The 49,262-nt window shown below is 40.8% G+C and carries 41 protein-coding genes and 1 tRNA gene; 20 read left to right on the plus strand and 22 right to left on the minus strand.

The genetic code is table 11. The features are described 5' to 3' along the window. Nucleotides 1-411: 411 nt before the first annotated feature. From B2400_RS03470 to B2400_RS03480, 3 genes are read right to left on the minus strand one after another with little or no spacing between them, the layout of a single operon-like run. The gene (locus B2400_RS03470) at nucleotides 412-1,383 is read right to left on the minus strand and encodes an MBL fold metallo-hydrolase (RefSeq protein WP_149526687.1); all 972 of its coding nucleotides are present in this window, start codon (nucleotides 1,381-1,383) and stop codon (nucleotides 412-414) included. A 4-nt stretch (nucleotides 1,384-1,387) separates the two neighbouring features. Continuing rightward, nucleotides 1,388-1,978 (minus strand): dephospho-CoA kinase, encoded by a 591-nt coding sequence (coaE, locus tag B2400_RS03475; protein ID WP_293930847.1) that lies wholly within the window; start codon nucleotides 1,976-1,978, stop codon nucleotides 1,388-1,390. A gap of 1 nt (nucleotide 1,979) precedes the next feature. Beyond that, a complete protein-coding gene (locus B2400_RS03480; RefSeq protein WP_246172264.1) occupies nucleotides 1,980-2,795 on the minus strand; it encodes a hypothetical protein in 816 nt (271 codons plus the stop codon). 302 nt (nucleotides 2,796-3,097) lie between these two features. Here B2400_RS03480 and purL point away from each other — a divergent pair, with 302 nt between their 5' ends. Beyond that, the gene (purL, locus tag B2400_RS03485) at nucleotides 3,098-6,772 is read left to right on the plus strand and encodes a phosphoribosylformylglycinamidine synthase (RefSeq protein ID WP_293930852.1); all 3,675 of its coding nucleotides are present in this window, start codon (nucleotides 3,098-3,100) and stop codon (nucleotides 6,770-6,772) included. 83 nt (nucleotides 6,773-6,855) lie between these two features. Here purL and B2400_RS03490 read toward each other — a convergent pair whose 3' ends face one another. Then, entirely contained in the window at nucleotides 6,856-7,662 is an 807-nt protein-coding gene (locus B2400_RS03490; protein WP_293930855.1) for a hypothetical protein, read from the minus strand. 177 nt (nucleotides 7,663-7,839) lie between these two features. On the opposite strand from B2400_RS03490, the gene B2400_RS03495 reads away from it, so the two are divergent. Next, nucleotides 7,840-8,709 carry an aminoglycoside 6-adenylyltransferase gene (locus B2400_RS03495; RefSeq protein WP_394344168.1) on the plus strand — a complete coding sequence of 290 codons (870 nt, stop codon included), beginning with the start codon at nucleotides 7,840-7,842 and terminating at the stop codon, nucleotides 8,707-8,709. Nucleotides 8,710-8,825: 116 nt separating this feature from the next. Beyond that, nucleotides 8,826-8,987 (plus strand): PLDc N-terminal domain-containing protein, encoded by a 162-nt coding sequence (locus B2400_RS17835; RefSeq protein ID WP_394344169.1) that lies wholly within the window; start codon nucleotides 8,826-8,828, stop codon nucleotides 8,985-8,987. A 738-nt stretch (nucleotides 8,988-9,725) separates the two neighbouring features. On the opposite strand, the gene B2400_RS03500 is transcribed toward B2400_RS17835, so the two are convergent. Further along, nucleotides 9,726-11,327, minus strand: a complete 1,602-nt coding sequence (locus B2400_RS03500; RefSeq protein WP_149526694.1) for a Na+/H+ antiporter — start codon at nucleotides 11,325-11,327, stop codon at nucleotides 9,726-9,728. 33 nt (nucleotides 11,328-11,360) lie between these two features. Between B2400_RS03500 and rlmF the strand changes: the two genes are divergently transcribed. Continuing rightward, nucleotides 11,361-12,248 (plus strand): 23S rRNA (adenine(1618)-N(6))-methyltransferase RlmF, encoded by an 888-nt coding sequence (rlmF, locus tag B2400_RS03505; protein ID WP_149526695.1) that lies wholly within the window; start codon nucleotides 11,361-11,363, stop codon nucleotides 12,246-12,248. 57 nt (nucleotides 12,249-12,305) lie between these two features. Here the strand turns inward: rlmF and yajC are convergent, their stop codons facing one another. From yajC to B2400_RS03525, 4 genes are read right to left on the minus strand one after another with little or no spacing between them, the layout of a single operon-like run. Continuing rightward, nucleotides 12,306-12,620, minus strand: coding sequence for a preprotein translocase subunit YajC (yajC, locus tag B2400_RS03510; RefSeq protein WP_149526696.1), 315 nt, complete (start codon nucleotides 12,618-12,620; stop codon nucleotides 12,306-12,308). Between the two features lie 30 nt (nucleotides 12,621-12,650). After that, nucleotides 12,651-13,088, minus strand: a complete 438-nt coding sequence (locus B2400_RS03515; RefSeq protein ID WP_246172266.1) for a DUF1573 domain-containing protein — start codon at nucleotides 13,086-13,088, stop codon at nucleotides 12,651-12,653. Nucleotides 13,089-13,093: 5 nt separating this feature from the next. Continuing rightward, nucleotides 13,094-14,044 carry a transcription antitermination factor NusB gene (nusB, locus tag B2400_RS03520; protein ID WP_187773870.1) on the minus strand — a complete coding sequence of 317 codons (951 nt, stop codon included), beginning with the start codon at nucleotides 14,042-14,044 and terminating at the stop codon, nucleotides 13,094-13,096. A gap of 45 nt (nucleotides 14,045-14,089) precedes the next feature. Further along, nucleotides 14,090-15,160 (minus strand): Glu/Leu/Phe/Val family dehydrogenase, encoded by a 1,071-nt coding sequence (locus B2400_RS03525; protein ID WP_149526698.1) that lies wholly within the window; start codon nucleotides 15,158-15,160, stop codon nucleotides 14,090-14,092. A gap of 302 nt (nucleotides 15,161-15,462) precedes the next feature. Between B2400_RS03525 and B2400_RS03530 the strand changes: the two genes are divergently transcribed. The 4 genes from B2400_RS03530 to B2400_RS03545 all read left to right on the plus strand — a co-directional run bounded on the left by B2400_RS03530 (nucleotide 15,463) and on the right by B2400_RS03545 (nucleotide 21,306). Then, complete coding sequence (locus tag B2400_RS03530) at nucleotides 15,463-17,235, plus strand: ABC transporter ATP-binding protein (protein ID WP_149526699.1); 1,773 nt, start codon at nucleotides 15,463-15,465, stop codon at nucleotides 17,233-17,235. Between the two features lie 163 nt (nucleotides 17,236-17,398). Beyond that, nucleotides 17,399-19,300 carry a DUF3857 domain-containing protein gene (locus B2400_RS03535; protein ID WP_293930872.1) on the plus strand — a complete coding sequence of 634 codons (1,902 nt, stop codon included), beginning with the start codon at nucleotides 17,399-17,401 and terminating at the stop codon, nucleotides 19,298-19,300. Beyond that, nucleotides 19,297-21,201, plus strand: a complete 1,905-nt coding sequence (locus B2400_RS03540; RefSeq protein WP_293930875.1) for a DUF3857 domain-containing transglutaminase family protein — start codon at nucleotides 19,297-19,299, stop codon at nucleotides 21,199-21,201. Before B2400_RS03535 ends, B2400_RS03540 begins: the two co-directional genes overlap by 4 nt. Before the next feature lie 31 nt (nucleotides 21,202-21,232). Then, nucleotides 21,233-21,306: transfer RNA gene (locus B2400_RS03545), tRNA-Ala, on the plus strand. Between the two features lie 191 nt (nucleotides 21,307-21,497). On the opposite strand, the gene B2400_RS03550 is transcribed toward B2400_RS03545, so the two are convergent. From B2400_RS03550 to rplU, 4 genes are all read right to left on the minus strand, one after another. Next, on the minus strand, nucleotides 21,498-22,004 hold the full coding sequence (locus B2400_RS03550) for a DUF2335 domain-containing protein (protein WP_293930878.1): 507 nt from the start codon (nucleotides 22,002-22,004) through the stop codon (nucleotides 21,498-21,500). 11 nt (nucleotides 22,005-22,015) lie between these two features. Beyond that, complete coding sequence (locus tag B2400_RS03555) at nucleotides 22,016-22,264, minus strand: hypothetical protein (protein ID WP_293930881.1); 249 nt, start codon at nucleotides 22,262-22,264, stop codon at nucleotides 22,016-22,018. 471 nt (nucleotides 22,265-22,735) lie between these two features. Then, the gene (rpmA, locus tag B2400_RS03560) at nucleotides 22,736-23,002 is read right to left on the minus strand and encodes a 50S ribosomal protein L27 (RefSeq protein WP_149526707.1); all 267 of its coding nucleotides are present in this window, start codon (nucleotides 23,000-23,002) and stop codon (nucleotides 22,736-22,738) included. A gap of 43 nt (nucleotides 23,003-23,045) precedes the next feature. Next, nucleotides 23,046-23,357, minus strand: coding sequence for a 50S ribosomal protein L21 (gene rplU, locus B2400_RS03565; RefSeq protein ID WP_093098124.1), 312 nt, complete (start codon nucleotides 23,355-23,357; stop codon nucleotides 23,046-23,048). Between the two features lie 101 nt (nucleotides 23,358-23,458). On the opposite strand from rplU, the gene B2400_RS03570 reads away from it, so the two are divergent. After that, complete coding sequence (locus B2400_RS03570) at nucleotides 23,459-24,418, plus strand: hypothetical protein (RefSeq protein WP_293930890.1); 960 nt, start codon at nucleotides 23,459-23,461, stop codon at nucleotides 24,416-24,418. Between the two features lie 291 nt (nucleotides 24,419-24,709). Here B2400_RS03570 and B2400_RS03575 read toward each other — a convergent pair whose 3' ends face one another. From B2400_RS03575 to glmM, 3 genes are all read right to left on the minus strand, one after another. Next, entirely contained in the window at nucleotides 24,710-25,639 is a 930-nt protein-coding gene (locus B2400_RS03575; protein WP_293930893.1) for a hypothetical protein, read from the minus strand. Nucleotides 25,640-25,731: 92 nt separating this feature from the next. After that, nucleotides 25,732-26,307, minus strand: coding sequence for a hypothetical protein (locus B2400_RS03580; protein ID WP_293930896.1), 576 nt, complete (start codon nucleotides 26,305-26,307; stop codon nucleotides 25,732-25,734). 82 nt (nucleotides 26,308-26,389) lie between these two features. Further along, a complete protein-coding gene (gene glmM / locus B2400_RS03585) occupies nucleotides 26,390-27,772 on the minus strand; it encodes a phosphoglucosamine mutase (protein ID WP_293930899.1) in 1,383 nt (460 codons plus the stop codon). Between the two features lie 188 nt (nucleotides 27,773-27,960). Here glmM and B2400_RS03590 point away from each other — a divergent pair, with 188 nt between their 5' ends. Then, the gene (locus B2400_RS03590; protein WP_260043522.1) at nucleotides 27,961-28,563 is read left to right on the plus strand and encodes a phosphatase PAP2 family protein; all 603 of its coding nucleotides are present in this window, start codon (nucleotides 27,961-27,963) and stop codon (nucleotides 28,561-28,563) included. Continuing rightward, nucleotides 28,560-29,435 carry a ZIP family metal transporter gene (locus B2400_RS03595; protein ID WP_149526712.1) on the plus strand — a complete coding sequence of 292 codons (876 nt, stop codon included), beginning with the start codon at nucleotides 28,560-28,562 and terminating at the stop codon, nucleotides 29,433-29,435. The genes B2400_RS03590 and B2400_RS03595 overlap by 4 nt, the downstream gene beginning before the upstream one ends. Here the strand turns inward: B2400_RS03595 and B2400_RS03600 are convergent. Then, on the minus strand, nucleotides 29,432-29,911 hold the full coding sequence (locus B2400_RS03600) for a MarR family winged helix-turn-helix transcriptional regulator (RefSeq protein WP_293930906.1): 480 nt from the start codon (nucleotides 29,909-29,911) through the stop codon (nucleotides 29,432-29,434). The two genes, B2400_RS03595 and B2400_RS03600, sit on opposite strands and share 4 nt — an antisense overlap. A 106-nt stretch (nucleotides 29,912-30,017) precedes the next feature. Between B2400_RS03600 and B2400_RS03605 the strand changes: the two genes are divergently transcribed. The 5 genes from B2400_RS03605 (at nucleotide 30,018) to B2400_RS03620 (ending at nucleotide 34,876) form a co-directional block, all read left to right on the plus strand. Next, nucleotides 30,018-30,257: a FeoA family protein gene (locus tag B2400_RS03605; RefSeq protein ID WP_149526714.1), complete on the plus strand. Its 240-nt coding sequence runs from the start codon at nucleotides 30,018-30,020 to the stop codon at nucleotides 30,255-30,257. Further along, nucleotides 30,257-32,359 (plus strand): ferrous iron transport protein B, encoded by a 2,103-nt coding sequence (gene feoB / locus B2400_RS03610; protein WP_293930909.1) that lies wholly within the window; start codon nucleotides 30,257-30,259, stop codon nucleotides 32,357-32,359. Before B2400_RS03605 ends, feoB begins: the two co-directional genes overlap by 1 nt. Then, nucleotides 32,359-32,514, plus strand: coding sequence for a FeoB-associated Cys-rich membrane protein (locus B2400_RS17840; protein ID WP_223110816.1), 156 nt, complete (start codon nucleotides 32,359-32,361; stop codon nucleotides 32,512-32,514). Before feoB ends, B2400_RS17840 begins: the two co-directional genes overlap by 1 nt. 233 nt (nucleotides 32,515-32,747) lie before the next feature. Further along, nucleotides 32,748-34,178 carry an amino acid permease gene (locus B2400_RS03615; RefSeq protein WP_293930912.1) on the plus strand — a complete coding sequence of 477 codons (1,431 nt, stop codon included), beginning with the start codon at nucleotides 32,748-32,750 and terminating at the stop codon, nucleotides 34,176-34,178. A 14-nt stretch (nucleotides 34,179-34,192) separates the two neighbouring features. Further along, nucleotides 34,193-34,876, plus strand: coding sequence for a lysoplasmalogenase (locus B2400_RS03620; protein WP_293930915.1), 684 nt, complete (start codon nucleotides 34,193-34,195; stop codon nucleotides 34,874-34,876). A 279-nt stretch (nucleotides 34,877-35,155) separates the two neighbouring features. On the opposite strand, the gene B2400_RS03625 is transcribed toward B2400_RS03620, so the two are convergent. The 3 genes from B2400_RS03625 to B2400_RS03635 all read right to left on the minus strand — a co-directional run bounded on the left by B2400_RS03625 (nucleotide 35,156) and on the right by B2400_RS03635 (nucleotide 41,155). After that, nucleotides 35,156-36,310, minus strand: a complete 1,155-nt coding sequence (locus tag B2400_RS03625; protein ID WP_293930918.1) for an efflux RND transporter periplasmic adaptor subunit — start codon at nucleotides 36,308-36,310, stop codon at nucleotides 35,156-35,158. 2 nt (nucleotides 36,311-36,312) lie between these two features. Beyond that, nucleotides 36,313-40,656 carry a CusA/CzcA family heavy metal efflux RND transporter gene (locus B2400_RS03630; protein ID WP_293930921.1) on the minus strand — a complete coding sequence of 1,448 codons (4,344 nt, stop codon included), beginning with the start codon at nucleotides 40,654-40,656 and terminating at the stop codon, nucleotides 36,313-36,315. 103 nt (nucleotides 40,657-40,759) lie between these two features. Next, on the minus strand, nucleotides 40,760-41,155 hold the full coding sequence (locus tag B2400_RS03635; protein ID WP_293930924.1) for a hypothetical protein: 396 nt from the start codon (nucleotides 41,153-41,155) through the stop codon (nucleotides 40,760-40,762). A gap of 260 nt (nucleotides 41,156-41,415) precedes the next feature. On the opposite strand from B2400_RS03635, the gene B2400_RS03640 reads away from it, so the two are divergent. Together B2400_RS03640 and B2400_RS03645 are read left to right on the plus strand one after the other, a co-directional pair. Next, nucleotides 41,416-43,635 (plus strand): ATP-binding protein, encoded by a 2,220-nt coding sequence (locus B2400_RS03640; RefSeq protein ID WP_293930927.1) that lies wholly within the window; start codon nucleotides 41,416-41,418, stop codon nucleotides 43,633-43,635. A gap of 4 nt (nucleotides 43,636-43,639) precedes the next feature. Beyond that, entirely contained in the window at nucleotides 43,640-44,221 is a 582-nt protein-coding gene (locus B2400_RS03645; RefSeq protein ID WP_293930930.1) for a biliverdin-producing heme oxygenase, read from the plus strand. Nucleotides 44,222-44,251: 30 nt separating this feature from the next. On the opposite strand, the gene B2400_RS03650 is transcribed toward B2400_RS03645, so the two are convergent. Beyond that, on the minus strand, nucleotides 44,252-44,713 hold the full coding sequence (locus B2400_RS03650) for an Lrp/AsnC family transcriptional regulator (protein ID WP_246172272.1): 462 nt from the start codon (nucleotides 44,711-44,713) through the stop codon (nucleotides 44,252-44,254). A gap of 126 nt (nucleotides 44,714-44,839) precedes the next feature. Here B2400_RS03650 and rocD point away from each other — a divergent pair, with 126 nt between their 5' ends. Then, complete coding sequence (rocD, locus tag B2400_RS03655) at nucleotides 44,840-46,102, plus strand: ornithine--oxo-acid transaminase (protein ID WP_293930933.1); 1,263 nt, start codon at nucleotides 44,840-44,842, stop codon at nucleotides 46,100-46,102. A 1-nt stretch (nucleotide 46,103) separates the two neighbouring features. After that, nucleotides 46,104-47,048: an arginase gene (locus B2400_RS03660; protein ID WP_293930935.1), complete on the plus strand. Its 945-nt coding sequence runs from the start codon at nucleotides 46,104-46,106 to the stop codon at nucleotides 47,046-47,048. A gap of 283 nt (nucleotides 47,049-47,331) precedes the next feature. On the opposite strand, the gene asnB is transcribed toward B2400_RS03660, so the two are convergent. After that, the gene (gene asnB, locus B2400_RS03665; protein WP_293930937.1) at nucleotides 47,332-49,026 is read right to left on the minus strand and encodes an asparagine synthase B; all 1,695 of its coding nucleotides are present in this window, start codon (nucleotides 49,024-49,026) and stop codon (nucleotides 47,332-47,334) included. Nucleotides 49,027-49,262 lie beyond the last annotated feature (236 nt).

Below are 49,262 nucleotides of genomic sequence, written 5' to 3' on the forward strand. Positions count from 1 at the left end.
CAAACGATGTCTTCTTTGGGAATGGTTATAGCGATAAAACACAATATACAATAAAAATTCGATTCATGAGCGTTAAAACCATAAAATATCGACTTACTGCTTAAAACTCAAAAATGAAAACAGTAATGAAATCGCAAAAGCTATAAAACAGAAGAAGGTGCCTTTTTAGACACCTTCATTTTTTTTCCGCGTGTCTTTTTCTTGGCCATCAAGAACTTTCATTTTTATGGTTTAACTCAATGGAACATGAAAGTTTTTTTTCCTACAAATATCCTAAAAGGTAATAGATAATGATAAAGACAATGATGGTTCCGAAACATCCCAAGCCCATCTTTTTGGCTCCCCATCCTGCAATTAATGCTCTAAAGAATTTGTTCATATAGCTCTCCTATTATTGTTAGTATTTATTAACTAACAATAATCAGGTCTATATGTTTGCTCGAAAATGTCGCGGATTATTAAATTTTCTGATAAATGTGCATGCAGCTGCCGGCCATCACCATGTAAAGTCCAGATAGCCTTAGGTTTAACAGCTTTCACAAAGGTCAAAATATCTTCCCAATCGACATGATCAGAGAGATATAAGCTGATATCGTTGCTGGCTTGTAATCTAGCCCAGCCCGATGCAAATACCCGTACGACGTTTTTAGCGCGTCTATAGCTGTTAAATGTAAGCGGAGGTACCAGATAAACTTTATTTTTCTCATCGCCTTTCATCGACTTCCTGTTATAGAGTGCATACTTCATCGGAAAGTTTGCATAGCTATCATAAATACGATGGAGGGGCAACATACTATGGTGCACGAGAATTTCTCGATCAGGAAGATAAAGATTCATCAAAGCGGTAATACGCTGTGCCTTTCCCAGCGAGTAACATCCCAACATAATGTTGCTTGGAACATCCAATTTTAATATCTCGACTTTTGGATCCGGATGTTTTACATTAGGATCCGCAAAGGTCGTCTCGGTTATTAATACATCTGCTTCGATGATTTTGATGGGCTCACAAGTTGGATCCTCCTGCAGTTTATAATCGCCGGTGTACAGGTATTTTACCCCTTTGTATACCATCAGAATTTGTGCGGAACCCAATATATGTCCGGCGGGGATGAATACAATCTCCACCCCATTGATATTGAACCCCTCTTCGAAGTCAAAAACTTGATAAGATTGTAAGGGCTGTTTTGGATACCGAACCTGCATAAAAGCCGAGGTGGCTTTGGTGCAATATATTTCTCGATGTCCGGGACTCGCATGATCGCCATGCGCATGCGATACAACTGCCCTTTGTACGGGGTAGAGTGGATCTACATAAAAGTCGCCATAGGCGCAGTAGTAACCTTTATCTCTTTTTACTAGAAAATCTTCAATTATTTCAGCCATACAGCTATTTAGTCGATAAGAATTGTTGATGAAGCGCCATCACTTGTTCGATTAGGCTGTGCTGATCATCATTGTATATAATAAAGTCGGCTAAAGCCTCTTTTTCCTCTTCGGGCATTTGTTTGCTCATTCGATGTCGCACCTCTTCTTCGCTAACCTGGTCGCGCTCCATCACGCGTTGTATGCGAACATCCTCAGGCGAGCTCACAAGGATACAGTAATCTAAACTTTTGTAAGAGCCGCTCTCGAATAATAATGCAGCTTCTTTCAAACTGTAAGGCCCTTGCTGGGCTTCAGCCCAATCCTCTGCGGCCTTAATAACCGCTGGATGTACGATTCCATTCAGCTTTTTGAGTTCAGTTTCGTCCTTGAAAACGCGAGCTGACAACCAAGCACGGTTTAAAGAACCGTTCTCGAAGTAAACCTTCTCACCGAAGGTCTCAACCAGCGCCTTTCTAACATCATCACTCTTGACCATGATGTCCTTCGCTTCCTTGTCGGCATCATAGGTCGCAATACCCAAAACTTTAAAAAGCTTGGTTACTATGCTTTTTCCCACACCGATGCCACCTGTAATTCCAATCTTTAATCCCATACTACTTACGAACAAAGAAATCTACATTTTGAGGTTCAATACTCAACACCTGACAGAACTCGGGCACCTTGGTTAGTATGACCGGCAGGCTCTCTACATTATGATCCTTCCAAGCTTCCAAATCAACCACGGCTTCAAAATCTCGGGAAGTCCATTTGTTATAGTCCTTGACTGCAACGAGGATCGTCGCTTTCACCTTGCCCGGCAGGATACGAACAGAGGTATATTGCTTTCCATTCTCCACCTTTATTGGCAACTCGATTACCTTTTCAGTAATTTCCCCAACGGGAATTACAATCTCCGAGAATGTTGGATAAATCGTAATGTTTGTCCGCTGCTGCTTATTGAGATATGCAACTGTACGAACATCTGTATTGACATCCTTCCCTTTTATGGTATCCGTTTCTAAGTATTCAATGCTGGCAACATCCTCTAATGGTCCAGTGATGGTCACATATTCAGGGCTGGCTTTGGTTGCGCCAATAATACCATACTGTTTTTGGAATGTTAGATTATGCACCGCCTTAACAGGAACCTTACGCTGCGTTTGCTTAGAGAAATCGAAGTAGAGGGTATCCGGAGATACAGCAACAACCTGTTCCTCCTGGCGAAACTGCCTATTGATAAAGCCAATTTGACTTCCAAATACGATAAAGTTTCTTGTTTTCAAACCGCTTAGATCCACTTGGATTTTTGCGGTATCGGGTCGAATGCGCTCCATCAGGACTTTCCAACCTGACATCTTCAACTTAACCGTAACGGTATCTGATTGCAGAGGGTGAAAGGCTTTACTTTCCGGTAGATTTACGTAGGACATGCTCGCCTTCTTAGAGAAGGTATAGTCGCTAGAAATCGCAAATAGTGTCCACGCTAGAAATGAAATAAGTACGCATCGTAAAAAAATAGATAATTTACGTCTTTGCACTTTACTGATTCGCCTCATCGCCATTTTACAAATGTACTATTTTGAAACTAAAAATCACATCGTTGGGCTATCGTCCGATTAGCGTAAAAAAAGCGATTGGATAGGCAAAAAGTTCCTTATCCTCCGCCTTATATTGATAAAATAATATGTAACTTTGTGCTTTAATTGAAGGACGTTCAAAATTCACTTTCATAATGATTCATTTCTTCGTGAACCAATCGAACACAGTATATGCTGTTCAAACCCAGAAAGACCTTTCTACCGAGGATATCGCTAAACTAAACTGGCTTTTTGGAAATGCTAACAAACTCGACGATCAAACTTTAAATGACTACTATGTAGGGCCTCGCGCCGCAATGGTAACTCCATGGAGTACTAACGCCGTAGAGATTACTCAAAACATGGGCATTGAAGGGATTATTCGTATCGAAGAGTTTCAAGCAGTTGATGCGGAATTCCATGAGTTCGATCCGATGATCTCTCAGAAGTATAGCGCGTTGACACAAGATATGTTTACCATTAATATCACGCCGGAACCTATCTTGGATATCGCCGATATTGATGCTTACAACAAATCTGAAGGCTTAGCATTAAGCCCTGAAGAAGTAGATTACCTTAACCGCCTTTCAGACAAGATTGGGCGCAAGTTGACAGATTCGGAAGTTTTTGCTTTCTCACAGGCAAACTCTGAGCATTGCCGCCATAAAATCTTCAACGGAACATTCGTTATCGATGGCGAAGAGCAACCTACTTCCCTATTCAAATTGATCAAAAAGACATCAGAGACAAATCCTAACGATATTGTCTCTGCATATAAAGACAACGTGGCTTTTGTAAAGGGGCCACGAGTTACACAGTTTGCACCCAAATCGGGCGATAAACCTGACTACTACGAGGAGAAAGAATTTGACTCGGTTATTTCTGTAAAAGCAGAAACGCACAACTTCCCTACGACGGTTGAGCCGTTTTCAGGTGCCGCTACAGGTTCTGGTGGTGAAATCCGCGACCGCCTTGCTGGTGGTCAAGGTGCATTGCCTTTAGCAGGTACAGCAATCTACATGACGGCTTACTCTCGCTTATTGGCAGATCGTCCATGGGAAAAGGGTATGGAAGAGCGCAAGTGGCTTTACCAAACGCCAATGGATATTTTGATCAAAGCATCTAACGGGGCTTCGGATTTCGGAAATAAATTCGGACAGCCATTGATTACTGGTTCGGTATTGACTTTCGAGCATGAGGAAGATGGCCGCAAATTGGGATACGACAAGGTCATCATGCAGGCTGGCGGTATTGGCTATGGTAAATTGGATCAAGCTAAAAAACATCAGCCAGAGGCTGGCGACAAGATCGTTATCTTAGGTGGTGAAAATTACCGTATTGGTATGGGCGGTGCAGCGGTGTCTTCAGCGGATACTGGTGCATTCGGTTCAGGTATCGAGTTGAATGCTATCCAACGTTCAAACCCAGAAATGCAGAAGCGTGCTGCGAATGCTATTCGTGCATTTGTAGAGTCCGATCATAACCCTATTGTGTCGATCCATGATCATGGTGCTGGTGGACACTTAAACTGTTTATCAGAACTAGTGGAAGATACAGGTGGTTTAATCGACCTTGATAAACTTCCGGTAGGTGACCCAACCTTATCAGCAAAAGAAATTATTGGTAATGAGTCCCAAGAACGTATGGGATTGGTTATCGCTCAAGAAGATATACAGAAGCTAAAAGATGTTGCTGATCGCGAACGCGCTCCTATGTATGCCGTAGGTGATGTGACAAACGATCATCGCTTTACTTTCGAATCAGCGACTTCCGGTGCTAAACCGATGGACTACGCTTTAGAGGATTTCTTCGGATCATCTCCAAAGACCATCATGAACGATAAGAAAGTCGAGCGCAAGTACGCTGACCTATCTTATCAGGCGGATCAAATCCCTGCATACTTAAATCAAGTTCTTCAATTGGAGGCTGTCGCGTCTAAAGATTGGTTAACAAATAAAGTAGACCGTTGTGTGGGTGGACGTGTTGCAAAGCAACAATGTACGGGTCCATTGCAATTACCATTGAACAATGTGGGCGTGATGGCGCTGGATTACAAGTCGACAGAAGGTATCGCTACGACCGTAGGACATTCGCCGCTAACGGCTTTAGTCGATCCTGTAGCTGGTTCTAGAAACGCGATTGCTGAAGCATTGTCGAACATTGTTTTCGCGCCGATCAAAAACGGATTAAGCGGTATTTCTTTATCGGCCAACTGGATGTGGGCATGTAATAATGAGGGCGAAGATGCTCGTTTGTACCAAGCCGTTAAAGGTTGTTCTGACTTTGCGATCGCTTTAGGAATCAACATCCCAACAGGTAAAGACTCCTTGTCGATGAAACAGAAGTATCCGAACGGAGAAAACGTTATTGCACCGGGAACAGTGATTATTTCGGCCGCAGGAAACTGTACAAACATTAATAAAGTAGTAGAACCTACGTTGAACAAAAGAGCTGGTTCGATTTATTATATCAACCTTTCTAAAGATAGCTTCAAATTAGGAGGTTCTTCTTTTGCGCAGATCAACAATAAGATCGGTTCGGAAGTACCTACTGTAAAAGATGCGAACTACTTCAAAACCGCATTCAATACGATTCAGGATCTAATTCAAGAAGATCAAATTGCTGCAGGTCATGATATTGGCTCAGGCGGTTTAGTTACGACATTATTAGAGATGTGTTTTGCTGACGTTAATCTTGCTGCAAACTACGATTTGAGTGGATTGAACGAACAAGACAGCGTAAAAGCCTTGTTTAACGAAAATATAGCGGTTGTTCTTCAAGCGAAAGACGATGCTGTATTCGAGAAAACAATGGCTGAGGCGCAGATCGACGCGGTGAAGATTGGACAGGCAATTGAAGGTACTTCGGTAAGCTTAAAAAACAATGCGGACAACTTCACATTTGATGTTGCAGAAACCCGCGATACATGGTTCAAAACATCGTTCCTTTTGGATCAGAAGCAGTCGAAGAACGGAACGGCGCAAGCGCGTTTCGACAACTACAAGAACCAACCATTGCAATTTAACTTCCCATCGCATTTTGATGGAAAGAAACCTGCAATCGATGGAAATAAGGCACGCCCGAAAGCGGCTATTATTCGCGAGAAAGGTTCTAACTCGGAGCGCGAAATGGCTAACGCTATGTATCTTGCTGGCTTTGACGTGAAAGACGTGCATATGACCGACTTAATCAGCGGACGCGAAACCTTAGAAGACATCCAATTTATAGGAGCTGTTGGAGGTTTCTCCAACTCTGACGTATTAGGTTCGGCAAAAGGTTGGGCTGGGGCATTCTTGTACAATGAGAAAGCAAAAACAGCCTTGGATAAATTCTTTGCTCGTCCAGACACACTATCGGTGGGTATCTGTAATGGATGTCAATTGTTCATGGAGTTGGAATTGATCAACCCTGAGCATAAGGTTCATGGCAAGATGCGTCATAACAATTCGCAGAAACACGAGTCTAACTTTGTTTCGGTGAAAGTACAGGAGAACAATTCGATTATGTTGTCAACATTAGCAGGCAGCACTTTAGGTGTATGGATTTCACATGGTGAAGGAAAATTCAATCTTCCAGAATCTGAGGATCAGTACAACATCGTTGCGAAGTATGCTTATGATCAATATCCGCATAATCCTAATGGATCTGACTTCAACACCGCGATGATGTGTGATAAGACAGGTCGCCACTTAGTGACTATGCCACATATCGAACGCTCCACTTTCCAATGGAACTGGGCTAACTATCCAGAAGGACGTCAAGACGAAGTGACTCCTTGGTTAGAAGCATTTGTTAATGCGCGCCAATGGATCGAAAATCAAAACAAATAAGTTGGAAATAACGCAATATGAAACAAGGGGCTTTCTAAAAAGAAAGCCCCTTGTTATTTATCATGTGATTAATCGAAGATTCGTTAGATAGACAGTGTTTTTGCGACTGTTAAAGCATTCATATCAATATTGATTACTTTCACTTTTCCACCTTCCATTACGAAGAATACATTCTTGTTGAAGTTTTGCGCGTTATTTCCCGAACCATATATGCCTCTTTCATCAATCGTGATGTTCATGTTTGCTACACCACTCGCATTGGTTTTGGTAATCAATTTCTGAAGCACCTCACCTTTCGTTAGGGCATAGTGCGTTTCGATATTCTTGATCAGCGCATCGGATAAGCGATTTCCTGCGCCATACCAGTAGATTTCACGATTAGCCACTGGCGTCGATCCTTTTTTCACGGTCAATGCTAACTTCGCAACATCCCTTGTATAAGTTCCGGCAGCGGGCTCGCTAATGACCATGGCAACATGTGAAACCGGTTCGCCTTCTTTCACTGTAAACTTAAGCAAGCTCGGCGACTGTGTCTTCGAGGTGCTGGTGATGCAATAGTAACCATCGCTAAGCAATTTCTTACGCAAAGTAATTGCGTAAAGGGTCTTTCCGACGTACTCACTGACATTAAATGTAACAGAATCAGTTCCGGTCTTGAAGGCACCAACTGGCAAAGATTTCAATGGAGTAAACTTGTCGTAAGTTGTAAAAGGCTGTTCGCTCAGATATACACGTGCACCTGCCGAACGATAAGGTGCTACTGCGACTGTGTAAGTTACGTTTTTGTGGCTTGCATTCGCTAAATCTTCTCCTACGTCGTCCTTAGAACAACTCACAGAAAAAAGCATAACAATCCCAGTTAAAAGCAAAATAAGAGGATTTCTTTTCATAGGTATTTCTTGTAATTAAATTCCTATAACTCACGCAAATTAAATGCAGTATATGGTAATTTCGGTTTAAATAAATTCGGTGTTCAAACAAGTTGTTTAGAATACTCTCCTGCATAAAGTTTTATCATTCGAGAGTTGGATTTTTTCGTTAAATTGTAGTTTATGGATAACAACAAAATGTCTAGTCGAGATACAAAACTAAAAGAAGTTGAAACATGGATTACCAGCAATCCGGACATACGAGCAGCCTTGTTGACCAGCTCCCTAGTAAATCCCTTGGCGCCTGTCGATGTTTATAGTGACTTAGATATCGAGTTGGTCTTCGACGATCCAACAATTTACAAGCATAGTAAAGAAAGGATCTACCAGTTTGGTGAGCCTTTAAATATATATGAAGAGGATGAAAGTTATTTTGACGGCATACATGCCATGAAAATGGTGCAATATACAGATGGTGATAAAATCGATTTTAAGTTATATGGCAAACAACAATTCATCGCCGAGACGCAGAAGAATCAGCTTCCCGAGGACTGGGATATCGGCTATCGGGTGCTGATCGATAAAGATAATCTCACACAAAATCTTCTACCACCCTCCTATCAGGTTTCAATTATCAAGAAGCCAAGCGAAGCGCAGTTCAATAAGGTCTATCGGGATTTCTGGTGGGATGTTAGTTACTTACCAAAGTGCCTAAACCGAGGCGATCTGTTCTACTATAAGTTTATGTTTGAGCACATCATTCGTTTGGACTATTTAGAACCCATGATTGAATGGTATATCGGCGCCAATAACGATTGGGGAGTCAGCAGCAATAAGCGTGGTCGATTGTTCGAAAAATACCTATCGAAAGAAGAATGGTCGCTCGTAAAAGCTACATTTGCCGGTGCCGATATGAACGAAAACTGGCAAGCTTCCTTCGCCCTGTTGAAGGTTTTTCAGCGGTTTGCTGAAGGTGTGTCAAGTGCCCTTGAAATTGATCTAGATGATGGTTTATCCGATAGAACCCTACAATTCTTTGAAAGACAACACCAAAAATTTAAAAGATAAAATAAATATGTATCTTTAATCACAAATTAGGACTTACCATTGTGGACGCTGTATTAAATCAATTTTCATCTCCTTTGTTCTTATGGCAATGCTTTGTTATCTGCGCGTTGGCTATGATGATCATAGCTTTGATACAGGTCGCTAGAAATAAGCATCTAAATCTTTTCAACTCGATTCTTATCGCGTTGATCATTGTACTGGTGCCATTTTTCGGAAGTCTGTTTTATTTTTTATTCAACAAGCGAATCAAAAACCGCCACGCGCAGCTGCAAGCCTAGCCTTTGGGTAGTAGTTAGTATTTAGTAGTTAGTATTTAGACCCTAAATCGGAAGTTAGATCTTAGATATAAGACATTAGATATCAGACCCGATCCTGACAATCTTTTCATCTTTCCTTTCCTGGTTCGGACAAGATATTAGATAGGAGACATTAGATATCAGACGCGATCCTGACAATCTTTTCATCTTTCCTTTCCTGGTTCAGACAAAATTCCCATCCTGATAATTCTTTCATCCTTCCTTTCCTGGTTCAGACAAAACTCCCGATCCTGATAATCCTTTCATCATTCCTTTCCTGGTTCAGACAAAATTCCCTTTCCTGATAATCCTTGTATCCTTCCTTTCCTAGTTCAAGACAAAATTCTCGTCCTGATAATCCTTTCATCCTTCCTTTCCTGGTTCAGACAAAATTCCCAATCCTGATAATCCTTTCATCCTTCCTTTCCTGGTTCAGACAAAACTCCCGATCCTGATAATCCTTCGAACATTTCGCTCGCGTAAGCATAAAAAAAACAGCTACCCTCTTTCGAGGATAGCTATTCTCATTACCATTTTAAAAACGTCGTTTATATTAATATACAGTGTGGAAACTATATCTCATGAATGATAGGAATCTATAAGTATAATAAACTCCCTAAAAACGATTATTATTAATTATTTGTTAAGTTACAATCTTTATTTGATTCCTACACTATGAGTTACTAAAGGTTTCCAGTTACCTTGGGGATACCTATTTATTTACTTTCGGTTTAATCTCGATTCCTCGAGATCAAGATTATGTTCCAATTCTCTAAGGAGCGCATCGTCGTATTTCTTCTCGGTATGCATGGCATATAATGTTTTCCGGCGTTGATTGATGACGTCTTGTGTCACTCTTTTATAGAGGTCTTTTTCATTGGCGATTCGGATTTTAGACTCTTCGTCGATACTGGAAGCCGAAGTATCTAATCGTCGCTTCATTTGCGTGTAAATCGCTTTTACAGTAAAGCTCTCCCGCAGTTCATTGGCATATTTTTCTTCGACAAGCTTCATACCCTCGCGTGCCAAACGATAGCGGATCGCTTCAATCTGAACCTCTTCCGGAATCTCCTCGGAATTACCTTCCAATTTTATTCCTTTAATAAGCCACGGCAATGAAAGCCCTTGTACGACGAGGGTGATCAGAATGACAACGAAGGTGATGAATAATATAAGGTTACGATGCGGGAATGCTGTTCCATCGCTCAAAGTAAGGGGGATTGCCAGCGCTGAGGCCAGCGACACAACACCCCGCATACCTGCCCAACCAATGACTAGGGGAAGTTTCCATCCCGGCGAGGCTTCGTTCTTCCGAACGCTTTTGAAAATCATTCTTGGGATAAAAGCCGCTCCATAGATAAATACGATCCGTAAGACGATAATAATCGCTGTAATACATAAGGCCATCTGAATTGCCCACTCCATCGAGACGTCTTCAATCCCCGCAATAATTATGGGAAGCTCAAGACCAATGAGGATAAACACGAAGCCGTTCAACAGAAATCCTACTGTATCCCATACTTCGCGCGTTTGAATGCGCGTATGATAATCCATATAATCCTTCGCGCGAAATGATAAAAACAGACCACCCGCTACGACAGCTAGCACACCCGACCATTCGAAATGCTCCGCAACGATATACATAATATATGGGGCGATCAATGTGATGGGGGTTGTGATACTCGACGATTTAGCAACATAACGGAGGAAAAAATAAAGGATATGCCCAATCACCAAGCCGACAAATATCCCCATAATGGCAAGCGTAAAGAAATTGACGATGGCCTCTTGCGGTTCGAAACTTCCTGTAATGATCACCGCTAAAGCTAGTCGGAATACGGTAAGAGAGGCTGCATCATTGACTAAGCTTTCGCCCTCCAACAATGTGATACCACGTTTCGGCATATTTACGCCTTTGAGAACAGAGGTTGCAGCGACAGCATCCGGTGGGGAAATAATCCCACCCAAGAGAAATCCTAAGGCTAGCGTAAAGCCCGGAATAATCTGTACAGAAAGATAAGCGACGGCTAGCGATGTAACAAACACCAAACCGAAGCCCATGATCATAATAGACCTTTTATACTTCCAGAAGCTGTTCCATGAGGTATACCAGGCGGCTTCAAAGAGCAAAGGCGGCAGGAAAATAAGAAATACAATATCAGGATTGATGCTAACTTCGGGCATTCCGGGAATCAACGATATCGCTAATCCACCGATAACCAACAGGATAGGATATGAAATACTAAAGCGCTGACTAATCACGAATAACATGGCCATGAAGAAAAATAGCACCATGACCAACAAAATATTAGATTCAATCATTTATTAATAGGTATCTTTGTGTGCATAAAATTAATGGAAAATATCTCAAAAAATTTACATCCCAGAAATAAGTTCAATAAGGCTTACATTATTGAACAACTGGCTAAGAATACGCCCGATTTGCGCAAGTATATCATTCAGGTGGACCATGACCATTTGTCGATAGACTTCACGCACCCAGAGGCCGTATTCCACCTGAACAAGGCTTTATTAAAAACAACTTATGGTATCAAAGGTTGGCGCGTTTTGCCAAAAAGTTTGGTACCAACGGTTCCTGGTCGTTTAAATTATATACATTATCTAGCGGATTTGCTTGGTGGAAAAACAGGTAGAGGCGTCCATATTTTAGATATAGGCACCGGCTCTAGCATCATCTACCCTATTTTAGGCGTTAAAGAATATGGCTGGCTTTTTACGGGATCTGAAACGCATGTCCCTTCACTCATGAATGGCAATGCGATTCTTAAGGATAATCCGGAATTGGCAAAGTCCATCCGTTTAAGACAGCAGAATAATCCGAAAAATATACTGAAGGACATCATCCTCCCGAAGGAATATTATGATGCGATCATGTGTAATCCTCCATTTTTTAAGTCGCAAGAGGATCATGAAGCACAAGTGTCGAGAAAAAATAAAAACCTTCGTATATCACAAGACGCGAACTCCAACTACCAAGGGCTCTCCACTGAGTTGTGGACAGATGGTGGTGAAAAGAAGTTCATTACCCAGCTAATCTACGATAGCTTCACGTTTAAAAATCAGATAGGATATTGTACAACCTTGGTATCCAACAAGGAGAATATTAAACCACTGCGGGCTATTCTAGAATACCATAAAGTGGCGGACATTCAAGTGATCAATATGTCGCAAGGCAATAAGATCAATAGGATCCTCGCTTGGAAACTAAGTGACAAGAAATAAGAAAAGGGCTATCTGACATGCAGATAGCCCTTTTCTTTATACGCTATTTTGCGCTGCTTACGCAGTTTTCGCATTTGCAGCCTTAGAAGCATCTAATGCAACGGCAGTTTTATCAAAACGGATCTTAACACCATTACCTACATCTACTAAGAACGTAGTATCACCTACTTCAACGATTCTTCCGTGAATACCCGCTGTAGTTACCACTTTAGAGTTTACAGTTAATTCTTCGATATATTTTTTATGGTCTTTTTGCTTTTTCATTTGTGGTCTAATCATAAAGAAATAGAATACCACTACCATTAATAAAATTGGAAGGAATTGCATTAATCCACCTCCACTTGCTGCTTGTAATAAAATAGTTGAAATCATCTTGTTTTATTATAATTTATTTGTTTGCTGTTAGTTCACTACAACTTCGCCTTTAAGCTGTACCGTTGTTACTGGCTTTTCTGCATTAGAAGCGATAGTGATAATTTTCTGTTGTTGTCCTACTTGGCCGTTGCTATCAAACTTCACGGAAATTTCTCCAGATTCCCCTGGTTTTACTGGGGTAGAAGTATAAGTTGGAGTTGTACAACCGCAGCTAGCGGATACTTGAGCCAATACTACCGGGAAATCCCCCGTATTCTTAAATTTGAAAACATGCTCTACAACTTCGCCTTCTTTGATGGTTCCGAAGTTGAAAGCTTCTTCTTCAAACTCCATTCTTCCTGCCCCCTCTTGTGCCTTAGCAACTGCTGTAGAATCTTGACTTCCGTTCGTATTTTCTTTGTTGTTATTATTGCAAGCTGTAAACATTAAAGCACTTGCAAACAATACTAGGCTTAGTTTTTTCATAGTAATTATGCGATTAGACCTCTACCCTCCTTCTTAATACGACGTTGAGTAGTAAGGTCGGATAAAATCTTGTCTAAGATACCATTGATAAAGGTACTACTTTTTAGAGTACTAAATGCCTTAGAAAGTTCAATATACTCGTTAATTGTTACTTTTACAGGGATCGTTGGGAAGTGGATTAACTCGGTTATAGCCATGCGCATCAATAAGTTATCGATCAATGCGATACGATCGGCTTCCCAATTCTTGGTCTTCTCAGAGATAAGTTCCTGATACTCTTTTGCATATTTAATCGTCAGCTTCAATAGGTCTAGGATAAAATCTTTATCCTCAATCCAACTTGGCGTTAAGTCTGCTAGCTGATTTTTTGCGGGAACTTCGCTACTAAAGTTTTTGAATGTTTTGGCGATCATGGCTTGTAAAACCTCGCGGTCTACCGGCCAGTTGATAAAACGAGCTTCGAAAGCCTGTTCTACGTCTGTTGATTTTAGAATTAATTTCTTGAAGATATATTTGATGATATCTTTCTCCGTTGAGATAGAGCGATCCTCTTGTTCTAAGTATTCTAAGTAAGCCTCAGACTCTTTAAGCTGAGCGAAGATAGAACGGACAATTTCTGGGTCATAGCTCCAATCAACTTTATAACGCTTTACCTTCTCTAAGTACTCACGATTTTGACGTAAAGACTCAATGAACGTATTGCTATTTAATTTCGTTGAAGAAAACGTCTGATCTTTCACCGAAGGGATCCATTTATTGGCAATACCTTCCACATCTATCAATACATACTCTGCCACTTCATCCAATAGATTCAGTGTCCATATGTACATCTCATCAACTTCCTCTACATTTTTCAGTAGACTTTTCTCAAAATCAGGAAGGTTTTTATCTTCCGATAAACTGTAGGCATACAATACTTGCATGACCTTAACCCGAAGGTGTCTTCTATTTAGCATAATTTTATAAAGAACGAATGTTTAATAAAGAACGATATTATACTATTATCTTAATTTCTTCATGTCGGAAATACGCTTTTCCGCAAGCTCTTTTGCTGCTTGATGTGTAGAAATATTTTCTTCGTTAGCCTTTTGGATCACGTGTCTTGTCGCTGTGTAGATATGGCGGATCAAGTAATCTGTACGATCAGCACCATAGCCTTCCAACTCCGAGAAGCAGCTAATTAAAGCTCCTGAGTTGATCAAAAAGTCTGGCGTATAAAGAATATTGTTATCTTTTAATAATAGAGTTGTTACCTCTTCGTCTAACAACTGATTGTTTGCTGAACCGGCGATGATCTTACAACGCATACGCGGAACTGTATCTGGGTTAACTGTTCCACCCAAAGCACATGGCGCATACACGTCAGCATCTAGTTCAAAACTTGTGGAATAAGTAATAGGCTCTGCTTTATATTTCGCAGCGATCTTCATCTTACGCTCTTCAGTCATATCCGAAACATATACACGCGCATTCTCTGCACGTAATAAGGATACCAAATGCTCGCCTACGCTTCCTACACCTTGTACAGCAATTTTTCTACCTGCAAGGTTATCATCTCCGTAAAGCTCTTTGATAGCCGCTTTAATTCCGTAGTAAACACCTTTTGCAGCAAATACTGTAGTGTCACCTGCCCCATTCAATGAAGTTGGCAAACCAGCTACGTAGTTTGTTTCTGCATGGATATGTTCTAGATCTTTTTGCGTAGTACCTACATCGATAGAAGCAATAAAATTACCATTCAAACCATTGATGAAACGTCCAAAGCGACGCATCAATACTTCTGATTTCTCTGTTCTATTATTACCGATAATGATTGCACTACCACCACCTAAATTTAAACCTGCAAGTGAGGATTTATAGGTAATCGCTTTTGAAAGACGCAATGCATCCTCAATAGCTTCAGCCTCTGTTGCGTATGGTAACATACGGACACCGCCGATCGCTGGCCCTAATGTGGTGTCATGAATTGCTACGATTGCTTTTAATCCGACCTCTTTGTCGTTACAGAAAAATAGGTTTTGATGGTCAGATATACGCATCAAGTCGAAAAGTGAGGAATTATCCCTTTGCATAATTGAACATAATTTTACAGCTACAAAAGTAGCAATATTTTTGCATGGAATCGTATCTACACGCAAATAATTAGGTTACCGACGTTAGATTTGAAATTTTATATAGCTTGTATTCCAATTTACTTCAAATTCTAAAATGTTTACCGCTTTGTATTATCAACCTGCTAAACAATTACAGCAATTAAAATAAATTTGCTACTGCTCCTATTTTGAAGAGATAGAACCTATATTGACATCTATTTAACACTAAGGTTTGCCTTCATCCTACTAATATTAAAATTATCCCTTACTTTTGTTCTTGCATGAAACAACTCGCCTACCTCAATAAGTTTTTCTATAAATATCGCTGGCAAATTATCCCTGGTGTCATCTTCGTCATCATATCCAACTACTTTGGTATTTTACCAGCGCAGGTTATACGAGAAGCTTTCGACTTGGTAAAAGAGAATATCGACCTTTATCGCTTGTACGATGGCTTCGAACGTCAAGGTTTGATCTATCAAATATTCGGAAATAGTCTGCTGTTCTTTGGTATTGTAGTTCTCGTGCTAGCCTTATTGAGAGGGATATTCCTTTTCATGATGCGCCAAACCTTGATTCTAACGTCACGTCATATAGAATACGACTTAAAGAACGAAATATATCAACATTACCAGGAGCTTGACTTTGCTTTCTATCGTCGAAACAATACTGGCGATCTGATGAACCGTGCGACCGAAGATGTTAACCAGGTGAGAAATTACTTAGGTCCGGCAATTATGTATGCGATCAATACAGTGGTATTGTCGATCATGATTATCTATGCCATGTATAATGTTAATGCGAAGTTAGCGACCTACTCCCTACTTCCCATCCCTATTATCTCGGTATTGATACTTTTTGTAAATAAGGTTATCAATAGACGGAGCGAACGAATACAGCGTCAATTATCACATCTTTCCTCTTTTGTTCAAGAAACATTTTCCGGAATTCGCGTAATCAAAACTTATACGCGCGAAAAGGACAAGATGAATTCTTTTAAAGTAGAAAGCGATCGCTACAAAGACATTAACCTGAATCTCGTTAAGGTGCAGGCTATCTTCTTTCCATTGATTATCTTTTTGGTAGGATTTAGTACCATTATAACGGTTTACATTGGCGGTTTGGAGGTGAACGATGGAAATATCACCGCCGGGAACATTGCAGAGTTCATTATCTATGTGAATCAACTGACCTTTCCTGCCATGTCTTTAGCGTGGGTTACATCACTTATTCAGCGCGCAGCCGCTTCGCAGAAGCGTATCAACGAGTTCCTAAAAACGCGTTCTGAAATTGAAGAAGGAAGCAGCGATGCAATAATAGCGGGCGATATTCGTGTGGACAATATATCTTTTACTTATCCTGATACCGGCATTAAAGCGGTAGATGATATCAGTTTTCACATCCCTGTTGGCAAGACCATGGCGATTATTGGTAAGACAGGATCAGGAAAATCCACGATTGCAAATCTACTATTACGGATGTACGACGTCGATTCCGGAGCAGTTCTTTATGATGGAAAGGATATTAAAACCTATAAAACTCATGCCGTACGCGAGCAGATCGGTTTTGTACCGCAGCAGGTATTTCTATTTTCCGATACCATTGCTCGCAACATTGCCTTCGGATTGGATGAGGTTGACATGCCACGCATTGAGCAAGCTGCTAAAGATGCTGCAGTTTATGATAATATCAAGGGCTTTGAAGAAGGTTTTGAAACACATATCGGTGAACGCGGGATTACCCTCTCGGGAGGTCAGAAACAACGTGTCTCTATAGCTCGAGCCTTAGTAAAAGACCCAAATATCCTCATCTTTGACGACTGCCTATCTGCGGTTGATACTAAAACCGAAGAAGAGATTCTTCATAATCTCGGTCGTATTATGAAAGGAAAAACGTCCATCATCATCGCACACCGAATTTCGACTATCAAAAATGCAGACCAGATTTTAGTAATCGATCAGGGCCGAATCATCGAACGCGGCACCCATCAAGAATTACTCGCCTTGGGAGGAGAATATAGTTCTCTTTACGAGAAACAATTACTAGAATCATAACTTAATTTAAGGAAAAATTATTTCTCTCTGAATTTCATAATATTTCAAAAGATTTCATTTATTTTGTGTTAGCGCATATTAGCCACGCAAAATTATGAGATGCTTTTTATTAACCTGTTGCTTAATTATTTTAAGCCACCTGGGCCATGCCCAAAGTTCGTCTATGCCAAAACTAGACGCTAGCCATTTCACTACCGATCATCAAAGCAAAGACACAGCGGCAAACGCAATTGTGCTTTATGAGTTTGGACGCTCCGAAGTCGAAGTCCTCGAGTCGGAAAGAACCCTCGGTGTGACCCACTATTGCCATGTCCGTATCAAGATCTTGAAAAAAGAAGGTGATAAACATGCCACAATTGAAGTTCCCACCTACAAATACGGAAATGATTTCGAACGTGTTCGAGAAATCAAAGGGACCACTTATAATATGGTGGATGGCCAAATTAAGGCCGACGAGCTAAAAAAGGAGGCTATCTTTACGGAGAAATCCAGTGAATATTTAAACGTCGTAAAATTTACGCTCCCCAATATCCAAGAAAATTCCATTATCGAATACAGTTACCGAGTGACTACTCCAGCGATATGGAATCTAAGATCCTGGTATTTCCAAGATGAGATCCCTAAGCTACATAGCGAATACGTCGCTGTTATCCCGTCCTTATTTGATTATAATGTGACTTTAAAAGGTCATTATGCCATCAGCGATGTCAAATCAGCTAAGCTAAATGAACATTTCTTGCTGAATGGTCAACGACATGATTGTTCTAGAATGACCTATACGATGAAAGACGTGCCGGCATTTAAGGAAGAGGATTTTATGTTAGCCCCTATCAATTATATTTCGGCAATTAACTTCGAATTGCGAACCTTCCATGAGCCTAATGGTGCCATCAAGAACTATACACGAGTTTGGAAAGACGTCGACAGAGACTTGTTGAACGAAAAGGAGTTTGGCGGACAGATTAAGAATAAATCAGTATATGCGAAACTATTGCCTTCGATTATCTCGGCAGACTCTTCGAAACTTTATAATGCGAAGAAAATATACAGCTATATTCAACAGAATATCGTTTGGAACAAAACGCTAGGAAAATATACTGAAAACGGCATTAAAGATGCGCTGGAAAAGAAAAAAGGCAATGTAGCTGACATCAACCTAAGCTTGGTGGCTGCGTTGAATACTGCTGATATCGAAGCCTATCCCGTGATAATATCTACGCGAAATAATGGAATGCCCAACATGATACATCCTGTATTATCAGATTTCAATGCGGTCATCGCGGCGGCAGTAATCGATGGGAAAACTTATCTGCTGGATGCCTGCGATAAGACGCTACCATTTGGCTTACTCTCTCTACGCTCTATCAACGACCGTGGTCGTATAATCTATTCTAAACAAAGTTCCGATTGGATCGAACTGAAAAATGAGTCGCCATCTAAAAAGACCTTCAACATTTTTGGAGTTATCTCGCCAGATGGAAAACTTAAAGGGAAGATTGAAAAGTACTATTTCGGTTTGGGCGCATGGGTTCAACGCACTAAAATTGAAGAATTCCCTACTCTTGAGGAATATGAAGAGGATGTTATTGAAAAAAGCCCTAGAATCAAAGTATTGAGCAATAAGGTAAAAAACTTAAAAGAGTTGGACGATGCATTAGTAGAGGTAATGGAATTTGAAATGGATTTGCGAGAAAACTTCACCGAGAACCAGATTTTGATCAACCCCATATTATTTGAACGTCAGTTGAAGAATACTTTCAGTTTGACCGAACGTAAGTTCCATGTGGATTTAGGTTCGGCACAGAACGAACAATTCAACATCAACATCACATTCCCTGAGGGGTATAAGGTGGAGAGTTTCCCAAAAAATACTGCATATTCCTTGCCGGAAGGAGCCGCCAGATACCAATATCGCTCAACCTTCTCAGATAATATTCTAATGGTTCAACAGATTACCAACTTGAACCATGCCATCTATTCACCCGAAGAATACTTCCACCTGAAAGAGTTCTTCTCTTTATTGATTCAGCACCAGAATACTGATTTCCTTTTCAAAAAACTATGAGAAAATTAGCCTCTACATTTATAGTCCTACTTCTATTTGCGGCGCATGCTACGAAGGCACAATATGCTGCAAGTTCAATTCCAAAGGAAATGTTGAGTCGTGCTACGGCGACCGTAAGATTGGAAGAGAAAATACTGGAAATTAAAGCGCCTAACGATGCGATAGAGCGAGGAAAAAAAGTTATTACGATACACAACAAAGCCGGGGAAGATTATGCTGAGTTGTATTTCTTTTACGATAAGGTTCGCCAGATCAAGGAAGTAAAAGGTGAAATCCAAGATGAGGATGGCAAGGTTATTCGCAAATTTAATCTGAAGGACTTTAAAGATTATAGTGCAAGCGGACAGTCCAATCTCTACGCTGATGATCGCGTCAAGAGCTATAGCCCAATGATTCAAAACTTTCCATACACCTTGGTTTATGAGTATGAGATTCGCCAGCAGCAAACACTTGGTCTTCCTAGCTGGAGACCCGATTATTCCACAGATGTATCGATAGAAAAAAGTTCCTTTCAGGTTGTTACGGCACCTGATGTTGCTTTACGCATCAATGAAAGAAACTTAGTTAGTCCCGCCGTGATCAAGAAGGACCCAAAGACTACCAGTTATACCTGGAGCGTGGAGAACATTCGTGCCGAACGTAGCGAGCCCTTCAGCCCTAGCCGCCGTCTGACCGGAATATTGGTGGAGGTAATTCCACAAAATTTCCAATACTTCAAGTATAAAGGTGATTTCAGCGACTGGAAATCCTATGGCCTTTGGGCTAATGAGACATTGATGAAAGATAAGAAGACGCTCTCTCCCGCTACCGTGAGCCAAGTTAAAGCCATGACGGCAAACCTGGTGACACCCCGCGAAAAAGCGAAAGCCTTATATGAATTCATGCAAAAGAAGACGCGCTACATCAGTATACAAGTGGGAATTGGTGGCAATGAACCTTTCCCTGCCGAGCAGGTAGATCGTTTAGGTTATGGCGATTGTAAGGCTTTAGTAAACTACATGCAGGCCTTATTGGATGTTGTCGAGATACCATCCTACTATTCCATTGTACAAGCCGGAGAAACGAAAGTAGATTTGGATGAAAACTTTGCCAATCTTGGTGGGAACCACATTATCCTTTGTCTTCCTTTCGAGAATGACACGACATGGCTCGAATGCACAAGTTCAGATGCGCCATTCGGTTATCTAGGAAACTTCACAGACGATCGACTGGTAGTCGCCTTTACGCCTGAAGGCGGAAAAATAATGCGCACGCAGCGCTTTAATTATGAGCAAAATCTACAACATCGCAAATCGTCACTAAAACTGGATGAAAACGGTAAATTGACAGGAACACTTGAAACCAGATTTGAAGGAACTCAATTGGAAAATCACTTTGCCAATTTTGAAGAAAGCTTAGATAACCAAAAAAAGGCGCTACGTAAGCAATATGATATAGACCGCATCGAATTCACCGATATTAAATATAATCTCGATGAAGATAAATTAGTATTCACAGAAAACCTAAGCATTGAAATTCCTAATTATGCGATTAAGAATGCTAATAATTTAACCATCTATCCGAATGTTTTCAACCGTTCATCAGCCATCACTGAACTGGCAAGACGCATAAACCCGGTTAAGATCACAAGAGGATACACCGACATCGATGAGATTGAAATTGAACTTCCAGAGAATTTGGATAGTAGAATTAAACCTGCGGATATAAAAAAGGAAATTCCAATGGGCTACTACGAAATGTCTATGAAAATGAAAGATGGAAAGTTGGTCTGTTATAGAAAAATCCAAATCAAAGAAGGAGAATACCCCGCAGAAAGCTACGCAGCATTCAGTGAATTCATGAAAGACGCATCTTTCAGCGATTCTTATCGATATATTTTGCCGTTTATCGACAAAAAGTAACACTAATTTATATCTTTGGTGAACGCCAAAAGGGGGATTAGCTCAGCTGGCTAGAGCGCTTGCCTGGCAGGCAAGAGGTCACCGGTTCGAACCCGGTATTCTCCACAAAACAATAAAAGAGGACAAATTTGCCCTCTTTTATCGTTTTCAGCTATTAGATATTAGGTGTAAGATTTAGAAAATTGCCTCGCTATCGGTAAACGTTATTAGGGTCGTTTCAACGCTCAAAATATTATAAAAAATAGTAGAAAGCATCAACCGATCAAACAAACTGCAAGATTAATATTTTAAATATTTCAAACCTGCTGGCTTCGTTTACCGATAACAAAAACCGTGACCAGCCCTAGTAAAGTTGTACCAAACAAAATTGAGCCAGCCAACTCGTAGCCATTCATTACAAGAAATGCGCCAGTACCAATACATATTCCAGCTATGAGAAGTCCGAAAATCTGCCCTAACTTACTTTGAAATAGCTGCTCACCCAAATGCATCTTTTCTAAACCCATACGGTGGTTTTGTTGCTTTTCCGCCATTAATAATATTCGTTCAGCACAACCAGGAAGTACTCTTTCATAACCTTCAAAAATTTCAGGCTGTGGAAGCGGGCCTGAATGACTCTTCATTTGCATAAGCGAAAACGTAGTTAAAACTTCCCGCCTTTGAACCTTGGAAAGATTTTTCAGTAAATTAGGGTTTATCTCATTCACACCCCGCTCTACTTCAATCGGGATAGCATCCTCTCCATCAGATTCGGATTGCCGCCCTAAGTCTATTCCCTTTTTGGAATTAATATGTGTTGACATCAGGAGTTACATTAAAAAATGCATAATTCCTTATTCTCACGTTTAATATACTTTTCAGCGCTTTTGATGTCAGTTCCAACTATTTCCCAATCTCGAAGTAAAGCTTTATTATCAGCTTCTATCTCCGACTTCGAAGTGTTGTACTCGAAGTATCTCCCGGACACGTTGAATATACTTCCAACACCTGTCCAAAACGAATTTCTAGGAAAAACTCCAGTTGATCTTTCTATTTTTACAATTTTCTTTCTAAATGTATTCATAATAAACCTTTCGATATTTAAAATTCTCATCATCTGAAAATTGTTCAGATGGTTGTTTACAATTTATATACAACAAGATGCCGTTAGCTCAAAAATAATATTTCCCTACCCCAATTAAACATACACCCAAAATTACATATAATTCATAATAATTAATATTATATCTATAATTTTATTTCAAAGTAAAATAACATTAAGCTAAAATGCCGCTATGCAGCTAATGAAATGTCGACAATTTATCAATTATAAACTTGAATTATGAGAAGACATGTTAACAATCGAAACTCCTAAAAATGTCAATGTTGAAAACACCATTTGGAATCAATTAAAAGAAACTGAAAATTTTCAGCAATTGACTCCTATTTTAATTAACACAGCATACTTCTAACGTCTACTGTCTCACATCAAATATCTAACAAAAAAAGAGGCTAACACAATGTGCTAGCCTCTTTTTTTGGATCTTAAGATATCTTAGTTGTTTTCTTCTGTAGGTAATACAGAAACATAAGATTTGTTGTTAGCTTTTTTGCGGAAAACTACTGTACCGTCGATCAAAGCGTATAATGTATGGTCTTTACCGATACCTACGTTAGAATCTGGGTTATGTTGAGTACCACGTTGGCGAACGATGATATTTCCAGCGATTGCTTGTTGACCACCAAAAATCTTGATACCTAATCTCTTACTATGTGACTCACGGCCGTTCTTGGAACTACCCGCACCTTTTTTGTGTGCCATTTCTTTATTCTAATTTATGACTTACGTCAGATTAAAAATTCAATTATAAACTGATACCAGTGATCTGGATTTTAGTGAATTGTTGACGGTGACCGTTTTTCTTTTTGTAGCCTTTACGACGTTTTTTCTTGAAAACGATTACTTTTTCACCTTTTAAATGAGACAAAATCGTAGCTGAAACTTTAGCACCTGAGATACTTGGCGTACCAACAGTAAATTTACCACCGTCCTCTGCTAACAATACATTGTCAAATTCAATACTAGCGCCTTCATCTCCTTGTAAACGGTGTACAAAAAGGTATTGGTCTTTAGCAACTTTAAATTGCTGTCCTGCTATATTTACTATTGCGTACATTGTTATGAATTAATTGTTATTATTTAATGAGTGGCAAAGATAGAATATATTTCTTATTCAAACAAACTTATTTTGATATCTTTAATGCATAGCGCAAAACTATGTTGAAGAAAATAATCAAAAACCAATATTTCCACGCCATTGTGATGCCCGTAGCATATGCATTGCTCATGAGGTTCCTCTTCAATATCTCCGATTTATCTTCGCTTTTTGCTTTAATGTCTATTAGCTTCTTATTTGTTGTACCCTTCGTCATGGGAGCTTTAGCAGTCTACTTCGCTCCTATCGAGCGAACTAGAAATAATGCATTCACTATTTTATTCCCATGGATCCCATTAACTGTTTTTGCGATTGTTACGCTCTTTGTTGAGTTAGAAGGCTGGGCCTGTTGGATGATGGTCTTTCCGATCTTCATGGTTTTCGCATCCATTGGTGGTTTAATTGGGAAAAGTTTTCAGAAAAAACACGACACCATCATGGTAAGCGTCTTGGTCCTACTGCCTTTATTCGCTGCTCCCCTAGAAGCCTGGATGGGACGAAGCAAAGAACAATTCAAAGCTTATAATTACATCGACATCGACGCACCGGCCGACAAAATTTGGGGATTGGTAACCCGGGTTTCCAAAATAAGTGAAGCGGAAGATAGCGGTTGGTTAAACCGCATTCTTGGCTTCCCACGCCCTGTAGAAGCAGAATTAAACTACGAGGGGGTTGGCGCTTATCGAAAAGCTATCTTTACGAACGGTCTAGTGTTCCACGAAACCGTGACTCATTATGATCATCAGAAAAGCATGAGCTTTACCATAAAAGCGAATCCCTATGAGATTCCATCGACGACGCTCGATGAACACGTTGTCGTTGGCGGAAATTTCTTCGACGTACTGAACGGAACGTACGAGCTAGAGCAACTTGGCGACAATAGATACAGACTCCATTTGTACAGCCACTTCACCTTGAACACCACGTTTAATTTCTATGCAGGAATCTGGGCCAAATGGATTATGAAAGATATACAACGAAATATTCTGGAGGTAGAGAAAAAACGCGCAGAAAGGGGTTAAAATAAAACGATAGACCTAGATAAAATAACGTTCTTTCATTAAACCAAGTATACCCATATCAAACCCTATTCAGAAGGGTTTTGATTTGGGTATGTATTGGGTTTGTATTGGGTTTACATTGGGATTAAGTGATTCTAATCTAGACCTTAGATTATCGATTGGAGACATTCAATAGCTAAGGAATTTAATACAAAAGTTTTATGTCTCAATTGAAACCTAAACTTCTTGATGACCGTATAACGCATACATTTTTACAAAAAAAAGCTGCCTTTTAATGGGCAGCTTCATGCTTTAATTTAATATTGTATGTGGGCTTAATGGAACCTTTTGTTTCCAAATTCCTTTTACTGGAAATTGATGACCAGATGATGAGTTCTTTATGGTAAATGTGTATTCGCAAGTTCTTTCCAAGTATTCCATTTCTCCGCTGACCTGCACCGTGGAATTCGGAGCAACCTTAATTTCCTCCTTGCTACTTTCTTTCACGAAATCTTCTAGCGTAGTTCCTTTTTTGTAAACGACCCGACCATCCCAGCGAACCGACCCGTCAACAATGAGTTGATCCATGGAAATAAGGGAGTCTGCTGTTCCGATCCAATCGAAGGCTCCGTAATCCTCACTCGTAAATTCGGAACTATATTTTACGCCCTCAAAGATCGCTGTAATATCGAAGCTCTTTTCCAAATCGGTATCATTTTTAACGGTCACCGTGCTACAACCTTCTGTGCTGCTATAGACCTTTCTACTTCCTTCAACTTCCTGGATATCCTTTTTTACGATCTCATAGCTTTCCCCTCGCGATTGGATATAGGTGATCTCGTCCTGCTTATTGTCAGATACTAATCCCACGATAAACTTGCGGGGATGGTCGCTAAAGTTTTCTAAAAGCGAAACAATGAGTTTGTTATCTGCCGTTTTCTCCATTTTTAACCAACCACTTTCCAGCTCCATCATTCCGGCATCCGATAACTTAAAGGGCTCCCCTGCTTTATTTTTTAAAGGTTCGCCTGTTATTCCATCTTTTACATAAGTGATCGACCAATTATCAGCTTTGATCGGCACCTCTTGGTTCGTAAAGCCGGTATTGATTTTCTGTTCCGACAAACTAGGATCAACGAGCTGATGATTCGCGTCGAAATCGTCTTTCGCGCAAGAACTCAGCGAATAGAAGGAAATGGCTAACAAAGTAATTCGTAATAGTGAGGAGATTTTATTCGTCATTTTATGTTTAAAATACGTTGATGTTCCTTACATGAACGTATTTTATCCATTTTTCGTGTAAGTGATGAAAACTTTACGAAAACTTAACAGAATTACGGCTTCCACAGAATCTCACCGTAGGTATAGATTTTTTTGTCGATTTGGTTATAGTCTTCGTCGTATTGCGGCACATAAACTACGTAATAAATCGGCCGATTTATCTGCTTGACCGAGTAGTTTTCATCTTGATCCACATCGAGGAAATTCTCTATAGATCGTTCTGCAGTCCATTCCTTAATCGTTCCTTGTGGATGTTTATCAAAGCGATGTTCTTCCAGCGAGCTGTAAAACCAATAGCTCGGCGCTTCATTGGACAACATAATCGTTTTATCCTCGTTAAAAAGTCGCTCTGCCATTCCCGTATTCTCGAACCACATCACTTCCATATCCGCTTCGCCAATCGCAGAGCGATAGACGTCCTCGTCGCTCGTAAACGCGATACAAAAAGATTCTAACCCTTTAACGTGGAACATTAATTTAAAAGGCGACTTGCTCAGCGTCAAACTATGATTTACAGAAGCTACTAACTTGAAGTCCTGTTTGGCTTTGATGCTAACGGATTGTTGTGCGATTGCGTATGAACAAATCGAGCACAGCGAAAGTAGTAAGAAGAAGTTCTTGAATTTCATAGTGTAAAAAAAGAAAAATCCCCCAACAGAAAAAATAGCTGTTTTGGGGGATTTATATAAAAAGGATGTATAGCCTTTTTATTTAGCCAACAATCTCTTGAATTTCGTTCATGATTTTCTGAGCAATCGCTTCGGCTGCTTCAGGCGTATGTCCTTCAGAATAGATACGAATAATAGGTTCTGTATTGGATTTACGAAGGTGAACCCATTCATTTTCGAAATCTATTTTCAAACCGTCGATAGTAGAGTGTTCCTCATGTGCGTATTTCTCTTGCATCTTCGCTAATAGATTATCGATATCCAACCCTGGTGTAAGGGTTATCTTGTTCTTGGACATGAAATATTGAGGAAGTTCTGCACGGTACTCAGATGCCTTCTTCCCTAACTTCGCTAAATGCGTTAAGAATAAGGCAACACCTACTAATGCATCGCGACCGTAGTGAGAAGCTGGATAGATTACTCCGCCATTACCTTCGCCACCCATCACAGCATCAACTTCCTTCATTTTTGTTACCACATTCACCTCGCCTACTGCAGCAGCAAAGTATTCACCGCCGTGCTTCAAGGTTACATCACGTAATGCGCGAGTTGAGGAGAGATTGGATACGGTATTTCCCTTTTTATGAGTTAAGATGAAATCCGAAACAGCGACCAGCGTGTATTCTTCACCAAATAGTTCGCCATCCTCCATCATAAATACTAAGCGATCAACATCCGGATCTACTGCGATTCCTAAGTCAGCTTTATTGTCTAATACAGCTTTTGAAAGATCGGTCAAATGCTCTTTTAAAGGTTCAGGATTGTGAGGGAATAAACCATTTGGCTCGCAGTGGATCTTATAAACCGTCTCCACTCCTAGGGCCTTAAGAAGCTCAGGAATAAAAACTCCACCTGTACTGTTAACCGCGTCTACCGCAACTTTAAAGTTTGCTTGCTTAATCGCTTCCACGTCGACAAATTCCAACCCTAGCACATCATCAATATGTTTTTGCAAGAAGGTATCATCCTTAGTAACCTTACCCAGGTCCTCTACCTGTGCGAAATCAAAATCAAGGCTTTCTCCCAATTCGAGAACTTCCTTACCCTTCGCATCATCGATAAATTCGCCTTTGCTATTCAATAATTTTAAGGCATTCCACTGTCCTGGATTATGCGATGCTGTCAGGATAATCCCTCCTGCTGCTTGCAATTTAGGAACAGCAATCTCTACCGTAGGTGTTGTTGAAAGCCCTAAATCGATTACATCGATACCAATGCTTTGCAACGTTCCGATAACTAGGTTAGACACCATTTCGCCCGATACACGAGCATCGCGTCCAACAACGATTGTTTTGTTTTCAGCACCTTCCGTAACAATTTTACCGTATGCAGCTGTGAATTTCACAATGTCTACCGGGGTTAAGTTGTCACCAGGTCGTCCTCCAATTGTTCCGCGGATTCCAGAAATAGATTTTATTAATGCCATAGATGTTCAAATTGATATAATGGCGGTAAATTTAAAGGATTTAAACAATTAATTCGATTATTATTCTTTTTTTCCATTATTTGCCTATCTTTGTTGCAACAATGTTTCATTTGCAATAATCGAAAGGCTAGTTGCATTTTTTTTATAGATTTGGTTTGATAATTTTCAGACAAATCTATTTCATAAATATGTTAGATAAAATAATTCAATTCGATCAAGATTTTTTCCTAGCTATCAATCAAGGGCTTAGCAACCCCGTTTTTGATTGGTTATTACCGATATTACGTAATCCTTATACTTGGTCGCCTCTTTATTTATTCCTGATTATCTTTTTCATTAAGCATTATGGAAAAGTAGGCGTTTTGATCGTTGCTTGTACTTTAGCAACTTTTGGAATCTCGGATGCCACTTCTTCGCATTTAATAAAGAAAACGGTGAAACGGGTAAGGCCATGTAACGACGTTGTATTCAAAAATGAAGTCAACTTAAGAGCGCGCTGTGGATCAGGCTATAGTTTTACCTCGTCCCATGCGACCAACCATTTTGCTATGGCATTCTTCTGGATTGTTCTATTCCGTAGAAAATGGCGCCATACCTTATGGTTATGCATCTTATGGGCCGCTTCAATCGCGTTTTCTCAAATCTATGTAGGTGTGCATTATCCGCTCGACATTCTCTGTGGGGCAATATTAGGCATGCTGATTGGTTTAGGAACGGGATATCTCTTCAAGCGTTTTTTTCCGAAATTTTTCGAACCCACTAACCATATTCCAGCAACAACACCTGCATGAGTAGTTTCCTGATTGTATCCATCTTATTTTTCTCCGCCCTAGTGGCCGGTATCGCGGTATTCTTTGTAAAAAAAGACAACACCCAGCTATTAAAACTTATCTTATCGTTCAGTGGTGCATACCTCTTCGCGATTACTGTACTTCACTTAATTCCAGAAGTGTACCATAGCGGGCAAACGTCGGGAGAAGTTATAGGATTATACATATTAGGAGGATTCTTATTCCAGCTTGTTTTAGAGCATTTCTCTCAGGGTATCGAGCATGGACATATTCATCAACATGAGCATAAGTTTCCAATCGGAATCTTAATCAGTTTATGTTTGCATGCTTTCTTGGAAGGTTTTCCGTTAGCATCAGGGCATAGAAATGAGCTTGTATTCGGTATTGCTATTCATCATATTCCTGCTGCCTTTGCATTGGGTAGTCTACTGATTAACACCAAACTATCAAGACAAACAATCACGTTATTCATTGCTGCTTTCGCTGCGATGACACCGCTAGGTTTTATTGTTAGCAAGGGGCTTTCGCAAGGCGATATTGGAAATGTTGCGCAGTATTTCGACAAGATGATGGCCGTGGTAATCGGTATCTTCTTGCACATTTCGACAACCATTCTATTTGAATCGGGATCAGCAGATCACCATACTTTCAACAAGAAGAAAATGGCGGCAGTACTCTTAGGTGTATTGGTATCATTGGCGAATTTCTTATTCCCGCACGACCACGATCATCATAATCATGGACCAGCACAGGAACAGCACGACCATTCTCATGATGGTCATGACCACTCACATGCTGAAGATGAACATAATCACGAAGGTCATGATCATGGACATGAAGGACATGACCATGATCACGACCATGCGCATTAAGTTTCGGAAGTCTCTTCCCCTTCTGGACCTCTAAACTTATCTAAAAGCGCACTTAATTGTAAGCATTCCTCTTCGGAGATGTGTTTCGGCAATAAATCGTCCAACATCATCGTGTTTTCAATTTCTGCGAGAAGATCTAGTCCCTTTTGCGTGATTAACAAGTCTACAGCGCGCTTATCGGCACTGTTTTTCTCTCGGGTCACCAGACCTTTGCTTACAATACGATCCACCAAGCGACTGATGTCGGGTGTCTTCGTTAGCAAGCGTTCCTTCAGTAAATTGTTTGTTACCGGGTTTGGGTATTGTCCCCTCAATACCCGCAACACGTTAAACTGTTGCAGTGTCAGCTGCTTCGCACCGGCCCTCTTCTCTAATACCACATTCAGCCAGTTGCTGCTGTATATTATGTTTATAGTTGCACGATGCCAAGCACTAGCAAATTTTCTGACCTTTACTAGCTCCTCGATCTTTGGCATATTTTAATACATTAGTGTGACTTAGCTTACAAATTAAAAGATTTTAATTCTTTATATTTGCTTCCGTTGAGATATTTTTATTAAAATTTAATCTAAATAAGTACAGATGCAAGATGTGATTAGCCTAGACAAGCTAAAAATTGGTGATAGAGTCAAAATCAACGAAATACAATCCCTAGACATTCCCGCAAAATTTTATGAACTTGGTTTCTACCCGGGATCGGTTGTAGAAGTGAAACATAAAGCACCTTTAAATGGCCCGATCTGTCTAAACATCCTTGAAAACAATGCTTTAATCGCTATCCGCAAATCAGAAGCTAAACTTATCGTCGCAGAAAAAATCTAATGGCAAACCCAACAATCATTCTACTAGGGAATCCTAATGTTGGAAAAACATCCCTATTCAATCGACTTACAAAACTTAATCAAAAAGTAGGTAACTATCCAGGTATCACTGTTGAGAAACGCGAAGGTACCTTGAATGCGAACGGCAAAAAGTATCATGTTGTCGATTTGCCCGGAACATATACTTTATTTCCGAGTTCATTAGATGAGGAAATTGTATTCAACGTTCTAAGCGATAAGAATAATCCGTTATATCCAGATCTTACGCTTGTTGTAGCTGAACCATCGACCATCAAACGTTCGATTATTTTGTATCAGCAAGCGCGCGAATTGGGCGTTCCTGCCGTATTCGTATTGAACATGATCGACGAGCTGGAAGAGAAAGGAATGCATATCGATTTCAACAAACTAGAAGCTTATTTACAGACGAAAGTTTATAAGACCAATGCGCGTACAGGAAAAGGAATCGACGAATTGATTAAAGGGTTGGATCAAAAAGTAGGGCACTATTTTGGAAATTACCGCATTTCATCAGACTACCAAACCGCTATGGAAGAAGCAAAGAAGCTCTTCCCGTTAGCAACTGAATATTTAACCTGGCAGTACCTTGCTCAAGAGCAGGTAAGTATCCTGCCTGCGGAAACACAACAAAAATTAGCGGAAATTAGGCAGCGTTATTCGCTTAATCCGCATGATTTACAAAAGCAAGAGTCTTTAACGCGTCACGATCAAACGAGTAAAGATCTCGATGCTTTCATCAATAAAACTGAAAATCAGAAACTAGGAAATACAAATAGTATCGACAAGTTTTTGATGCATCCTGTCTTTGGATATGTCATTTTCTTCGGGCTATTATTCCTTATTTTCCAAGCAATTTATGCCTGGTCTGGACCATTGATGGACTGGATCGACGGCGCCTTTGGCGATCTCACGGCGTTCCTCGATGATAAATTACCTGATGGCCCTTTGGCGTCTTTGTTCATATATGGTATTGTAGCAGGTATTGGCGGTATTGTTATTTTCGTACCGCAGATCGTTATTCTGTTCCTGTTTCTTTCCATTATGGAGGAATCGGGCTATATGAGCCGCGTCGTATTCTTAATGGACCGTTGGTTAAAGCCATTTGGTCTAAACGGCAAGTCTGTAATTCCTTTGATGTCAGGTGCGGCATGTGCTATACCAGCCGTAATGTCTGCGAGAAACATTGAAAATCCAAAGGAAAGATTGCTGACGATGTTGGTCACTCCATTTATGACCTGTTCGGCACGTCTGCCAATCTATATCGTAATTATCGGATTGGTTATCCCCGACGAGAAATTCTTAGGATTCAATATGCAAGGGATTGCCCTATTTGCCATGTACATCCTGGGTATTATCGGCGCGTTATTTTCTGCGCTTATCCTCAACAAGATTATCAAAAGCGTTCGCTCTTCATTCCTGATCTTCGAACTACCAACTTATAAAATGCCGGATTGGAAGAATGTGGCAACGAATGTTTGGGATAAAGCATCGGGCTTCTTAATTGATGCCGGTAAAATCATCTTATTAATATCCATCGTATTATGGGTATTGGGCAACTTTGGCCCGAACGACAAATTCTACAAAGCAGAAGACTATGTTGTTCATTCAGCGCCTCAGTTGGAGGGCGATGAACTAGCAAAAGCGGTATCATCTTATCAATTGGAGCACTCTTTCTTAGGCTACATCGGCATGGGGATAGAACCATTAGTACGCCCATTGGGATACGATTGGAAGATGGGTATCGGACTAATCTCGTCCTTTGCGGCGAGGGAAGTTTTCGTCGGTACCATGGCCGTGGTTTATAGCCTTGGCGATGATGTTGACATTGAAGACGACGAACAAAAAAACACGTTGTTATCTAAAATGCGTTCTGAAATCAACGCAAATACCGGACAACCGGCCTATAACATGGCTTCGGGAATCTCCCTATTATTGTTTTACGCCTTTGCAATGCAATGTATGGCAACCATCGCTGTTGTCCGTAAGGAAACAGGCTCATGGCGCTGGACATTGATCCAAACAGTCTTCATGACTGGCCTTGCGTATCTTGCCGCATTCATTGCGTATCAAATTTTAAAGTAATGGAACTAAGTTTAATCATCCAATACGTTATTATTTTCCTACTGTTTGTAGGGGCCTTATTTTTTATCTTCCGTTCTTTTTTTCCTGGAAAAAAGAAGAATAGTGCCGGTTGCAGCAAAGGCTGTGGCTGCTCAGTAGATATGTCTCAGAAATAAGGACATTAGAATAAAACTCCTTTCATACCGCTGTGCTTAATGCTTTCATGAAACCCTTAAGCACAGCGAATCGATCGGATTCGCCAAAAGCGATCCTCCCCTCTCCGAAATAATTCAGCCTCGCTATTGCTAAAATTCAAATTGAAAAATATATCTTGCAACAGAGAGCGGCCATTTAGCAGGGAAATAACCTATGCCCGTTCCTTTCATTTGCTAAAAATTAATCTATAAAAGTGCAAGAAAATCAGGACAAAGACCTTAAAAGAGGCTTAAGCAATCGCCATATTCAGCTTATCGCCTTAGGCGGAGCTATTGGTACAGGTTTATTCTTAGGCGTTGGCCAGGCAGCAATTCTTGCCGGCCCCTCCGTTATTTTAGGCTATGCGATAGCCGGATTAGTTGCCTTTTTCATCATGCGTCAGCTTGGGGAAATGGTAGTTGAAGAGCCTATATCGGGTAGCTTTAGTTCCTTTGCAAATAAATACTGGGGGCCATTTGCAGGCTTTGCTTCTGGATGGAACTACTGGATTCTCTATATTCTTGTGAGTATGGCGGAATTAACCGCTATCGGCAAGTATGTTCAGTTCTGGTGGCCCGAGATCCCTTTGTGGGCATCGTCTCTTTTCTTTTTCTTCGTTATCAACGCTATCAACCTAGCTTCGGTTAAGGTCTATGGAGAAACCGAGTTCTGGTTTTCAATCGTTAAAGTACTAGCTATTATTGCGATGATCATTTTCGGTAGCTACCTGCTTATTTCAGGCAATGGCGGTGAGCGAGCAACAGTAGCCAACTTGTACAACGATGGTGGTTTTCTTCCCAAAGGCTGGCTGGAATTCGATGGTGCCGGAGGCTATCAAGGTTTACTCGCTGCATTGGTGATCATTATGTTCTCTTTCGGTGGATTAGAGCTTGTCGGAATCACGGCGGCAGAGGCCGAGCATCCGGAGAAGAACATCCCGAAAGCAACCAATCAAGTGCTTTGGCGTATCTTAGTATTCTACGTTGGTGCTCTTTTCATCTTGTTTTCTTTGATGCCATGGCGTTCTATTACAGCCGACACTAGCCCATTTGTCGAAGTATTTGCAACCCTAAAGGGTTTTGAATTCCAACTATTCGGAAAGACATTCTATTTCACAACAATCATTGCAAATGCCTTAAACATTATCGTTTTAACGGCCGCCCTGTCTGTGTACAACAGTTGTGTCTACAGTAACTCCCGCATGCTTTACGGATTGGCGGAACAAGGCAATGCGCCTAAGTTTCTAAAAAAACTGAACAAGAATCACTCTCCTGTTAATGCAATCCTGGTATCGGCAGCAATCGTAGCGATTACTGTCGTTATCAACAAAGTGATCCCCAAGGAAGCATTAGGAATTCTTATGTCATTAGTCGTATCTGCTTTAGTAATCAACTGGATCATGATCACACTGACACATATGTTCTTCCGTAATAAGAAAGATCAGGAGGGTATAAAGACAAAATTCCCAACCATATTCTATCCGTTGAGCAATTACTTCAGCTTAATATTCTTAGTTGGCGTTTTGGTGATGATGTGGTTTACCGGTTTGAAAATCTCAGTTGAACTTATTCCACTCTGGATTCTCATTCTGTTTATTAGCTATAAGCTTGTGGAACGCAATAAAGCGAAGCAATCTAGGCTATAAGGTAAAGTCAAAACTTGAAGAAAGCTATTCCTCATATCGTCTATTTTCTATTATTTGTTGTGCATCTCTACAGCATTGTTGAAGATTTATCGACACTCAGAATGGTCACAAAGCCTTTGATATGCATCAGCTTGATTGGCTACCTTTGGATTACTACAGGATTAAAAAGCGTTTTCCAAAAACTCATTGCAGCAGGCTTATTCTTCGGCTGGCTAGGCGACATTTTCCTGATGTTGCCCAACAAGTTCTTATTCGGATTGGCAGCATTTCTGATCGGACATATCTTGTATGTCATCGCTTTTATCAGGCAGACTTCGCCATTTGCATTAAGCCGAGATAAACTATACATCTTGGTAGCCGGTTTCTTAGCCGTCTATTCTTATTATTTCTATACGATTCTTGCGCCCAGCCTTGGCGTAGAAAAGTACCCCGTAATTGCTTACATTATTGTTATTGCACTAATGGGGCTCTTTTCTTACACTAGGAAGCATCATACCAATACAAGCAGTTTCTTACTCATATTCTTGGGCGCATTGCTGTTTATAGTTTCCGATTCTATCCTTGCCGCCAACAAATTTGTCGCCTATATCGCCAATTCGGGTCTTATGATTATGTGCACCTATATGCTAGCACAATATGCTATTACCCTTGGAACGGTAGTCGACAATCAAGATGTTCGACGCAACCCGCTTGGCTAATTAAAGTGTGAAACAGCACCCAACTATAAAAATTTCCTTAGGTCATTTCTTCAAGAAATCAAAGAGCAAGATTGACCGAATCCTCACGGAACGCCGTGTAATCTCATTGGATTTATTGCAACCCAAATCGAACGCTACAGACCAAAACTAGCACAGTTTTCTTGTAAAAAGAACTATTAAAAACACAAACTTTCCTACATCCAAAATTTCTTCTTATGTGTACAATATCACTTAAGAATCTAAATCCTATCGCATTGTAACAATGCTTCAAAGACTCAACTACTCTTCACCTTCCGTATTCTTTAGCTTCATCAACAATGTATATGCATTTTTAATCACGATATTCTTCCCTGCTAATTCAGCTGCATTCATCACTTGCACATAACCATTTTCTTCCAGACCAATTTCAACGGGTACAAGTCGGTAAACTTGCTTCGACTCCTCCACAAATAGATAATTCTTACCTTCAAAATTTACCACGCTCTCCGCCGGAACCGCATCTTCGAAGGAAGTGGCTACAGCAATTTCAGCATTCATATAACTACCAGGGACCAGACGCTTGTCGTTGCCAACCAATGCGCATTGCACGGTTGCCATTCCTTGTTCATCAATGTTTCTACTGATTAATTGTATAGTTCCCTCATAGCGCTTCTCGGGCTCCGTATTGTTAAAGGCGGATAGTCGCTGTCCAATAGTCAACTTCTGCAGGTCCTTCTCGAACACCGATAAATTCAGATATACGCGATCCGGATTTACCAGCTCGAAGAGCACATCGGAGGCTGTTACATATTTGCCAATATTCACATTGATCTTACTAACATAGCCAGTTATACTGCTGTAAAGAGGCGCGCTCTTTGTAATTCGCTCAGCACTCACTTGTGCTGGATTGATATTCACCAATCGTAAGGATTGTGCAATAGCGTTCATCTGTATCTGTTGATTGTCCATCTCGGCCTTCGCCAACTGCATCACTTTGTCGCTACTTGCCTTTGATTCGTTCAAGGTCTTTTGCCTATTAAAATCAAGCTCTGCAAACTGATATTTGGACTTAGCTGTCAAGTAATCCTGTTGAAGCTTAATGAACTCAGGATTTTCTATGATTGCTATTACTTCTCCTTTCGAAACAGGCATACCCGCTATGAGGTTGGTGCTTTTTAGATACCCGCCCAACGCAGCGCTTACCGACTGAATATTTTGAGGTGGCACATCTATTTTTCCATTTAAGCGGAGTATCTGTGATATCGATTGATTTGATAAGGTCATCGTCTCTATTGGTGCGTTCTTTAGCTGAGCATCTGTCAACTTCACCACATTTTCATCTCCCGGATTTTGTTGTATAGTCTGCTGCTGCTGGTTGTCCTGCTCATTACAAGAAACCATGATGACAAAGAAAAACATCAGCAGGGCTTTATAATTTGATTCAATAAATTTCATTTCTATTGTTCTAATTGTTGATATATTATTTGAACGATGTCTTCATTTAGGCGCCATAAGGCTTCGACATATCCACTTTTCACTGCCACATATTGATTGACCAGCATCACAAACTCTAAATAATTAATCTCACCAGAAAGGAACTGTCGATTCGCAGTTTCTAAGATTAATTGTGCATTCTTTAAATCAACTTGCTCAAATCGCGTGACTATGGACAGGCTGTTTTCATAAGATTGCAATAGCTGTTCTCGCTGTATTTTTAGCGCTCGGTCGACATACTGGTATTCATTATATACAATACGCTCGTTGATTTTTGCAGCTTGGATGCGTGCTTTTTGCCCTGAGGAAAATAGCGGCAGGGAGAAACCAATCTGTACAGATTGAAACTGAGGAGTCATACCATAATACTTGCCATCAGCGCCGACCCCTTTGAAACTGTTTAGGTTATAACCTACCTGCAATTCTGGAAGTAATTTCATTCTTTCAGCGCCCGTTTGTTTTGCACTTACCATTTGCTTTTGTTCTAAAACTTGAAGCAATGGATGTAGGGTATCATGCCTAACGAGTTTTAGCCGCCGCTCCCTACTGTCTGGCGCGTAAGGAATATCAGAATTTAACAGCCATTGCAAACGCGACTGTAACCGCTTCATTTCAGTCTTGACTTGTTCTTGTTGCAATAGGATTGCGGATTCTTGATTTATAGCTGTCGCACGCTCTAAAACATTTGACTCTCCCGCTTGCTCCCGCAAGGTAGCTTTCTTCAAAAAATCGGCATAAAGCTTATGTATTTCTTCTAAAATACCTGCCTTCTCTGACCAATAAAGCAAACCATAATAGGCTAAACTAACCTCACGTTTCAAATCAAAAGCAGTAAGCTCTACTTGAAGCTCAGACTCCTTCCAAGTTTCACGATAGAGTCCCTTCAGCTGTTTATAAACTGAGGGAAATGCAAAGCTCTGTGAAGCGGAGAACATCAAATCATTGTTTGTAGAATTGATCTGCCCGAATTCGCTGCTGATAGCTAAATGAGGGATATCGGCAGAGGAGCTGCGAATTAATGCTTTAGCATGCTCGGCTCTTAATCTATCATTCTTCAGTTGACCGTTATTTTCAACAGCTATTTGCAGCGCTTGTTCTAAGCTAATAGTCGTCTGTCCTTGTAAGTTCGAAACTATAGATAGACTAAGAAACAACAAGATTATCGCTTTAGTTTGACCCTTCATCTTCTTCGATTTAAAGCCTTTCTCTAGTGTCACAAATAATAGCGGCAAGACAAATAAGGTTAATAGCGTTGCTATTAAGAGCCCTCCAATGACCACGGTAGCTAAGGGACGTTGAACTTCCGCACCTGCGCCATTACTCAACGCCATAGGAATAAAACCGAATGATGCGACGAAGGCCGTCATCAATACCGGGCGCAGCCGACTTTCTCCACCATCGATTACAATTCGGACGATATTCTTTAACCCCTGTTTTCGCAGTCTGTTAAACTCTGAAATCAACACAATCCCGTTCAGTACAGCAACTCCAAATAGAGCGATAAATCCTATTCCTGCACTAATACTAAATGGCATACCGCGAAGCGCCAGCAGAAAGACTCCACCTATAATCGATAATGGAATGGCCGTATAGATAAGCACGCTTTCTCTAATCGACTTAAACGCTAGAAACAACAGGATAAATATTAAGGCTAATGCTACCGGAACCGCAATCATCAACCGCTGTTTGGCATTATTCAGATTCTCAAAAGAACCTCCATAGCTAATGGTATAGCCTGGTGGAAGTTTGATATGTTGTTCTACCTTCGTTTTCAACTCCTCCACGATGCTTTGCACATCTCGACCGTTAATATTAAAGCCAATCACGATACGACGTTGCGCATTCTCGCGCTGAATCTGATTAGGTCCTTCAACAATATCGACGCTTGCCAATTGCGAAAGCGGAATCTGATTCCCTGTTGCCGTTGGAATTAAGAGCTGGCGAATCTGATTCAAATTCATTCGATGTGAGGCATCCAAACGAACGACCATGTCAAAGCGTTTCTCCCCTTCGAACAGCATTCCTGCTTGTTGCCCTGCAAATGCCGCATTTACAACCCTATTCACATCAGCAATTGATAATCCATACTGCGCTATAAGCGGTCGGTTGTATTTTATAACCACCTGCGATAAACCTGCTATCGGCTCGATATATAAATTCTGTGTGCCCGCTACGCTCTCCACGAGCTTCCCGACCTGCTCCGCTTGATCAGTCAATATTTCAAAGTCCTCACCAAATATCTTGAGCACGACATCCTGGCGCGCCCCGGTCATCAATTCATTGAAACGCATCTGTACAGGATATTGGAACCCAACAGTAATTCCCGGTACATCGTCTAAGGCAGTGGACATCTTTTCAGCAAGCGCTGGAAAAGTCTTTGCCGAAACCCAATCTTCCTTATCCTTCAAAATCACCATCATATCCGATGCTTCCATTGGCATCGGGTCTGTAGGTACCTCTCCACTGCCAATTTTTGTAACGACTTTTTCGACTTCTGGAAAGCGGCTTAGCAGGATATGCGAGGCCTTCTGCGTGCTTTCTATCGTAGTCTGCAAATTGCTACCTGGAAGAACGCGCGTGTCGACAGCAAAATCTCCTTCTTCTAATGAAGGAATGAACTCCCCTCCCATTCGACTGAGAATGAATAAGGCAGCAGCAAATAAAACCAGAACAACAGCGAATACCGTCTTGGGGATTCTCAATACCTTCAACAAGCTCTTCAGGTAAATTGCTTCAAGTTTCTTCATCATCCGATCAGAAAATGAAGGCTTCAGACTGCGCTTGCGAAGAAGAATTGCACTCATCATCGGTATATAGGTAAGTGATAACAGGAATGCGCCAAACAATGCAAAAGCCACAGTCTCCGCCATAGGTTTGAACATTTTACCCTCAATACCTTGAAGTGTTAAGATCGGGAGATAAACTATTAGAATAATCAATTGACCAAATACCGCACTGTTCATCATCCTCCCTGCAGATTCACTGACCACAGCATCCATTTCCTTAACCGGAATTTTAAGCATATTTCGATACTTCGGATGCAGCAGCAGCTGATGCATTACCGCCTCCACGATAATAACAGCACCATCGATGATCAATCCAAAATCTAGAGCACCTAGGCTCATCAAATTCCCACTCACTCCAAATAGATTCATCATACAAATCGCAAAGAGCATCGCCAAAGGAATAACGGAAGCAACCAATAACCCTGCTCGCAGATTTCCTAAGAAAATCACGAGGACGAATACCACAATTAGCGCACCTTCTAAGAGGTTCTTCTCCACCGTACTGATGGCATTATCTACCATCTTGGTCCGATCTAGAAATGGTTCAAGTATGACCCCTTCAGGCAGTGTTTTCTGAATCTCAACGACCTTCTCTTTAACCGCATTAATTACTTCGCTACTGTTCGCGCCTTTCAGCATCATAACAACCGCGCCTGAAACTTCGCCCATATCATTGTAGGTCATCGCTCCATAACGTGTGGCATGACCGATCTTCACCTCTGCTACATCTCGGAGAAAGAGCGGACTTTGCCCGGACGAACGATGTATCGCAATCTGCTCAATATCCGATACAGATTCGACCAGCCCCTCGCTACGGATATATAAAACAGTGGGGCCCTTTTCAATATAAGCCCCTCCAATATTCTGATTGTTATCATTTACCGCATTAAAAACATCGTTGATACTGATTCCGAATGCATTTAATTTATCCGTGTTAACTGCAATTTCGTATTGCTTCAACTTCCCACCGAAACTACTCACCTCCGCAACACCTTTTACTCCCATGAGCTGTCGCCGGATAATCCAATCTTGAATCGTACGTAGCTCGGTTACATTGTATTTCTTTTCGTAGCCCGCTTTAGGACGAACGACATATTGAAAGATCTCACCTAACCCGGTAGAGATAGGCCCCAATTCTGGCGTTCCGATACCTTGAGGTATTTCTTGTTGTACTTGTTGCAGACGCTCACCAACTTGCTGTCGCGCCCAATAGATATCGACATCATCTTCAAAAACTATAGTAACTAAGGACAATCCAAACCGCGAAAAACTGCGGATCTCTTTACGACCGGCAATGTTGCTGTTCGCTTGTTCAATAGGAAATGTGATGAGACGTTCAATATCCGATGCGCCGAATGACGGCGCAACTGTAATAACTTGCACTTGGTTGTTGGTAATATCGGGAACCGCATCTATCGGTAACTTCGTTACCTGATAAGCTCCTACCCCAATGAGTCCAAAAACCAACAATGCTATAATGAGCTTATTCCGTATGGAAAACTCAATAATCTTAGTAAGCATAACTGATTATTTTTATTAACTCTTTTATTAGAAAATAGGCCTACAGCAATCCATCGACCTTAATGAAAAGTCAGGCGAATACACGCAAGGCTGTAGAATAGAGTTAAACGATTCTTGGCGGTTGCCAAATATTGGATAGGTAGGAAGATACGATCAAACGATCGTCTGCGAAGGGTATCTTCGTTTCTGGAACATCCTGATCCATCTTTATCACCTCAAGTTTGCACACTGTAGGCGAAAGGAAGATGAAATTCAATGTTGACGAATGTACCATAAATGGCAATCTCTTATCTTGATCATAATCTTCATCTTGTGGATGGTTTTCTAAATGATCATCTGCATAATGAATAGCCATGAATGATGAGAGGCTAAGCGTAGAGTTCCGCGTTTTATGTTCCAAATAATGTTCAATCAGCAGGGGTAGTTTCAGCAACTGAATCAATTCAGTCGTTGAAAACACATATACTGACAAAAACAATATTGCAAACAATTTTCTCATTAAATCAAATTTAAACATTATAATAAACAATGCTTAAAACTGAAAACAATTTATATCCATTCAAAATAAAAGGCCTTATCCGCTACATGATCCGTCTTTACAAAAATTTCCACGATACCTGCAACTTTTTCGCGACAATATATAAAATCGGTAAAATCTGGAAAAATTGACTATCTTGTCGGATAATTTCTAGAAAATGCCAACACACCGTTTTTTAGCAAGTTATCACTATTAACTATTTCTTCTAACGTTCATAAGACATGAGTTTTGATGCCCAAAAATGCGAAGATGAAAAAATTCATCTACTTGGACTTGTTCAGCCCATTGGTTTCTTAGTCATTATAGACCGAGAGCAGAATATCTTAGCACATAGCGACATCCCGGCGGCCGCCCAATGCGTATATAATACGACCGAAATCGTTGGCAAAAGGGTATCTGACGTCATTGTAGAAGAATGGAAAGAATTAAATCTACAGCTGGAAGCAGCATTACAGAGCATTGAAAAACAAAACACGCTACGTTTTTCAGAAGAGATAATTCTTGGGGAAACCGCATTTTATATTTCTGTATATGGCGTTAATGATGTCTTCCATCTGGAATTTGAGATAAAGCCTCTATACAAATCTGCTCAGAATCTATCATTCAATAGCCATTTAAACACGCTATCCCGCTCCTCGGATACATTATGGCAAGAGCTTTCGCGAATAATTAGCGAGCTCCTTCCTTACGAACGTATCATGGTCTACAAATTTAATGAGGACAGCAGCGGAATAGTGGTTGCCGAAACTGTGGCCAACGAACAACTTGAACGTTTCCTCGGGTATAACTATCCGGAATTCGACATCCCAAAGCAGGCACGCGAATTATACAGCAAGAATCATCTTCGTTTTATCGTAGATGCGACTGCTAAACCGACCACATTAAAAACAGCATCTAACAGAGAGTTTGACCTACAACAAGTAGCCATTCGCTCATTATCCCCAATTCATCTCCAATATTTGCAAAATGCAGGTTTCAAATCCAGCTTAAGTATTTCTATTATGGTGATGGGAAAACTATGGGGATTAGTATGTTGCCAACATCCCGAAGCGCTACACGTCGATCTGCAGCAGAGAAACTTGGCATTGACAGCAACGCATTACGCAGCAGCACACTTCCAGCATCTCAAGAATGAAAAACGCTTAGTTTACATGGAGGATGCCCTAAACTTGGAACTCAAGATCAAGGAAACTATACTGCTGAAAAACAACGTCTATCAGCAGTTGAAAGCCTACAGTGCGGACCTGAATGAATTTATGCAGAGCGACGGTTTTGCTCTGATACAGAATAATGATATACATATCTATGGTTCGACACCGCCACGCATGAAAATTGCAGCTTTCGTAGATGCCATAAGAAAGCACAAACCCAACATCTACCTCTCCAATCATCATCATGCTGATTCTATAGAAGGTGTGAAGACTAGTTTCGAAGAATTTCCAGGCATAGCCTGCCTTCCAATAATTGGTCCGCTAGGATTTCATCTGATCTGGTTTAGAAAGGAGATAGAAACAGTCAAGAAATGGGCAGGAAAACCTGAAAAAAACTACACATTCGATGAAAAGTCTAACACTACCGTACCCTCCCCGCGAACTTCTTTCGACGTTTGGATGGAGCAGGTGAAAGGTACATCAGCCAAATGGACATTCCGCGAATCACATTTCATCGAACGCCTAAGGGATCTACTACAGGAAACTTTACTTAAAAAAGCGTCTGAGATATCAAACCTGAATGAGCAGTTGATCGAAATGAATAATGCCTTAGACACTTATTCTTACACGATAAGCCACGACCTGAAAAATCCCCTATCAGCTATCAAGCTATCCGGAGAATTTCTACGCAGTAAGGACAATGTCCCTGACCAAATGCGCAAGCGCATGACGACTAACATCTTAGACGGCGTGGATACGATTGTCAATATGTTAGATAAGATTCATGAGTTTTCCAAAGCCAATGTGTTTCAATATGAGCCCGAACTAATCAGTACCGACAAGTTCATTGAGGAAATCGTCATCCACAGCAAAGAGCGATTCTCGGCAAATAATACAACTGTTTTCTGTAAAGAACTTTTACCTGTTTATGGTGAAAAGACATTGGTCTATCAACTATTCCTCAACATTATCGGCAATGCGATTAAATACTCGGCAAAAGCAGACCAACCCTTTGTGGAGATTCAATCTTACATGGAAAACAATGGTGTAATTTATGTCATTAAGGATAATGGCATTGGGATGGCTAAGGAAGAATTGGATACGATATACGAGATTTTTAAACGCATGTCAAATTCCGCAGGATTCGACGGATCTGGCGTGGGGATGGCGATAGTAAAAAGAATCGTCGATAAACTAGGTATCAAGATATCTATCCAAAGTAACTTAGGAATGGGCACTGAAATCCATCTCTATTTTCCAAATCATAACGTTGCCTCAACTCAAAAATAAAAACATGGCGAACCTTTCTGAAATCCTGAAGTCGGAGACTTTAACATCTCATAAGCAAGTAGAGAAACTTGTTATTGATCAAATCAAAAAGATAAATAATGAGGATGACTATATAGCCTTGCTAGAGAAATTCTATTTGTTCTATCAGGGGGTCGAGGAATTGAGTTTCCGATATCTGCAGGAGCAGCAAGCTGCCGCAGAACTTTGTGAAAAAAGATCTCCACTTATTTTACAGGATTTTGAGGAACTGCAAACAGGTAAAGCCATAGCCATTAGTGGACTCTCGGCACTGCCGATTCCACAAAATTATCCCGAAGCATTAGTGGCTCTATATGTATTAGAGGGCTCATCTTTGGGCGGCCCCTACATTGCAAAAATGCTAGAAAAAAGAGGAATTCAACGCGGGCTTAACTTTTTCAGAGGCGATCAGGCTGACTTTATGCAACATTGGCAACAATTTAAGAATCTACTTAATGAAATTCCGGAAACTACAGATTACGAACATCTTACCGATTTCAGTAATGCCGTATTTACCGGATTCGGGCAGATCTTAGACAAGAATTATCAGCTAGCCTATTCCAGCTAATACTTAGGAGCAATCCCTCGCTAATAGGCCCTAGAGAATAACATTGCGCTTAAAGGCGCATCCTAATTCTATAATTGAGTCTGTCTTTGCTATCCCTGGTATATTATCTATTTTTTCATAGAGCAACTGCCGCATATGCTCATGATTCTTAGCTATGATCTTGATATATAGCGTGTAATTACCGGTGATGTAATAACATTCGGTAACCTCCGGAATCTTTTGTAACTCTTCAATAACCCGCTTCGAGTCGCCATCTTTTTCCAGGCTTATCCCTGTAAAAGCGCCCCAATCATAGCCTAACGCCTTCTCATTCAATACAGGTCTCACCCCTTCCAAAATCCCCTGCTCAGTCAATCTGTTGATCCTTTGATGAACCATGGTATTCGAAACACCCAATTCAGTTGCAATTGCTGAATAGGCAATACGACCATCCCGCTCAAGAATCTTTAGGATATTTACATCAAACTCGTCTAGTTTATTTATGCTATTCATAGGTTTATGCTGACGTTAATTTAACTCAAAAATACAAACAATAAAGTCAAATTACATACTGAAATGTTGTTTTTGAATAAAAATAACTTAATTTTGGTTTTCGAACCTACGTAAAAAATAACAATTATGAATATCTCTAGTAAAAATCTCAACGCTCAGCACTTTATTGATTTAGAAGAAAAATATGGAGCACATAACTATCATCCTCTGCCCGTTGTATTAGAAAAAGGTGAAGGCGTATTTGTGTGGGATGTTGAAGGCAAAAGATATTATGACTTTCTTTCTGCATACTCAGCTGTCAATCAAGGACATTGCCATCCGCGCATTATCAATGCGCTAAAAAAGCAAGCAGAAAAACTAACACTTACCTCTCGTGCATTCTACAACAATATGCTCGGTGAGTTGGAAGAGTTCCTATGCAATCTATTCGGATTTGACAAGGCATTGATGATGAACTCAGGTGTGGAAGCGGTCGAGACTGCGATGAAGCTATGTAGAAAATGGGCATACCAAGTGAAGGGTCTTCCGGAAAACAGTGCGAAGATAGTATTTGCTAAAGATAATTTCCATGGCAGAACATTATCTGTAATCTCCGCTTCTAACGACAGCACGGCGACTACGAACTTTGGCCCTTTCCTAGAGGGTATTGTTCAGGTGCCATACAACGATATCAAAGCATTCGAAAACTTATTAAAATCTGACCCACATATCGCAGGTTTTATTGTAGAACCTATACAAGGCGAGGCGGGCATCATTGTACCTAGCGAGGACTACCTACAGCAAGTAAGAGCATTATGTACGCAGTACAATGTGCTGTTTATCGCAGATGAAATCCAAACCGGAATAGCACGTACCGGAAGCATGCTTGCCTCATACGACATAAACGATAAGGATTCAAAGAGTAAACCAGATGTCATTATCCTAGGCAAAGCCTTGTCTGGAGGTGTGCTGCCGGTGTCTGCAGTGTTAGCAAATGATGAAGTGATGTTGACCATCAAACCTGGAGAACATGGATCTACTTATGGAGGTAACCCGCTTGCCTGTGCTGTAGCATTGGAAGCTGTTAAAACGGTTATCGATGAAGACCTTGCCAATCGTGCCGAAGAAATGGGCGAACTGTTCAGAGCAGGCTTGAACGATATCGCCAAACGTTGCAAACTCATCACTACCGTTCGCGGAAAAGGATTGCTAACAGCTATCGTGATAGATGCAGCTGAAGATGATGATACCGCTTGGAACATCTGCTTAGCCTTTAAAGAAAATGGACTATTAGCGAAACCTACGCATGGTAATAAAATACGCTTAGCTCCCCCTTTGGTCATTACAAAAGAACAAATCGAGGAATGTCTTCACATTATCGAAAAGTCTTTAGTTAACTTTGCATCATAATATGGAAAGACCAATTGAACTGATCAAGAACAGGTCGGATATCGGTGCTGGCACACGCGGTGCCGACTTGGGGATTGATGCAATGGAAATTGCAGCAATCAATAAGGGGAGCTTCTTTTTCAAAAAACATCCATTTATCGACGTACCAACACGAAACGAATCGGTTTACGAAATCGAAGGGAACACCTGTGCAAAGCACATCAAACAGATTTACCAGCAGTGTAAAGACCTGTGTTCTATCGTCGAGAATAGCCTGATGAAGGCAAATTTCCCCCTTGTTTTCTCGGGCGACCATTCCTCAGCTATTGGAACAGTAGCCGGTATTCGTGCGAAATTCCCAAACAAGAAATTAGGGATTATCTGGATCGACGCACATGCGGATATACATTCGCCGTATACCACCCCATCAGGAAATATGCATGGGATGCCTATTGCGGCAATCCTAGGTATCGATAATACCTCTGCACAAAAGAACGACATCAATCCAGAAACGCAGGCCTACTGGAATAAACTGAAAGCGATGAGCGACCATGGCACGCGGGTCGAAAAAGAACATATCGTTTATTTCGGTGTTCGTGATACAGAGATCGAGGAAGACCAACTCATCGAAAAACTAGGCATCAAAAACTATAAAGTAGATGAGGTCAGAAGAAAAGGGATACCTGCTTGCATCGCAGAATGCCAAGAAAGACTAGCCGACTGCGACATTCTTTACGTTTCCTTCGACGTCGATAGCATGGACAGCGATCTAGTATCCGAAGGCACAGGTACGCCGGTACCAAAAGGCTTTCTCCCTAGCGAGGTCCAAGAGATTATTATCGACCTGATGAAGGATGAACGCGTAAAGTGTTTTGAAATAGTCGAGGTCAACCCTCTTCTCGATAAACAAGGAAATAAGATGGCCGAAATAGCTTTCGAGATTTTAGAAAAAACCTTTGGTATTTAGATTTTAGATATTAGATTTTAGACAATAGACTTTGGATGGCGCCGATTAGGCGCCATTCTTTTTTGATATCAGTTATGAAGAGTTGTTTTTTGTTTTGAAGGTGTGTTATTTTGTCTTTAAGAAGTGTTTTTTTTTGAACCAGGAAAGGAAAGATGCAAGGATGAACAGAATAGTTTGTCTTGAACCAGGAAAGGAAGGATGCAAGGATGAACATGATCCTGCCAATCCTTACATCCTTCCTTTCCTGGTTCAAAGACACCCGACATACTCTAATGTCTAAAATCTAATGTCTAATATCTAAAACAAAAACTTTCTCATAACTCTCATTATGCACTGATGCTACTGCTCTACCCGACGGATCATTTAAGTTCTGGAATGAAGCATCCCATAGTAAAGCTTCGGGCGTGCTGCACGCTACTGATTTTACTGAAGGCACGGTCTTCGCCGCGGCATCCGAAGGGAAGTGCGATTCGAAAATACTGCGGTATAGATATTCCTCTTTATTTTTCGGTGTATTGATTGGGAAACGGGATGTTGCGGTTTCAAAGTCTGTATCGCTCACTAAGCGTTCGGCTTGTTCTTTCAGCGTGTCGATCCATGAATAGCCCACTCCATCTGAAAACTGCTCCTTCTGGCGCCATGCAATGCTCTCAGGAAGATAATCTTCGAACGCCTTACGCACTACCCATTTCTCCATACGTCCATCTTTAATCATCTTATCTTCCGGGTTGATGCTCATGGCAATATCCATAAACTCTTTGTCCAAAAACGGCACCCTTCCTTCAACTCCCCAAGCGGCAAGCGATTTGTTAGCACGTAGACAATCGTATAGATACAGCTTTTTTAGCTTGCGAACCGTTTCCTCATGAAACTCTTGTGCGTTTGGTGCCTTATGGAAATATAGGTAACCACCGAACAACTCATCCGACCCTTCTCCCGACAATACCATCTTAATACCCATGGACTTGATTACGCGGGCCAAAAGATACATAGGCGTTGAAGCGCGAATGGTCGTCACATCATAGGTTTCCAGATGGTAGATCACATCTCGAATGGCATCCAAGCCCTCCTGTATGGTGAAGTTCACCTCATGGTGGATAGTGCCGATATGGTCTGCTGCCTTTTGTGCGGCGATAAGATCCGGTGAGCCGACCAATCCCACAGCGAAGGAATGCAATTGTGGATACCATGCATCTTCCTGATCTTGGCTCTCAATACGTTTCGATGCAAATTTCTTGGTTACAGCAGCAATGACGGAGGAATCTAATCCTCCCGATAATAGTACACCATAGGGAACATCCGACATAAGCTGACGATGCACCGCATCTTCCAATCCCTTTCTCAATACTGCTATGTCTGTTGATGCATCTTTCACCGTATCATAGGATTCCCAATCTCGGCTGTACCAACGTTGTGGTGCTAATCCCTCTTTGCTGTACAAATAATGTCCTGGAGGAAATTGGTCTATTTCTACGCAAAAACCTTCCAGGGATTTCAGCTCCGATGCAACAAAAAGCTGCCCGAACTCATCTTTACCATAATAAAGTGGGATGATTCCCATATGGTCACGGGCGATGAAGAAAGAATCGTCACGTCCATCATATAAAGCGAATCCAAAGATTCCATTTAATTCCTCCACAAAGGAAGGACCTTTATCCAAGTATAATGCCAATACAACTTCTGAATCAGACTGCGTTGAAAACTGATAATTTGGTAGAGAATTTCGTAGGTCTTGGTGGTTATAGATCTCTCCATTTACAGCTAATACAACTTGTCCATCAGGGCTGAACAATGGCTGACTTCCCGACTTAGGGTCAACAATCGCTAATCGCTCATGAGCTAAAATAGCACGGTCAGAACTAAAGATTCCTGACCAATCCGGTCCTCTATGACGAATTCTTTTCGACATCTCTAATACCTGAGGCCTTAAACCCTCAGCGGACTGTTTCAAATCAAATGCACCTACGATTCCACACATAAAATTTCAATTTTAATATCTAATTCTTGTTTTTGTTTAATTAATGACACAAAGTAAATGATTAAATAATTAATATCATAATGTTTTTTAAATTTTATTGAAATATTAATAATATAAATACATTTTTATTAACGTTTTGATACGAAAAAGAACGTTTCATTAAAACAGGAACAACAAACTTGAAAAGAGAACGCTACGGCTCACTCCCCTTTCAAAGCCCTTTCAAACCCAATACA

The sequence above is a fragment of the Sphingobacterium sp. UBA6645 genome, from assembly GCF_002455685.1.
In the GTDB taxonomy this organism is placed as follows: domain Bacteria; phylum Bacteroidota; class Bacteroidia; order Sphingobacteriales; family Sphingobacteriaceae; genus Sphingobacterium; species Sphingobacterium hotanense.

Bases quoted from the DNA above. Each gene is read 5' to 3' on its own strand.
- B2400_RS03540 (WP_293930875.1), top strand. From the start codon at position 19,297: ATGAGAAAATTAGCCTCTACATTTATAGTCCTACTTCTATTTGCGGCG.
- B2400_RS03555 (WP_293930881.1), bottom strand. From the start codon at position 22,264: ATGAATACATTTAGAAAGAAAATTGTAAAAATAGAAAGATCAACTGGA.
- B2400_RS03495 (WP_394344168.1), top strand. From the start codon at position 7,840: ATGTCTAGTCGAGATACAAAACTAAAAGAAGTTGAAACATGGATTACC.
- B2400_RS03600 (WP_293930906.1), bottom strand. From the start codon at position 29,911: ATGCCAAAGATCGAGGAGCTAGTAAAGGTCAGAAAATTTGCTAGTGCT.
- B2400_RS03490 (WP_293930855.1), bottom strand. From the start codon at position 7,662: ATGAAAAGAAATCCTCTTATTTTGCTTTTAACTGGGATTGTTATGCTT.
- B2400_RS03515 (WP_246172266.1), bottom strand. From the start codon at position 13,088: ATGAAAAAACTAAGCCTAGTATTGTTTGCAAGTGCTTTAATGTTTACA.
- B2400_RS17840 (WP_223110816.1), top strand. From the start codon at position 32,359: ATGGAACTAAGTTTAATCATCCAATACGTTATTATTTTCCTACTGTTT.
- rplU (WP_093098124.1), bottom strand. From the start codon at position 23,357: ATGTACGCAATAGTAAATATAGCAGGACAGCAATTTAAAGTTGCTAAA.
- B2400_RS03625 (WP_293930918.1), bottom strand. From the start codon at position 36,310: ATGAAATTTATTGAATCAAATTATAAAGCCCTGCTGATGTTTTTCTTT.
- B2400_RS03605 (WP_149526714.1), top strand. From the start codon at position 30,018: ATGCAAGATGTGATTAGCCTAGACAAGCTAAAAATTGGTGATAGAGTC.
- yajC (WP_149526696.1), bottom strand. From the start codon at position 12,620: ATGATTTCAACTATTTTATTACAAGCAGCAAGTGGAGGTGGATTAATG.
- purL (WP_293930852.1), top strand. From the start codon at position 3,098: ATGATTCATTTCTTCGTGAACCAATCGAACACAGTATATGCTGTTCAA.
- B2400_RS03645 (WP_293930930.1), top strand. From the start codon at position 43,640: ATGGCGAACCTTTCTGAAATCCTGAAGTCGGAGACTTTAACATCTCAT.
- B2400_RS17835 (WP_394344169.1), top strand. From the start codon at position 8,826: ATGATCATAGCTTTGATACAGGTCGCTAGAAATAAGCATCTAAATCTT.
- B2400_RS03660 (WP_293930935.1), top strand. From the start codon at position 46,104: ATGGAAAGACCAATTGAACTGATCAAGAACAGGTCGGATATCGGTGCT.
- B2400_RS03500 (WP_149526694.1), bottom strand. From the start codon at position 11,327: ATGATTGAATCTAATATTTTGTTGGTCATGGTGCTATTTTTCTTCATG.
- rpmA (WP_149526707.1), bottom strand. From the start codon at position 23,002: ATGGCACACAAAAAAGGTGCGGGTAGTTCCAAGAACGGCCGTGAGTCA.
- B2400_RS03550 (WP_293930878.1), bottom strand. From the start codon at position 22,004: ATGTCAACACATATTAATTCCAAAAAGGGAATAGACTTAGGGCGGCAA.
- B2400_RS03480 (WP_246172264.1), bottom strand. From the start codon at position 2,795: ATGTCCTACGTAAATCTACCGGAAAGTAAAGCCTTTCACCCTCTGCAA.
- B2400_RS03630 (WP_293930921.1), bottom strand. From the start codon at position 40,656: ATGCTTACTAAGATTATTGAGTTTTCCATACGGAATAAGCTCATTATA.
- B2400_RS03635 (WP_293930924.1), bottom strand. From the start codon at position 41,155: ATGAGAAAATTGTTTGCAATATTGTTTTTGTCAGTATATGTGTTTTCA.
- asnB (WP_293930937.1), bottom strand. From the start codon at position 49,026: ATGTGTGGAATCGTAGGTGCATTTGATTTGAAACAGTCCGCTGAGGGT.
- B2400_RS03595 (WP_149526712.1), top strand. From the start codon at position 28,560: ATGAGTAGTTTCCTGATTGTATCCATCTTATTTTTCTCCGCCCTAGTG.
- B2400_RS03590 (WP_260043522.1), top strand. From the start codon at position 27,961: ATGTTAGATAAAATAATTCAATTCGATCAAGATTTTTTCCTAGCTATC.
- rocD (WP_293930933.1), top strand. From the start codon at position 44,840: ATGAATATCTCTAGTAAAAATCTCAACGCTCAGCACTTTATTGATTTA.
- coaE (WP_293930847.1), bottom strand. From the start codon at position 1,978: ATGGGATTAAAGATTGGAATTACAGGTGGCATCGGTGTGGGAAAAAGC.
- B2400_RS03530 (WP_149526699.1), top strand. From the start codon at position 15,463: ATGAAACAACTCGCCTACCTCAATAAGTTTTTCTATAAATATCGCTGG.
- B2400_RS03535 (WP_293930872.1), top strand. From the start codon at position 17,399: ATGCCAAAACTAGACGCTAGCCATTTCACTACCGATCATCAAAGCAAA.
- B2400_RS03525 (WP_149526698.1), bottom strand. From the start codon at position 15,160: ATGCAAAGGGATAATTCCTCACTTTTCGACTTGATGCGTATATCTGAC.
- rlmF (WP_149526695.1), top strand. From the start codon at position 11,361: ATGGAAAATATCTCAAAAAATTTACATCCCAGAAATAAGTTCAATAAG.
- B2400_RS03570 (WP_293930890.1), top strand. From the start codon at position 23,459: ATGTTGAAGAAAATAATCAAAAACCAATATTTCCACGCCATTGTGATG.
- feoB (WP_293930909.1), top strand. From the start codon at position 30,257: ATGGCAAACCCAACAATCATTCTACTAGGGAATCCTAATGTTGGAAAA.
- glmM (WP_293930899.1), bottom strand. From the start codon at position 27,772: ATGGCATTAATAAAATCTATTTCTGGAATCCGCGGAACAATTGGAGGA.
- B2400_RS03640 (WP_293930927.1), top strand. From the start codon at position 41,416: ATGAGTTTTGATGCCCAAAAATGCGAAGATGAAAAAATTCATCTACTT.
- B2400_RS03575 (WP_293930893.1), bottom strand. From the start codon at position 25,639: ATGACGAATAAAATCTCCTCACTATTACGAATTACTTTGTTAGCCATT.
- nusB (WP_187773870.1), bottom strand. From the start codon at position 14,044: ATGCTAAATAGAAGACACCTTCGGGTTAAGGTCATGCAAGTATTGTAT.
- B2400_RS03650 (WP_246172272.1), bottom strand. From the start codon at position 44,713: ATGAATAGCATAAATAAACTAGACGAGTTTGATGTAAATATCCTAAAG.
- B2400_RS03580 (WP_293930896.1), bottom strand. From the start codon at position 26,307: ATGAAATTCAAGAACTTCTTCTTACTACTTTCGCTGTGCTCGATTTGT.
- B2400_RS03470 (WP_149526687.1), bottom strand. From the start codon at position 1,383: ATGGCTGAAATAATTGAAGATTTTCTAGTAAAAAGAGATAAAGGTTAC.